Genomic DNA, 56,488 nt, shown 5'->3' on the forward strand with positions numbered 1-56,488 from the left:
TGGCTTTCAATTAGCCTTTAAATTAAAAGCCTTCAAGACAGTTGCTCCCACACTTGAATCGCGATACTCATCCCTACAAGGACAGGCCATGGAACCGATATCGACGAACGCTGCACTGGTGATCATTGATATGCAGAGAGGCATGGCCGATCCCGCCCTGGGCCGCCGCAACAACCCAGACGCCGAACTGCGCATACAACAGTTGCTCAATGCCTGGCGACAGGCGCAACGCCCGATCGTCCATGTGCGGCATATCTCCCGCTCTCCCGGCTCGGTGTTCTGGCCAGGCCAACCAGGCTGTGAATTCCAGGACACGCTGCAACCCCTGGGTCACGAGCATGTGGTGGAAAAAAATGTACCGGATGCCTTCATCGCCACGGGCCTGGAACGCTGGCTGCACATGCGCTCGATCAAACAACTGGTGATCGTAGGCGTCATCACTAATAACTCAGTGGAGGCCACCGCACGCTCTGGGGGCAACTTGGGGTTCGACGTAATCGTGGCGGCGGATGCCTGTTTTACTTTCGATCAAACCGACTTGTCGGGACGCCTGTGGCTCGCCGAAGACGTGCACGCGTTATCGCTCAGTAACCTCGCGATGGACTATGCCAGGGTGCTCCAAAGCGGTGAAATCCTCACCCATTGTTAACAGAGAGGGCGGACATGAATCAGGGCAAGCGCATTGTGGTCATTGGCGCCGGTATCGTCGGGGCTTCACTGGCCTATCACCTGGCCGGCAAGGGTGCGAAGGTGACGGTGGTCGATGCCGGTGACGTTGCTTGCGGGGTCACGGCTACTTCGTTTGCCTGGATAAACACTACCTGCGACGCACCCGACCCCATCGCCTCATTGCGCAGTGCTGCGATTGACGCGTATCACCGCCTGGAACATGAGTTGCCCGACGTGAAGATACGCTGGACGGGCGCCCTGTGTTACGGCCCAAACATTCAACCCAGGGCGAACTCACGGATCACTCGTGAGCGTATCCAGGCACTTGAGCCGCAGTTGAAAAACCCGCCTGAATTCGCTCAATTCAAAGCCGAAGAAGGCGCACTGGACGCTGTACAAACCACCCATGCGTTAATAGCCGCCGCCCAGGCCCTCGGTGCCAGGCTGCTGACACACAACCCAGTGCTGGGCTTCAGCAGGCAGGGTTCGCAGGTCACCGGCGTTGAAACCCGCCGGGGCGTCATCCATGCCGACAGGGTGGTGCTCGCAGCCGGAACGGGCACGGCAGCACTGACAAGCCTGCTGGGTTTGCCCTTGCCGATAGACGCCTCGCCAGCGATTTTCATCCGCTACAGCGCCCCGCCCGGGATTGTGCACACGCTCATTTCCAACCCTGAAATGGAAGTACGCGAAAGTGCAGAGGGTATTTGGCTGGCAGCCGAAGACTACCTTGGCAACGCCCCGGAACATCAGCCCGCCGCCATCGCCCGCCGCACCGCCCTGGCCATTGCCGGTGAGCTTGAGGGCGTCACTTCCATCCAGCCACAACTGGCGTGCGTCGGGCTCAGGCCCATCCCCGTCGATGGCCTGCCGATCATTGGCGAGTTGCCGAGTGCCAACGGTGTGTATGTCTGCGTGATGCATCCAGGCGTGACACTTGCGGCCATCGTGGGGCAGTTGGTCAGTGAAGAGATCATGGAGAGCATAACGTCCCCTGCCCTGGCGCCTTGCCGACCCGAGCGCTTTTTCAATCCTGAAAAGAGTTAGACGATTGCGGGCGCTCACGCATTCGATTGATTCCTGTCTCCAGCCGCTGAAACCATCCAACTTAAAAATGCGCGCAATCGCGTGCTGAACGTCTCGCACTCGGCGCTTGGGTTGCGTGCTTCAAACAGGAAATAGGCAATGTGTACGCGCATCGAGGGGTAATGCTCTACGAATAGCGCGACGTATTCTTCCAGCGTATGCGGCCACATCCGTGCTTCTTTCGGGCGCAGGGTATGGGTGGCGCGGATCAAGGCCCGCGAAGCTTCCCGCTGCAAGCGATGGCGTATGTGTTCAGTGCTGGCCTGTTCGATGCGCACCAGGTAGCCGGTGAGCGCCTGCTCGAAATCACCATTGACCGCCAAGGCGATAGCCCGGGACGGGCGAAACGCTTCGAAGTGCTGTGACAGGTCTTCGCCCCAGACACAACGGCAATGATGTTTGAGCCAGAAGCCCCAACTGTTTCGGTTTTCATGTGCCAAGACTTGAGCACGATGACCGATGTCGAAATCGATCTTGGTGACTTGCCGATGCCGTTGCTCCAAGGCGATTCGAGCCGCCTCCAATTGCTCAAGCACGGGCGCATCCGGTGGTTCGATCAGTATCAGCGTGAGATCCAAGTCGCAAATCCCGACCTCGGCCTGGCCCCGTGCGACGCTGCCATACAGGTAAATCCCGTGCAGCCCCAACGCGGGCTGGGACAGGGTGGCGCAGATATCCACCAGCACGGGCTTGAATTCGGGTTGTATAGGCGCATCGGCGACGGTGAGGATAAAGCCGTCGGCATCGATACCCGCAGGTTGTTGGGTGCTCATGGCCGATGCACCTTGATCACCAGCCCTTCTTCTTCACTCGGCACGCAGAAGTGGCGAGTGATCAGGTCGAACTCGGCGTCGGTCGCCGCAAAGTCATGCTCACCCCGGACGTTACGCTCATGCAGGCGGGCGCGGCAGCAGTGGTCTTCGCTGAGCACAATGGCCGCGTGCTCGGCAGCCAGGGTTTTGGCGAGCGTGGACTTGCCGGAGGCGATCTTGCCGCACAACAGATGCAGGGTTGGCATAAAACGTTTCCTTGTTGGGGCCAAGCAGGATGAGTCATGGAGCTGGCGTCGTAAACACATCCAGGTACATCTGCCAGGAAACATCTCCACCTCTCAATGAACTTTCTGACAAATGACAGGCTCCTTTCCTATGCGAAGTCAGCGCGCCCTGAGTCCAGGGTGCAGAACGATAAGGAGCCGCCACCGACATGACTACCCTACCCACCTACCCCGTCGTCAGACCTGGCCCGCTGCATGGGACCTTACTGGCCGGCACCGTGCCGTTGTTTCTCGGCGCCTTGCTCAGTGATATCGCCTACGGCCAGAGTTACCAGATCCAATGGGCCAACTTCGCCTCCTGGCTGATCGCCGGGGCGCTGGTGTTCTGTGGTTTTGCCCTGTTGTTTGCGCTGGTCAACCTGGTGCGTGCCGAACACAAGGGCGGGCGCCCCGTGGCGTATTTCCTGCTGTTGCTGGCTACTTGGGTACTCGGGCTGATCAATGCCTTCCAACACGCCAAGGACGCGTACGCCATGATGCCCACCGGCCTGGTGCTGTCGGCGATTGTCACCGCCCTGGCGATCATCGCCACCTGGATCGGCTTGACCAACCTGCGCTCAGGAGCTGCCCGATGAAACCACTCAACACATTGACCGTGCTCAGTGCTGCCCTGTTGCTGAGTGCCTGTGGCGGCGAAGGTGACAAGACCCAAGCCCGCGGCCCCGATCCCAAGCTGCCCGAACAACAAAGCAGCCTGCTGCCGAGCATGAAGATCGCCGAGCCCACGCCTTGGGGCGAACAAAAGCCCAAGGTGCCCGAAGGCTACAGCGTGACCGCCATCGCCACCGACCTGGCAATCCCCCGCCAAACTCTGGTGTTGCCCAACGGCGACATCCTCGTAGCCGAAGGCCGTGGCGGCAGTGCGGCCAAGCTCAAGCCCAAGGACGTGATTGCCAGCGTGATCAAGGCGCAGGGCAACACCAAGGTCAAAGGCGGCAACCGCATTACCCTGCTGCGCGATGCCGACGGCGACGGCACCTATGAACTCAAGACTGTGTTCGCCGACAACCTCAACGCCCCCTATGGCCTGGCATACGCCGACGGCAAACTCTATGTGGCCAACCAGGACGCGCTGGTGCGTTTCGATTACGCCGACGGCCAGACCAAGGCCAGTGCGCCGCCGGTCAAAGTCACCGACCTGCCGGCGCAGATCAATCACCACTGGACCAAGTCCTTGGCGGTCAGTGATGACGGGCGCCAGCTGTATGTCGGCATCGGCTCCAACAGCAACATCACCGAACGCGGCATGGAAGTGGAGATTGACCGCGCCATGGTCTGGCAGATCGACGCGGCCACTGGCGCGCACAAACCCTACGCTACCGGGCTACGCAACCCCACGGCACTGACCATCCAACCGGGCTCCGGGCAACTGTGGACGGTGGTCAACGAACGCGATGAACTCGGCCCCGACCTGGTGCCGGACTACCTGACGTCAGTGCGCGAAGGTGCCTTCTACGGTTGGCCCTACAGCTACTGGGGCCAGAACGTCGACCCACGCGCACAACCGCAGAACCCAGCCAAAGTAGCCTCGGCGATCAAGCCCGATTACAGCCTGGGTTCCCATGTGGCCGCGCTGGGGGTGGACTTTTCCATCCCGGCCATGGGTGAAAAATTCGCCGAGGGTGTGTTCGTCGGCGAGCACGGCAGTTGGAACCGCGACGCGCCGGTGGGCTACAAGGTGATCTTTGTGCCGTTCAGCAATGGCAAGCCGGCGGGCGAGCCTATCGACTTCGCCACCGGCTTTCGTGGTGACGACGGCAAGACCCGTGGGCGCCCGGTGGGCGTGACGGTGGACCCCAAAGGTGCGTTGATCATTGCCGACGACCTGGCCAATACCCTTTGGCGCGTCACCCGTAATAAATAACCGGGTGTGACAGGGGCGGCGACGCCCCTGTCAGTCGTCCTTGTGCAATTGCGCTTCAAGCCAGGCCAGCAACGCAGCCACCTCCCCCCGACTGCTTGCCCCATGCTGCCTGTACACCGAAATAGCCTCCGGCAGAAACACGCTTTCAGCACAGGGGCGCACCAGTGCCCCACTGTCAATCAGCCTGCTGGCGGTGCGACGCCAGCCCATCGCAACACCGTGCCCTTCCACCGCCGCCTGCAACATCAGCGGGTAGCTGTCGAAGGTGGCACTGCGCGCATCTTTGGCCAACACCCGCCCGAACACCTGCAGCCACTCATCCCACTCCATCAAGTGTGGAGGCTCAGAGCTATGGTGCAAAAAGGTGCACGGCTGTAACTCACCGAGCGGTAACGGCTGCTGCGGGCACAGGTAGGCGGGACTGCACACCGGAAACACTTCATCAGAAGCGGTAAACATCAGCGTATGGGCACCACTGGCGCGCCGGGTACTTTGCAGGGCTACATCGAAGTGGCCCTCGAATTGCGTGATGGGCCGCGTGCAGGTCACCACCTGGATCTCGACCTGCGGGTATTGCTGGTGGAAGGTCGACAGGCGCGGCATCAACCAATAAAACGCCTCGCACAACTGGCACAACAGCACCACCCGATTGCGTTGCGGCGCCGTGCGCAGCTGAGTCGCGCCATCACTGATGCTTTGCAACGCGGCACTGACCACCCGCCCCAATTCACGCCCCTCTTGCGTCAGGAACACCGCACGGTTGCGCCGACTAAAGAGTTTCACCCCCAGGTTATCTTCCAGCCCGCGAATCTGCCGGCTGACAGCCGCCTGGGTGATGTGCAGCTCATCGGCCGCCTTGGAAAAACTTTCCAGGCGCGCAGCGGCTTCAAACGGCAACAGGCTGGCGAGGGGCGGTAAGGTTTTGCCAAGTAGATTCATAATCTGAGGTAATGCATCAAGGGCCGAGAACTCGTTTGTAGCACAGCCGTGCGGCTGGGCACCATGGATCCATTACTTCATGGATCAGCCTGATGAGCACTTCCCAAGCTTCAGTCTTTACCGGCGTGATATGCGCGGTGGTCGCCACCCTTGGCTGGGCACTGAACTTCATTGCGCCCTACGTCACCGGGGCCTACAGCCTCTACGATCTGATGGCTGTGCGCTTTCTGATAGCCGGCGGGCTGGGCATCGTCTGGATGATTGTGTGTCGAGCGCAACTGCGGATGCTCAGCCATGGCCAGTGCCTGCTCGCGGCACTGCTGGGCGCACTGGGTTGCCTGGGCTACGGCGTTTGCATTGCAGGCGGCGTGATCGTCGGTGGCCCGGTGCTGACGCCAGCGTTTGTCGGGATGGTCCCGGTGCTGCTGGCGCTGATAGGCAACGCCAGCGATAAAACCCTGCAGTGGCGTCAACTGGTGATGCCGTTGCTCTGTCTCTCGGTGGGGCTGTTACTGGTCAATATCAGCAGTCTGCACCAGCCCTCTTCGGGCAGCGGCTCCTGGTTGGCCGGTCTGTTTTTTTCTTTGGGCGCCGTCGCCTTATGGATGGCGTTCAGCGTGATCAACCAACAGCAACTGGCGCACCTGCCGGCCAAGGTGACAGGTGTGTGGACCGCCCTGATGCTAGTGGGGGCCGGTGCCGCTGCGCTGATCATCCTCCCGTGGCTATACGTGTTGGGCGTGTTGCGGTTGCCCACCCTTGGCGCTGGCTGGAGCCAGGCATGGCCGCTGTATGCCTGGAGCCTGGTGATCGCCATGATGTCCACCGTCGTCGGCGCCTGGGCCTGGAACGCCGCGACGCGGCGCCTGCCCATGGTATTGAGCGGCCAGTTGATTGCCCTGGAATCACTGTTCGCCAGCCTGCTGGGCTTGTGGTTTCACCAGCGCTGGCCAACGCCCATGGAAACAGCGGGCCTGGCCGCGGTATTGATCGGCGTAGTAATGGCAGTTCGTATCATCTTGGCGGACGTAAAGACCGTCACAACCCACGATGCTTTAGGGAAGATTCAATCATGACCCACGCGAGTGATGCCTTGGCACTGCGCGAAACTTTCGACTTTCACGGGCAGGCGGTGCGCTGGGGCCAACTCGGTACTCAGGGCCCGGCCTTGGTGATGGTGCATGGCACGCCTTTCTCTGCTCATGTGTGGCGACGCATCGCGCCATTGTTCGCCCAGCACTGTCGAGTGTTCTATTACGACCTGCTCGGCTACGGCCAGTCGCAAAAGGCGCCGGGGCAGGACATCTCCCTCGGCGTGCAAAACACCTTGCTGGCCGCACTGCTTGAACATTGGGGCCTGGAACGTCCTCATCTACTCGCCCATGATTTCGGCGGTGCCACGGCACTGCGCACGCATCTGCTGGATGGCTGCGACTACGCCAGCCTCACCTTGATCGATCCCGTTGCCCTGGCGCCCTGGGGTTCGCCGCTGATTCAGCATGTGCGTCAACATGAACGGGCCTTCAGCGATGCGCCGGCATACATCCACGAGGCGATCGTGCGCGCCTATCTTCAGGGCGCCGCTTTCAAGCCGCTGCCTGCCGAGGTATTGCAAGCTTATGTCACGCCCTGGATGGGCGAGATTGGCCAGGCCGCTTTTTACCGACAGATCGTGCAAATGGATCAGCGTTATACCGATGCGATAGAAGATCAACTCGCCAGCGTCCGTTGCCCGGTGCTGTTGCTGTGGGGTGAGGAAGATCGGTGGATCCCGCTGGCGCAAGGCGATGCACTCGCTGGCAGATTGGCCGGGGCACGCTACCTGCGTATCCCCCATGCCGGGCATCTGGTGCAAGAAGATGCACCAGAAGCCATCGTTGCCGCGCTGATGGCGTTTCTACGGTTGCCTGAAGCGGCCCCTAAAGATCAGTAATTTCCTTGTGACGGGGCACCAATGCCTTCATCACGCTCCAGGCCACCAGGTAAGCCAGGGCGCAGATGGCAAACATGATCATGTAGCCGGTGTGGATGTCGTTGACAGACTTGTAGTAGTCGAACACCCAACCGCCGATCTTGGTCATGACCACACCGCCCAGGCCCCCGGCCATGCCACCAATGCCGACCACCGAGGCCACGGTTTTCTGCGGGAACATATCGGACACGGTGGTGAAGATATTGCACGACCACGCCTGGTGCGCCGAGGCGCCCACGCCAATCAGCAGCACCGGTACCCAGAAGCTCAGGTAACCCAGAGGCTGTGCCAGCAACACCACCAGCGGGAACAGCGCAATCACCAGCATGGCTTTCATACGCCCGTCATAGGGTGCATCGCCGCGCGCCATGAAGTAGCTCGGGAACCAGCCGCCACCGATGCTGCCGACCATGGTCATGCTGTACAGCACCGCCAGCGGCATGACGATATCCGCGCCTTTCATGCCGTACTGCGCCGACAGGTAGGTGGGCAACCAGAACAGGAAAAACCACCACACACCGTCAGTCATGAACTTGCCAAAGGCGAACGCCCACGTCTGGCGGTAAGTCAGCAGTTTGAACCAGGAGACTTTCTTTGCGTTGGCGCCCGTAGGCTCAGGAGTGAAAGGCTGTACGGTCTGATCGCTGCGGATATAGGCCAGTTCTTCAGCGGACAGTCGTTTTTGCTGTTCCGGTTTTTCGTACACGGCGGCCCAGACTGCCACCCACACAAAGCCCAACATGCCAATGACTATAAATGCCGCTTCCCAACCCCACCACCCTGCGATCAACGGCACGCAGATCGGCGCCAGGATCGCGCCGACGTTGGCACCGGAGTTGAAGATGCCGGTAGCCAGTGAGCGTTCTTTCTTGGGAAAATATTCAGCGGTGGCCTTGATCGCGATAGGGAAATTACCCGCTTCGCCGATCGCCAACACGGCACGCGACAGCATGAACCCGGCAATCGACACCGGAATCACCACCAGGCCGACAGCGCTGCTGACCGCCGCAATGCCCTCGCCCATCGGCACCGAAAACGCATGCATGATCGCCCCAGTGGACCAGATGCCGATCGCCACCACATACGCGGCCTTGGTGCCGATCTTGTCGACAAACCGCCCGGCAAACAGCATGGAAATCGCGTAGACGAACTGGAACACCGCGGCGATGTTGGCGTAATCGGTGTTGCTCCAGCCAAATTGTGTCGAGAGTTGCGGCGCCAAAAGGCTCAGCACCTGACGGTCGAGGTAGTTGACCGTGGTCGCGAAAAACAGCATCGCGCAGATCGTCCAGCGATAGCTGCCGACCGCCTGGCCGACACGATAGGCACTGATGGGCTCGTTCAGATTCATGGCATCACTTTTTTATTTTTGTTAGGTAGGACACATGTAACGTCATATGTCGTCGTACAACTGTGACTTTTATATCGGGACGCCTGCGCAGTGTCAATCTGAACAAGCACCGTTTATCGAGGAATTACATAAGTACGAAAAACGTCAGGTGCCAGCAGTTGTAGGATGACAAACCCGCAACACCAAGCTGGGAGCTTGGCCAGGTACGTCGTCCAGCAGGCCGAAGGGCTGCATGCCAATCTTCTCCAGTACGCGGATCGACGCAGCATGATCGGGTCGTACCAGACCGAAAACCTCGGGCAAACCCAAGGTTACAAAAGCCAGCTCCAACGCGTCACGGCCCACCTCGGTGGCGTAGCCCTGCCCCCAGGCTTCGACGGCAAAGCGATAACCGAGGTTGATGCGTCGTTGGGTCAGATAGTTAAGCGGTGCAATGCCGCCAAACCCGATGATGTGTTCGGGCGCTTCTTTACGGGCAATCGCCCACCAGCCGTAGCCGTGAGTGGCCCATTGCGCCATCCAGTGAGCCAACAAGCGTTGAGCCGTCGCAAGATCGGGCATGGGCCCGGCCGGGTTGAACAGATTGGTCTGCGGATCACCGAAGATCGCAAACAACCGCTGGACATCGGCCATTCGTGGTTGGCGGTAGATGAGGCGTGAATAGCGGTTTGGCATACAAATGACGTCTCCATTTGCGGCATGAGCCTGCGAGCGGAGTTTAGCCAATATCGCTATCGTCGCCGCAGTCAGTTAAGCGAATGAAATGCTTAAAGCAGCGACGACCCAATGTGGGAGAGGGCCTGCCCCCGATGGCGGTGAGTCAGTTAATAATAAGCGTCTGGCAGCACTGCTATCGGGGCAAGCCCCCTCCCACATTTAAATTTGGTTGAGGCGTGGATTTGCACGCCGCCGCGAGGGCACTCACACGACATTTTCGCTAATGCGAGAAAAAACACCCGATGCGGTGAATTTTTTCGTGTCCACTTGTATCTGAACTGACAGAGCGGTGCCATCGTAGCGATGGCACCTCCCCGTTCAGCTTTAGAGTGGCCCGCATGAAACTACGGAAAAAACGCGTCAAACCCATCGGCTTGAAAGACATCACCATTGTCGACGACAACAAGATGCGCAAGGCGATCACCGCCGCCGCCCTTGGCAATGCCATGGAATGGTTCGACTTCGGCGTGTATGGCTTTGTCGCCTATGTGCTGGGCAAGGTGTTCTTCCCCGATGCGTCCCCCAGCGTACAAATGATCGCCGCATTGGGTACCTTCTCGGTGCCCTTCCTGATTCGCCCACTGGGCGGTCTGTTCTTCGGTGCCTTGGGAGATAAGTACGGACGGCAAAAAGTCCTCGCTGCCACCATCGTGATCATGTCCCTGAGCACCTTCGCCATCGGCTTGATCCCCGGCTATGCCTCCATTGGCATCTGGGCGCCAATCCTGCTGCTGCTGTGCAAAATGGCCCAGGGCTTCTCGGTAGGCGGCGAATACACCGGTGCGTCAATCTTCGTGGCCGAATACGCCCCGGACCGCAAGCGCGGCTTCCTCGGCAGTTGGCTGGACTTTGGCTCCATTGCCGGTTTCGTCCTCGGCGCGGGTGTGGTGGTACTGATCTCCACCGTGCTCGGCGAAGCGGAATTCGAATCCTGGGGCTGGCGCCTGCCGTTCTTCCTTGCCCTGCCCCTGGGCATCATCGGCCTGTACCTGCGCCACGCACTGGAAGAGACCCCAGCGTTCCAGCAGCACGTCGACAAGCTTGAACAGGGCGACCGCGAAGGCCTGAGCCATGGCCCTAAAGTCTCGTTCAAGGAAATCGCCACCAAACACTGGCGCAGCCTGTTGACCTGCATCGGTATTGTCGCGGCCACCAACGTGACCTACTACATGTTGCTCACGTACATGCCCAGCTACCTTTCGCATAACCTGCACTACGCCGAAAACAGCGGCGTGTTGATCATCATCGCGATCATGGTCGGCATGTTGTTCGTGCAGCCATTCATTGGCTTTGTCAGCGACAAGATCGGCCGCAAGCCGTTCATCATCGCCGGCAGCATCGGCCTGCTGTTTCTGTCGATCCCGGCGTTCATGCTGATCACCAGCGGCAAGACCGGCTTGATCTTCAGCGGCCTGCTGATCCTGGCGATCGTGCTGAACTTCTTTATCGGCGTGATGGCCTCGACCTTGCCAGCAATGTTTCCAACGCACTTGCGCTACAGCGCCCTGGCCAGTGCGTTCAACGTCTCGGTGCTGATCGCCGGCGTCACGCCAACCGTCGTCGCCTGGCTGGTGGAGAGCACCAACGACCTGTACATGCCCGCCTACTACCTGATGGTGTTTGCCGTGGTTGGCCTGGTCACCGGCCTGACCATGAAAGAAACCGCCAACAAGCCACTGCGCGGCGCGGCCCCGGCGGCTTCCGACATGGAAGAAGCCAAAGAACTGCTGCAGGAGCATCACGACAACATCGAGCAGAAGATCGAAGACATCGACGCCGAGATTGCCGCGCTGCAAGCCAAGCGTGAAAACCTGGTGCAGCAGCATCCACGGATTAACTAAGACCTGACTGTGCGTGGTCGCGCCAAGCGACCACGCCACTGGAGTGCCCAGCATGGTTTCAAGCGTCACCGCACAATCGTTACTCAGCGCAGACGAACGCGCCGCTATCGCAGAAATCGAAGCGACTACCAATATCCTCAAGCTGGTCACGCGCCTGACCGGGATGAGATTTGCCGGCATTGCCAAATTCACCGATCTGGAATGGGTGGTGTGTTCGGCCTACGACCCTCTGCAAATGGGCATCAATGTCGACGACGTACTCGATCTGGAAACCACCCTGTGCAGTGAGTTCTGCATCGACCCTCAAGCCCTGTTCATCCCGCAGATCAGCCATAACGGCCGCTTTGCCTCGCGCCCGGTGGTCAAGCAATACGCCATCGAAAGCTATGCCGGTGCACCGATCTTTCTGCCCGATGGGCGCCTGTTCGGCGCGCTGTGTGCGCTGGACTCACGGGCAATGCTGTTCGATGACCCCAACCTGCCTGAAACCCTGAGCCTGTTTGCGCGGCTGATCGGCTGCATTTTCTACGCTAACCTGGCCCCGGATCAGTAACCCCCGCCCTGCCCCGCAGGGCGACCATGTCGCGCCTCGTTCAAACGCAGCGATTTCGGTTATTGCAACTGGATCCCCGAATTCAGTTGCCGGGCATTATTCGTGCAAGGGTAGGATGCTTGCCCTCTGTTTGAACCCTAATAAAAAAGCGGCGACAACTGTCGTTCAAACGCATTAACCAACACCCTCAACTGCACAATCATCGCCCACTCCAAAGTGCACCTCAACACTGTCCCCCGGCACGTAAGGGATACCGTCCAATAAAACAGTAGTTTCACCAATATTTTTTATTGAAACGAGAACAACAGCCGTCTCTAAATTAGCATTAGGAGGTTGCACACTCAGCACGCCTGCCAACCTTAGGGTAGTGCCCCAACGGGTCTCCTTGTGCAGCGCTTTAAGCATATAAATATCTTGCCTCCCCGGACTGATAGTTCAAAATAATATCGTCAGGTTCGATCAACGTAAATTCCAGGCTCACAGGTTTCATGATCAACACTCCCACACTTAGACGTTAATGAATAACAAGAACAAACAATGATTTAACCTCAATTAAAATAATTGGTATTAATGTGTTTGTCGACTGTCAATCTCGGCAGTTCTTCAGACGAATTCGCGACAATAACGACTGAAGCTCATAACTCTCAAATGATTCCAGCTAGAAAAACTCGCTCTTGAGCGTGCCGAAAAAGCTTTCCATGGCGGCATTGTCCAAACAATGACCCTTCGATGCTCTTTTCGGCCAGCATGTGTCGGTAGATCAGCCCTCACCGCAATCTACCGGCACTACTTAGCCAGCCGAACCAATAATGCCCGCCTTGGCTCACAAATAACTACACCTAATACTCTTTTACATTATTGACAAATGTATAATCGCTATAGAATTCAGAAGAAAATTCCAATTCATAACTCATCCCTGGCGCCACCTTTACTAGTCTTCCGTTCGGAGCCAGATTATGTAATATCCAAATAGGCTGACTGCCCGAATTTTTAGCGGAAACCTTTACATCGTAGGGTATATCGTCATCCATTACATCATCGTCACCGGAATCTATAACAACCGGTATCGCCTCTAACGTACTGCCATAGGGCACAAAGGCATTATATTGCACTTTCGACGGGTCCAAATAGTCAAAAGTCGTTAACGTTGTGATAACGCCACCACCTTCGTTAAGTTCCAATGTAAAAGTACCGGGCGTTTCCAGCTTAAGACTCAAAAATACATCACTCATCTCTATCACTCCTGATCATGATTTAAATAAAGTCCAAAAAAATCGATCAGGCATTAGCCCAGCATCGATATGAGAAATGTACGTTTTTTCATCTGCCTGTCTACTGTCAACATTAACAGCTACTAGAGGCGTTACTAATAACCGTTAGCAGAAATAGCTATATATGTCCTGTAAAAAACTCGGCAGGTTCGACTTCCCCAACCTGTCCAGCCCCTACGCCTGTTTGCATGACTGATGTTCTGTATTTTCCGCGCTGACTTGAGCCATGCTTCTGCCTCGCAGCGTGGCCATATCGCGCTTGGGCGGCACCCCAAACAGCCGGCTGTACTCACGGCTGAATTGAGACGGGCTCTCATACCCAACTTTGAACGCGGCACTGGAGACATCCTGGTGCTCGTTCAACATCAATCGTCGCGCTTCATTCAAACGCAGCCATTTCTGGTACTGCAGCGGGCTCATCGCAGTCAGTTGCCGGAAGTGATGGTGGAAGGTCGCCGCGCTCATTTGCACCCGCGCAGCCAGTTCTTCCACACGCAGGGCGGCATCGAAATTCAACTTCAGCCAGTCGATGGCCTTGGCAATCCGATAACCCTGCCCGTCCACCGAACAGATCTGGCGCAGGCGGCCGGCCTGGTCGCTTTTCAATAACCGGTAATGAATCTCGCGCTGGATCAACGGCGCGAGTACCGGGATTGCTTCGGGTTCATCCAGCAACGCCACCAGGCGCGCGAATGCGGTCAGCATGCCGTCGGTGACCGTGCCGATCCCCACGCCTTTCATGACTGCACGCTCACGGGCCGGCGGCAAACCACCCTGGGCGATCAGCTCGGCCAACACGCGCAAGTCCAGTTTGAACGTCAGCCCCAGGCAAGGTTGCTCGGGGCTGGCGACCAGCACCTCGGAATTGGCCGGAATGTCCAGCGATGTCACCAGGAACCGGGAAGTGTCGTAGGGGTAGCCCTCGCCGCCGACCCATAGCTGCTTCTCGCCTTGGGCCACCAGCACGATGCACGGCTCAACCATGCACACCACTGGCGCAGCGGGTTGCTCACGCCGATAAAACCCCAGCCCGGGAATCGGCATGGGGTAATCGCCGGGCGACGGGGTGCGCGACTCGATGGAGTGCGCGAGGGTTTGCAGGGACGCAGGGTGGATGCTCATAACGGACTCTTTTGCCTCTTTGCGCAACTTTACTCCCGCACGCCTCGCGAGTCCCAGGTATACCGCGAGACTCAGAGGATCAGGCAAATAATCTGGCGAATCGAACTATGGAGCATGGGGTTTGATCCGGAAAATGCGCAGGCCATTACGCATTAACGGGTTTACGCCATGTCTGATACACCTACCAAAAGCAGTTGGGGCGCGGTGCTGGCGATGTCGCTCGCCGCGTTCGCCCTGGTCGCCTCCGAATTCATGCCCGTCAGCCTGCTGACACCGTTGGCCGCCGACCTGCACATCACCGAAGGCCAGGCTGGCCAGGGCATTTCCGTATCCGGGGTGTTTGCCCTGCTCACCAGCCTGGTGATCGCCTCGATCGCTACGCGGGTGGACCGCAAGCGCCTGTTGATGGCGTTGACGCTGCTGATGATTATCTCCGGCACCGTGGTAGCGTTCGCGCCCAATTACCTGGTGTTCATGCTCGGCCGAGCCTTGATTGGCGTGGCGATTGGTGGCTTCTGGTCATTGTCGGCGGCCACGGCGATGCGCCTGGTGCCGCAAGCGCAGATACCGCGGGCCCTTGCCATCGTCAACGGCGGCAACGCGCTGGCAACGGTGATCGCCGCGCCGCTGGGCAGCTTTCTCGGCGGGATCATCGGCTGGCGCGGTGCGTTCTTCTGCGTGGTGCCGGTCGCGGTGGTTGCACTGGTATGGCTGCTCGCCAGCCTGCCCGCGCTGAAAAACCAGGGTGAGGCGAAAACCGCCAATGCCTTGCGCCTGATGAAAAACCCCAAGGTGGCCTTGGGCATGTTCGCCGTCAGCGTGTTCTTCATGGGCCAGTTCATGTTGTTCACCTACCTGCGCCCGTTTCTGGAAAGCGTCACGCGGGTTGAGGTGTCTACGCTGTCGTTGATGCTGTTGGTGCTTGGCCTGGCAGGCCTGGCCGGTACGTTTTTGATTGAACGTTTCCTCAAGCACAACCTGTACCCGACACTGATTGCCATCCCGCTGATCATGGCAGGCCTCGCACTTGCGCTGGTGGAATGGGGCCATTCAACGATCATAACCACGCTATTGCTCGGCAGTTGGGGCCTGGTGGCAACCGCCGCACCTGTAGGCTGGTGGACGTGGCTGGCGCAAACCCTGCCCGATGACGCCGAAGCCGGCGGCGGATTGATGGTGGCTATCATCCAATTGGCGATTGCTGCCGGCGCCACCGTCGGCGGCGTGGCGTTCGACCTGAGCGGCTACCAGGCCACCTTTGAACTCAGTGCCGGCTTGCTGGTAGTCGCCACCCTGCTCGCCTGCCTGACGTCACGCCGTGCTGTGCAAGCTCGTGTTATCAGCGGTGCTACCTAAAAAAATGACTCGGCGTCTTGCCAAACTGTTTCTTGAACATGCTGGTAAAGGCGCTGGGGCTTTCGTAACCCAGTTCAAATGCCACATCGATAATCTTCTGCCCTACCGCAATGCGCTCCAGCGCCAGCAGCAGCCGTGCCTGCTGGCGCCATTGGCCGAAGGTCATGCCGGTTTCCTTGCGAAACAGGCGCTGAATGGTGGTTTGATCCAACCCCAGACGTGCGCTCCAATCGGCGACGGTGGAGGCATCCCCCGGTTCGTCCTGCAACGCCAGGCAAATCTGGCTGAGGCGCGGGTCGGCAGGCTGCGGCAGGGACAACGGCAAGTCCGGTAGGATCGCCAGTTCGTCGAGGATCAGGTGCATGATCCTGGTATCGCGTGAGTCCTCGGCATACGGCGGCTTCAGGCTCACCGAGGCCTTGATCAGTTCACTCAACAGCGGCGAAACCGTCACCGTCTTCGGCTCGGCTGGCAGGTTCGGGAAGCTGTCCGGGCGCACGAACACGCTGCGCATCTTCAACGTGCCCACGCATCGTAGCGAATGGACTTGCCCGCACGGCATCCAGAAGCCACGGTTGGGTGGCACCGTCCATTGATTCAGCGCCGAATACACCACCATCACCCCGCCAATGGCATAGAGCAGTTGATGCTTGTTGTGGCTGTGTTCCGGGATCACCCAGTTTTCCGGATAATCGGTGGCCGAACTGATGACGGCCCAATCACCTTCATCGATCTCTTGGAGAAATTTGTCTAGGGATTTGATTGTTTCGCCCTTTTTGCGATGGTTTATGCCCGAATTTCGCGAGACAGGCATTTTCTTCGAATTTAGCATAGCTTTCGAAACAATTAGAAATGGCTGCCAGCTAAAGTACTGTCTGCCCCGTTCGCTGCCTTGTATGGAATGCCCGCATGTCGAGCCTCACCGCGACACCCGCCGCTGCCACCACGACACCCCAGGTAAGCCCTCTGGTCATGCGCGTCCTCGGCGCCTGCGCCCTGGCGCATATGATCAATGACCTGATCCAGGCCGTGCTGCCGTCGATCTACCCGATGCTCAAGGCCAACTACGGCCTGAGCTTCACCCAGGTCGGCCTGATCACCCTGACCTTCCAGTTGACCGCCTCCCTGCTGCAACCGTGGATCGGCTATCACACCGACCGCCACCCCAAGCCTTGGCTGTTGCCGGCGGGCATGGTGTGCACCTTGATCGGTATTTTGATGCTGGCGTTTGTCGGCAACTTCCCGGCGATTCTGCTCGCGGCGGGGCTGGTGGGTGTCGGCTCGTCGACCTTCCACCCGGAAACCTCGCGGGTCGCACGCCTGGCGTCCGGTGGGCGCTATGGCCTGGCGCAGTCGACCTTCCAGGTCGGCGGCAACACCGGCAGCGCGTTCGGCCCTTTGCTGGCGGCAGCGATCATCATTCCCTACGGCCAGACCCATATCGCCTGGTTCGGCCTGTTTGCGGTGTTCGCGATCCTGGTGCTGTATGGCTTGAGCCGCTGGTACCGTCACCATCTCAATCTGTTCAAGCTCAAACAGGGCAGCCAGGCGACCCATGGCTTGTCCAAAGGCCGTGTGACTTTCGCCCTGGTGGTTCTGGCCGTGCTGGTGTTCTCCAAGTATTGGTACATGACCAGCCTGACCAGCTACTTCACCTTCTACCTGATTGAAAAATTCCAGCTGTCGGTGGCCAGCTCGCAGATGTACCTGTTCCTGTTCCTTGGCGCGGTGGCGGTCGGCACCTTCGCCGGGGGCCCGATCGGCGACAAGATCGGCCGCAAGAAAGTCATCTGGTTCTCGATCCTCGGCGCCGCGCCGTTCACCCTCGCCCTGCCCTACGTCGACCTGTTCTGGACCGCCGTACTCAGCGTGGTCATCGGTTTCATCATCGCCTCGGCGTTCTCGGCCATTGTGGTGTTTGCCCAGGAACTGGTGCCGGGCAACGTGGGCATGATCGCTGGGATATTCTTCGGCCTGATGTTCGGTTTCAGCGGAATTGGCGCAGCGTTGCTGGGGTTGCTTGCCGATAACCACGGGATCGAATACGTCTACAAACTGTGCTCGTTCTTGCCGTTGGTGGGCATCTTGACGGTACTGCTGCCGTCGACCAAAGGCGTTTGAACGAAGGCAGGTGAGTATTTACCTGATCAAACTGTGGGAGGGACTTGCGCCCGGTAAGCATAGGTATCTTCACAACTTTGGTGCGACGCCGAAACTGTGGGAGGGGGCTTGCTCCCGATGGCGGCCTCAGGGCCGATCAGGATGCTGGGTCAGACCGAGTACATATCCGTTATTTGGGTAACGGCCACTATTGGTCCCGCTCTTACAGCGGCTCACTTTTGAAAAGCGCAAAATTAAGCAAAACGCTCTTGCCCCACCACTCGGCACCTCGCTTAGGCTCGGTGTGCCCGTAATCCGCGATGGATTTGGGGGGCCGCCGCCACGCGCCATCCATGGCGCGGGGCGGCTAAACCGGCATCCCTGCCGGTTTACCCCCCAAATCCCTGTCGAATTCCGGCCAGCGTGGTTTAACGGGGCGCCTAAGATCAAGATCAAAAGCAGATCAAGATCAAGAGCGGCTCGCTTCGCATCGTGGTTACTGTCGTTGGCATCTACCGTCAGGTGCGTCGCGAGAACCCATTAACGACGATATACAGCAGCGGCCCTACCGACACGAACACCGCCGTCAACAGGAAATACGGGATCAACGACGCCACGGAGCGCCCTCGTCCGCGCGCGTCCCGGTACATCCACACACACGCCAGCACCGCCATCAAATACAGGTCAATCACCACCTGTGCGGTATCAGGCCGCGACATCAGCTCGCGTCCAAATGCCAGCAGTGATTGCTCGGCCGTGAGCATCGTCGCCGCCGTGTAGAGGGTAAATCCCAGCAGGGCAACCAGAGCAATATAGGGTCTGTGCATGGTCTCTTCCTTGAAGCGCAATGGTAGTCATCGCGGCCACCTTAGCTGGTTTTGTGAAATATCTGTACGTAGACTGCCGCCATCCCCCCACGTGAAGGCGGCGAAAAAACGTGATGCAAGTTACTGAAGTCTCCATTGCCCAATTGCGCGCTGCGCTTGAAGCCGGGCAGACCACGGCCGTTGAACTGGTCCAGGCATACCTGGCACGGATCGATGCCTACGATGGCCCGCAGACAGCTACGGCGCTGAACGCCGTGGTGGTGCGCAACCCTGACGCCCTGAAAGAAGCCGAGGCGTCGGATGCGCGCCGCGCCAAGGGCCAGACCCTGGGACCGTTGGAGGGTATTCCCTACACGGCCAAGGACAGTTACCTGGTCAAAGGTCTGACGGCCGCATCCGGCAGCCCGGCGTTTGCCAAGCTGGTGGCCCAGCGCGATGCCTTCACCATTGAGCGTCTGCGTGCCGGTGGCGCGATCTGCCTGGGCAAGACCAACATGCCGCCGATGGCCAATGGCGGCATGCAGCGTGGCGTGTATGGCCGCGCCGAAAGCCCTTACAACGCCGACTACCTGACCGCGCCATTTGCGTCCGGTTCTTCCAACGGCGCGGGCACTGCCACCGCCGCCAGCTTTGCAGCGTTTGGCCTGGCTGAAGAAACCTGGTCGAGTGGCCGCGGCCCGGCCTCCAACAATGGTTTGTGTGCCTATACGCCTTCCCGTGGGGTGATTTCGGTACGCGGCAACTGGCCATTGACCCCGACGATGGACGTCGTGGTGCCGTATGCGCGCACCATGGCCGACCTGTTGGAAGTGCTCGACGTCGTGGTGGCCGAAGACCCCGACAAGCGCGGCGACCTGTGGCGCCTGCAACCCTGGGTACCGATCCCCAGCGTCACCTCGGTGCGCCCGGCCTCATACGCCGCACTGGCCACCAGCAGCGAAAGCCTGGCCGGCAAGCGCTTTGGCGTGCCGCGCATGTACATCAATGCCGACCCCGACGCCGGCACCAGCGAAAAACCCGGTATCGGCGGGCCCACCGGGCAAAGGATCAATACCCGCGCCACGGTGATCGAGTTGTGGCAAGCCGCCCGCCAGGCGCTGGAGGCCGCCGGCGCCGAAGTGATCGAGGTAGATTTCCCGCTGGTATCCAACTGCGAAGGCGACCGGCCCGGCGCGCCAACGGTGTTTACCCGTGGCCTGGTGTCCAAGGAGTTCCTCCACGACGAACTGTGGGAACTGTCTGCCTGGGCCTTCGATGACTTCCTGCGCGCCAACAACGATCCGGCGCTCAACCGCCTGGCGGATGTGGACGGACCAAAGATCTTCCCCCACGACCCCGGCACCCTGCCCAACCGTGAAGACGACCTCGCCGCCGGCATGGATGAATACGTGCGCATGGCCCAACGCGGCATCACACCGTGGGACCAGATCGGTACCGTGCCCGATGGCCTGCGTGGCCTGGAAACAACCCGGCGCCTGGATCTGGAAGACTGGATGGACAACCTCGGCCTCGACGCCGTGCTGTTTCCGACCGTAGCCGATGTAGGCCCGGCCGATGCCGACGTGAACGAAGCGTCTGCCGACATCGCCTGGAGCAACGGCGTGTGGGTCGCCAACGGTAACCTTGCGATTCGCCACCTTGGCGTGCCCACCGTCACCGTGCCGATGGGCGTGATGGCGGATATCGGTATGCCGGTGGGGCTGACGTTTGCCGGGCGTGCTTATGATGATTCGGCGCTGCTGCGCTTTGCCGCAGCGTTTGAAGCCACCGGCAGCAAACGCGTGATCCCGCCACGCACACCGCCGCTGCCCAGCGAATAAAAGCAATTCAAATGTGTGAGGGGTATCTACACAACTTTGCAGTCGCCAACAGTAACCACGATGCGAAGCGAGCCGCTCTTGATCTGCTTTTGATCTGCTTTTGATCTGCTTTTGATCTGAGGCGCCCCGTTAAACCACGCTGGCCGTAATCCGACAGGGATTTGGGGGGTAAACCGGCAGGGATGCCGGTTTAGCCGCCCCGCGCCATGGATGGCGCGTGGCGGCGGCCCCCCAAATCCATGGCGGATTACGGGCACACCGAGCCTAAGCGAGGTGCCGAGTGGTGGGGCAAGAGCGTTTGGGTTACTTTTGCGCTTTTCAAAAGTGACCCGCTGTAAGAGCGGAACCAATAGCAGTCGTTACCCAAATAACGGATATGTACTCGGTCTGACCCAGCACCCTGGTCGGCCCTGAGGCCGCCATCGGGAGCAAGCCCCCTCCCACATTTTGCTGTATTTGCAATCAAGCACCGTGGCTTAGGGCAGCGTCACCTCGCGACGCTGCCACTCGTCCACCACATCACCCATAGTCTTGGGGACGCCATTGAGAATCCACGCCATAAAGGGGCGGTTGAACTTGAACGTCGGCCCGCACTGTTCACGCATGAAACGGCGCACGTTCTGAGTGTTTTTATAGCCCGGGGTCACCGGTGTCCCACGGGTGAGAGGGTCGCTGTGCCAGTCAAAAGCCATTTTTACCTCGGCTATGGGGTGCTGGTTACCACTCTAACCTCGAATCATCTCAGCCCATTTCAAAATTTCACTTTCCTTCCCTGCCGAAATTATTGCATGGTTGTACGACGACATACCTCGTCGTATCCACCCAACAAAAACAAGGAACACCCATGCCCAACCTCAAAGTGCTGATCGGCTTCCTGTGCCTGTTCTCCGGCTACGTCGCCGCTGCCCCCGCTGAAAAGGAAGTGGCCCAGGCAGTCGACCAGCTGACCCAAGCCATGTTGCATCTGGACGTCAAGCAACTTCACGCGCTGACATCCGACACGCTCACCTACGGCCACTCCAGCGGCAAAGTGCAGAACAAGGCGCAATTTATCGCCGACCTGCAAACCCACACCAGCGCCTTCAAGACTCTGGAAATGCAGAACCAGACCATCACCCTTAATGGCGATACCGCCCTGGTGCGCAACCACTTCCATGCCCTGGCGGTGAACAGTGGTGTGGACACGCCAACCGATATCGACAACTTCCAGGTCTGGCAGAAACAACACGGCAAGTGGCTACTGATCGGGCGCCAGGCTTACAAATACTGAGCACAGCTCACCACGCCACCACTTTGCGTATCGTCTCCAGGGCCCCACGCAACTGCGCCATCGGCACCGACCCCAGGGCCACGCGCAGTGCGTGGGGCACCTGGGCCGAGACTGCGAACGGTTCGGCGGTGGACACGCAAATGCCTTCGCGCTGCAAGGTCATGGCGACTTGATCGGCGCGAGCCTCTTCTGCCAAAGGCAGCCACAAAAAATACGATGACGGATGGCTGACATACCGCACGCTCGTCAGCACTTGGGCTGCCAGTGCCTGGCGGGCTTGGGCATCCGCGCGTTTTTGCGCCTCCAGTTGCGCCACCGTACCGTCTTCGAGCCAGGCCACTGCAATGGCACTCATCACGCCTGGCACGCTCCAGGTGGTGGCCATGATCGTACGTTCCAACCTGCTCACCCAAGCTGAAGGCGCCGCGATAAACCCTATGCGCAAACCGGCGGCGACATTCTTGGACAGCCCACCCACATACACCGTGCGCTCCGGGGCCAGTGCCGCCAACGGCGCAGGTGCATCTTCGGCGAGAAACGCATAGGCGCCATCCTCGACGATCATCAGGTTGTGCTGCCGGGCAATCGCCACCAAACGCTCGCGCTGCTCCAGGCTCAGTACCCAGCCCAGTGGGTTATGCAGGGTTGGCATGCTGTATACCGCACGTACCGGGCGCTGGCGACACAGGCTATGCAGATGGTCCAGGTCCGAGCCGGCCGTGGTCACCGGGATGGCGATGATTTCCAGGTGCAGGGTTTCGGCCAGCGCCTTGAAGCCCGGATAGGTCAGCGCATCCACCGCGATCACATCCCCAGGCTTGAGCAACGTCATCAGGGCCACCGCCAAGCCGTGCTGGGCGCCGCTGACCACCAGTACCTGCTCGGCGGCCACCGTGAGTCCTCGATTCAACAAGTGCCGGGCCATGGCGGCGCGCTCATGCACGCGCCCTGCATGGGGCTGGTAACGCAGCAGTGCCTCCAGATCGCCCGACAACGCCAACTGGCGCAACGCCGTGCGCAACAGCTCGGCCTGCCCAGGCAAGGACGGGTAGTTGAAATTCAGGTCGAGCAGGCCCGGCGCCACCGTCATCTGCCCGCTGCCCTGCCCCGGCGGCAAGGTGATTTCACGCACGAAGGTACCGCGACCGGTCTCGCCACTGACCAGGCCCATGGCTTCCAACTCGCTGTACACCCGGCTTGCCGTGACCAGTGCCAAGCCATGCTCAGCGGCCAACTGGCGATGAGTAGGCAAGCGCGTGCCGGCGGGCATTCGTCCACTGCGAATGGCCTCGGCGAAGGTATCGACCAGCGATTTGTAGCGCGCACGGGGCATCGGGATGTATCCATGACAATTTTTTGATTGTCCTAATCTTCAGCCCTAGGATGAGCCGCACGCAACCCCACTTTCGGACATACCGCCATGGAACGCATCGCCCGCTTCGGCACCCTGGATGTCAGCACTCAGGGTTGGATCAACGGTTTTATCGGCGTGGTGATTTTCAGCGGATCGCTGCCGGCCACGCGCCTGGCGGTCATGGAGTTCGACCCGGTGTTCCTGACCATGATCCGCGCCACCCTCGCCGCCCTGCTGGGGGGCTGCCTGTTGTGGCTATTCAAGGAAAAACGCCCCACCCGTCAGCAATGGGCTCCCTTGGTGATCGTCGCTCTGGGCGTGGTGATCGGCTTCCCACTGCTCACAGCCCTGGCCCTGCAATACGTGACCTCGGCCCATTCAATCGTCTTCATCGGCCTGCTGCCCCTGGCCACGGCGGTATTTGGCGTGCTGCGTGGCGGCGAGCGACCCAAGCCAGTGTTCTGGTTGTTTTCCATCCTGGGCAGCCTGTTGGTGATGGGTTACGCCTTTGCCCAAGGCTTGAGCGCCGCCCCTGCAGGCGACTTGTTGATGCTGTTGGCGGTGCTGGTCTGCGGCCTGGGTTATGCCGAAGGCGCCAAGCTGTCGCGCAGCCTGGGTGGCTGGCAGGTGATTTGTTGGGCGCTGGTGGTGTCGCTGCCGCTGGTGGCACCGTTGAGCCTGCTGCTGGCGCCTTCGACCCTCAGCGGCATTAGCCTGCCGGCGTGGCTGAGCCTGGGGTACGTGGCGCTGTTCAGCATGTTGATCGGCTTTGTGTTCTGGTACCGCGGCCTGGCCCAGGGCGGCATAGCCGCAGTCGGCCAGTTGCAGCTGCTGCAACCTTTCTTCGGCCTGGCGCTGGCCGCGGGCCTGCTGCATGAGCAGGTCAGCCTGGGCATGGTGCTGGTGACGTTCGCGGTGATCGGTTGCGTGGCCGGGGCGAAGAAGTTTGCCCGCTGACGCGTGGCCTGCTAAACAGGGAAGTCGCCTGAACAATAACAAGGACTTTGCATGACCACCGCTTCTCTCCAAGACATCACCGCGCCAGAAGGCATCTGCTACGGCTGCGGCAGCAGCAACCCCCATGGCCTGCATATCAAGAGCCGCTGGGCCGAAGATGGCGTACACGTGGTCGCCGAGCATCAACCCGAAGCCAAATATAGCGGCTGGCCAGACCTGGTCTACGGCGGCCTGATCGCCATGCTGGTGGATTGCCATTCCAACTGGACCGCCATGGCCTACCACTACCGCGCCGAACAGCGCGAACCCGGCAGCCTGCCGCGCATCGACTGCGTCACCGGCAACCTGGGGATCAAATTCATCAAGCCCACACCGATGGGCGTGCCACTGACCCTGCGCGCACGGGTCGAAGGCGACATCGGGCGCAAAAGCCGCGTGGTCTGCGAGGTGTACGCCGGTGACGTGCTCACGGCCATCGGCGATTCAGTTTTCGTACGCGTCGACACCGGGCAATTGGCCGCGGCCGCCCATGGTCGCGAGGCGTGATCCTGGTCTACAGTGACTGCAACCGCTGATCGAGGACTGCACCCATGCCCCGTCTTACCGCCAAGGACTTTGCTCCCGAACTGCTGGAACTCTACGACGGCTACGCCCACGGCAAGATCAACCGCCGCGAGTTTCTCGACCGTGCCGCGCTGTTCACCTTGGGCGGCCTCACCGCCTCGGCGCTGCTGGCAGCCCTGAGCCCCAACTACGCCCTGGCCGAACAGGTCAAATTCACCGATCCGGATATCGTCGCCGACTACATCACCTACCCTTCGCCCAAGGGCAACGGCACGGTGCGCGGCTACCTGGTGCGCCCGTCCAAGGCTGCGGCAAAACTGCCCGCCGTGGTGGTGGTGCATGAAAACCGTGGCCTGAACCCCTATATCGAAGACGTGGCCCGGCGCCTGGCCAAAGCCGGCTTCATTGCCCTGGCACCCGATGGCCTGACGTCCGTGGGCGGCTACCCCGGCAACGATGAAAAAGGCGTGGCGCTGCAACAGACTGTCGACCCGACCAAACTGATGAACGACTTCTTCGCCGCCATCGAATGGCTGATGCACCACGACAGCAGTACCGGCAAAGTCGGCATCACCGGCTTCTGTTACGGCGGCGGCGTGACCAACGCGGCGGCGGTGGCCTACCCGGAACTGGGCGCTGCGGTGTCGTTCTACGGGCGCCAACCCGAGGCCAAAGACGTGCCGCGCATCAAGGCACCGATCATGTTGCATTTCGGGGAACTGGATACGCGGATCAATGAGGGTTGGCCGGCGTATGAGCAGGCGTTGAAAGCTGCGGGCACGACGTATGAGGCTTACATCTACCAAGGCGCCAACCACGGTTTTCACAATGACTCAACGCCGCGGTATGACGAGGCAGCAGCCAACCTGGCCTGGGAGCGCACCCTGGGCTGGTTCCGCAAATACCTCGCCTAGCCGCCCCTCCCACATTCTTATTCAATACACGTCTGCAACCACCCCTTGAACGCCAACATCGCGGGTGTCTCGTTGCGTGACTGCAAACGGGTCAACCAATAACTGCCGGTCGTGATCCCCACATCGAACGGCTGGCGGATCACATCGCTTTCCAACTGGCGTGAAAACATCAACGCTGGCGCCAGGGCCACACCGCTGCCTTGCAAGGCGGCCTCCATCATCGCCAGCGACGAGTCGAACACGATACTGCGCGGCACCAGGGTGTCTGCCGGCAACCCGGCAGCCTGCAACCAAAGGCTCCACTCATCGGCACGGTAAGAGCGCAGCAAGGTGTGCTTCAACACGTCGGCGGGGCTGTGCAATTGCTCGGCAATCTGCGGCACGCACAACACCGTCAGCGGGGCTTCCAGCAAAGGGCAGGCCTCGGTGCCATGCCAGGCGCCTGCGCCAAACCGAATGGCGTAATCCAAGCCCTCGGCAGCGACATCAACGCGGTTGTTGTGGGTGGACAGGCGCAAATCAATAAACGGATAGCGGCTGTGGAAATCCGCCAAACGAGGCAATAGCCAGCCCACGGCGAAGGTGCCGACCGCGCCCACTGTCAGCACCTCGCGGTAGTGACCGCCCTCGAACTGGCCCAGGGTGTGGGCAATGCGGTCGAAGGCTTCACGCAACACCGGCAGCAGGGTTTCGCCTTCGCGAGTGAGCATCAGGCCGCGTGGCAGGCGCTTGAACAGCGTGACATTGAGCTGCGCCTCGAGGCTTTTGACTTGATGGCTGACTGCGGCTTGGGTCACGCATAGCTCGATAGCCGCGCGGGTAAAGCTCAAATGGCGCGCCGAGGCTTCAAAAGCGCGCAGGGCATTGAGGGGCAGATGGGAACGCAACAAGGCTTACCCCAATTTTTCTAATGGCTGGTGCGAGATATCATCGTTTGCTCCGGGTATAAAATCCACCTAGATTTGCCACGCCTGCGCAGGCTCTGATCATCATTGCCACTTTTACATGGAAGCGAATCACCATGAAATATCAGCCAAAGTACCTGGTTTCAGCTTTGCTGCTCGTATCCGGCGGCTGTATGGCCGCCACCGATATACGCCAGGTCGTGGACAGCAACGTCAAACCCTTGATGCAACAGCAAGGCATCCCCGGCCTTGCAGTCGCGGTGGTGAACCAGGGCAAGGTGCAATACTTTAATTACGGCGTAGCCGCCAAGGACACCCAGGCCGCGGTCACTCAAAACACGCTGTTCGAAATCGGCTCGGTGAGTAAAACCTTCACCGCTACCCTTGGTGGTTATGCCCAGGCCATCGGCAAGCTCAAGCTGTCGGACACAGCCAGCCAGTACTTGCCGTCCCTGGCCGGCAGCGCGTTCGATCGCATCAGCCTGCTGCAACTGGCGACCTATACCCCTGGCGGCTTGCCGCTGCAATTTCCGGATGCAGCCGACAGTGCATCGACCATGCTGGGCTACTTCCAGCATTGGAAGCCCACTTACGCTGCGGGTGAACAACGCTTGTACTCCAACCCCAGCATCGGCCTGTTCGGCTACCTGACCGCGCAAAGCCTGGGCCAGCCGTTCAACGTTGCCATGGAGAAGACGCTGCTGCCCAAGCTAGGGTTGACCAACACGTATGTCAGCGTGCGCACGGACAAAGCCAGCCAATATGCCCAAGGCTATGACAAGCAGCAAAAACCTGTGCGCGTCAGCCCCGGCGCGCTGGACAGTGAAGCCTACGGGCTCAAGACCACCAGCCAGGACCTCGCCCGCTATGTCATTGCGAACATGCACCCGCAAACCCTGGAACAGCCCGTGCAACAGGCCATCGCCGCCACCCACGCTGGCTACTACACCGTGAACGGCATGACCCAGGGCCTGGGCTGGGAGCGCTACCCCTACCCCATCACCCTGCAAGCGTTGATCGACGGTAACTCCACACCGATGGCAATGGAGCCGCACAAGGTCACCTGGCTCAAACCCGCCCAGCCGCAGCCTGCCAATGTGCTGTACAACAAAACCGGGTCAACCGGTGGCTTTGGTGCGTATGTGGCGTATGTGCCGAGCAAGGATATCGGCGTGGTGATTCTGGCCAACAAGAACTACCCGAATGCCGAGCGGGTAAAAGTGGCCCATGCGATCTTGAGTGCGATGGATCAGTAAGGCCGAAACAATCAACAAATGTGGGAGGGGCAATCCCTCCCACCTTACATCCCCAGCCACTGCGGCAGCGCAAGGGAAATGAACGGCAAGTAAGTCACCATGATCAGGAACACCAGCAAAATCATCAGCCACGGCATCGCCGCGCGAATGGTCTGCCCCAATGTCAGCCCGGTCACCGCCGAGGTCACGAACAGGTTCAACCCCACCGGCGGGTGCACCAGGCCGATTTCCATATTCACCACCATCACGATCCCCAGATGAATCGGGTCAATCCCAAGCTTCATCGCGATCGGGAAGAAGATCGGCGCCAGGATCAACACAATGGCCGAAGGCTCCATAAAGCTGCCGGCAATCAGCAGCACCACGTTGACCATGATCAGGAAACCAATCGGCGTCAGCCCTTCGGAAATCACCCACGCAGTGATTTCCTGGGGGATCTGCTCAGTGGTCAGCACATGGGCAAACAGCATGGCGTTGGCGATGATGAACATCAGCATGATCGACAAGCGCCCCGACTCCAGCAGCACCTTGGGGCAGTCGCGCAGCGTCATGTCCTTGTAGATGAACAGCGCGACAAACGCCGAGTACACCGCCGCCACCGCTGCGGCTTCAGTCGGGGTGAACATGCCGCTGTAGATACCGCCGAGGATGATCACCAACAGCAACAGGCCCCAGAACGCCCGGCGTGCGCAACTCAACCACTCGCGGAACGTCGCCCGTGGTTGCGCGGGTAGCTTCTTGATACGCGCGACGATGTAGATCGCGATCATCAACATCAGGCCCAGCAACAGTCCCGGGATCACCCCAGCCATGAACAGCTTGCCCACTGAGGTTTCGGTCGCCGCCGAATACACCACCATCACAATCGAAGGCGGAATCAGGATACCCAAGGTCCCGGCGTTGCAGATGATCCCCGCACCAAACTCCTTTGGATAACCGGAACGCACCATGCCTGCCACGGCAATCGAGCCCACCGCCGCCACCGTGGCCGGTGACGAGCCGGACAGCGCGGCAAACAACATGCAGGCCAGCACCGCTGCAATCGCCAGACCGCCACGGATATGACCGACACAGGCATTGGCAAAGTCGATCAGCCGCTGAGCCACGCCACCAGTGGTCATAAAGGCACCGGACAGCAGGAAGAACGGGATCGCCAGGAAGGTATAGGCGTCGCTGGTTTCAAACAGCTTGATCGCCAGGGAGCTCACCGAGTCCTGGCTGAACATCAGGATCGACACCGCGCCGGACAGCCCCAGGGAAATCGCAATCGGCACGCCAAGGAACATGAACACGAACAACAGCAGAAACAGACAGAGCACGGCCATCAGTGACGCTCCTCATGGCTGCCGGCCAACTTGCTGGCCTCCCCGGCCTCATCGGCCAATCCCAACCCGACCTGGCGGTGGGTAAAAATGCGGTAGAAAATTTCCAGGTAGCGAATCAATACCAAGGCAAAACCGATAGGCACGATCACCACGATGTCACCGACGTCGATACCGAACTGGTCAAGGTCCTCGGCACCGATATGTGCGGTCATTACCGCACTCACCCACTTGTAGCTGGCGACCATGAACAGGCCGGCGTAGGCCAGGCAGCACAGGCAGGCGAGCATCCCGAGCAAGCGTTGTACCGGGCGTTTGGTCAACCTGACCAGCGCGTCCACGCCCAGGTGGCCGGCGGTGCGTACTCCGTAGGAAATGCCGAAGAAAATCAACCAGCCGAACATGGCCTTGGTCAGCGCCACGCTCCAGGTCATGTCCTGGGCCCAGGTCATGGCGGTGTCGCCCAGGGCATTGAAGAAGTGACTGCTCCAGGCCCATTTATCCGCCAGAGCAAAGAACAGGGTGTAGATGTTGTTGAGCATGACGTAGACGAATGTCACCAGGGTCATGGCGGCCAGCAGGAAGGCAATAAAGCCTTCCTCCAGGTGCTCCCAGACGCGCCTTAGCGTTTGCATGGCAAAACCTCGCGAGGCAAATGAAATACCAGGGTGGAACTTGCCCAAATGTAGGAGGGGGCTTGCTCCCGATAGCAATGTGTCAGCTTGCAGATCTGTCTCTGATCCACCGCTATCGGGAGCAAGCCGCCTCCCACATTGGATCTCAGTACACCCTGGGATTATTGGTTGGAAGCGTCCGCTGCCTTGATCAGCTCAGCCCCGATCTGGCCTTCGAACTTCTGCCACACCGGGCGCATGGCTTCGCGCCAGAGCGTGCGTTGCTCGGGGGTAAGTTCGATGATCTCGCTGGTCTTGGCATCGATGATCTTCTGCCTGGCAGACTGGTTCAGCGCTTCGGCCTGCTTGTTCACCTCGACAGTGACTTCGGCCATGATCTGCTCCAGCGTGCTGCGCACATCCGGCGCCAGGCCGTTCCAGAACTTGGCGTTGGTGATCACCATGTAGTCGATCAGGCCATGGTTGGACTCGGTGAAATACTTCTGCACCTCGTTGACCTTCTGGCTTTCATAGTTCGACCAGGTGTTCTCAGTGCCATTCACGGTGCCGGTCTGCAAGCCCTGGTAAACCTCGGCAAAGCTCATCTTGCGCGGGTTGGCGCGGATCGCCTTGAACTGCTCTTCAAGCACGCTGGAGGCTTGCACGCGAAACTTCAGGCCACGGGCGTCCTTGGGTTCGTGCAGGGCCTTGTTGGCGGAGAGTTGCTTGAGGCCGTTGTGCCAATAGGCCAGGCCGAGAATGTTCTTGTCCTGCATCGCAGTCAGCAGTTGCTTGCCCTGGGCTGCCTGGAAACGGTCGACGGCAGCCAGGTCGTTGAACAGGAACGGCAGGTCGTAGATCTGCACCTGTTTGGTGTACTGCTCGAACTTGGCCAGGGACGGCGCCAGCATCTGCACGTCACCCAACAGCAACGCTTCCATTTCCTTGCCATCGCCGAACAGCGACGAGTTGGGGTACACCTCGACCTTGACCTTGCCGGGCAGGCGTTCTTCGGCGAGCTTCTTGAACAGCAGCGCGCCCTGGCCTTTGGGCGTGTTCTCGGCCACCACGTGGGCGAACTTGATCACAATCGGGTCAGCCGCCTGGGCCAGGCCCGCGGCGAACAAGGTGGCGGCGCACAGCAGCGCCCGAGAGAGCTTGAGCATGGGAAATCACCTTCTTATTGTTGTGTTGTAAGGCAAAGTGCCTGATGTGCTGCATATTGAGAATTTCGAATTTTAGATACCTGCGTTCGGCCTGGCCGAACACCAACCTCAAGGAGCATGTCGATCCTGTGGGAAGGCTTATTCAGTCAGGGTTGGGCAGCCAGCAGTCTCTGTGCCCGCAGCAACACCGGCGCATCCACCATCTGCCCATCAATCTGATAGGCCCCTGCCCCATGGGCACTCGCCTCCACTACCCGCTTGGCCCAGGCCAGGTCTTCAGCGCTGGGCGCCAACGCCTGATGAATCACCGGAACCTGCTTGGGATGGATACACAACGCCCCGGCAAAACCCATTTCATAGGCGTGCCGGATCGAACTGCGCAGGCCCTCAGGGTCGTCGATGGCCGGATGTACGCCGTCCAGCGGTGCCACCAGATCGGCGGCGCGCGAATGCACGATCAGTGACAGGCGCGCCTGGTCGAGGGCAAACTCAGCAGCGCGGGAATGGCTGCTCAGGTTCAGATCCAGGGCCAGGTCCAAGCCACCGAACGACAGCCGCTCTACCAGCGGAGCATGGGCAATCTCGGCCACCGCCAACAAGCCGCGAGCGCTTTCGATGATCGGCCAGATGGGTTTGCCGGTGGCAGCCACTACGGCGACCTGGGCTGCGCTCTCGACCTTGGGGAGCAGCACACCCGCGACATTTGCATGAGCCTTGCAGAACGCCACATCCTCAAAATGCTCGACGTGTCCAGGCACATTGATGCGCACCCACACCTGAGCCTCGGGGTGGGCCTGCAGGAACATCCCCAGATTGTCCCGGGCCTGGCGCTTGAGCGGCTCTTCCACGGCGTCTTCAAAATCCACAATCACTGCGTCGGCGCCGCTGGCCAAGGCTTTGGCGAACCGCTCCGGGCGGCTGCCCGGCACAAACAACGCTGAACGAACTAAAGGCTTTGGCATCGCACACTTCCTGATCAGATAACGCCGCGCGCACGCAGGCTGTCGATGGCCTCACCGGAATAACCCAGCTGGTCGAGAATGCCCTGGCTGTGTTGCCCCAGCGCCGGCACACCATCCATGCGCGGGGTAAACGCGGCGTTACGCGCCGGTGGCAGCAGCGAGGGCAACGGCCCGGCCGGGCTGTCGACTTCACGCCAACTGTCGCGGGCCTTGAGTTGAGGGTGAGCCCATACACCTTGCATATCGTTGACCCGCGCGCTGGCGATCTGCGCATCCTCCAGACGCTGAATCACCGCCTCGGCGTCCAACCGGGCAAAGCTGTCCACGATAATCTGGCGCAGCGCCTCGCGGTTGGCCGAACGCTTGAAGTTGGCGCTGAAACGTTCGTCCGTCGCCAGCGCCGGGGTGAGCAGTACCTTGTCGCAGAACGCCGCCCACTCGCGCTCATTCTGCAACCCGAGCATCACCGTGCCGCCATCACCGGTGGGAAACGGCCCATAGGGGTAAATCGTCGAATGTGCAGCGCCCGCACGCGGGGGCGGCGGCGCGCCGTCGAAGGCGTAATACATCGGGTAGCCCATCCACTCCACCAGGCTTTCCAACATGCTCACATCGATACGGCTGCCCTTGCCGGTCGTGCCCCGCAGCAGCAACGCCGAAAGAATGCCGCTGTAGGCGTACATGCCCGCGGAGATATCCGCGATGGAGCAGCCGGCCTTGGCCATCTGCTCATCACCCGGGCCGCCAGTCACCGACAGGAAGCCGCCTTCGCTCTGGATCAGCAGGTCGTAGGCTTTCTTTTTCTCGTAGGGCCCGCCTTCGCCATAACCGGAAATATCGCAGACGATCAGCCTTGGAAAACGTTGATGCAGTACCTCGAACGACAAGCCCATGCGCGCCGCCGCGCCGGGTGCAAGGTTTTGCACCAGCACATCGGCATCGGCCAGCAGCGCTTCAAGGATGGCGCCCGCCTCGTCCTGCTTGAGGTCCAGGGTCAGGCTTTCCTTTGAACGGTTGGTCCAGACGAAATGCGATGCCAGGCCGCGCACGCGTTCGTCATAACCTCGGGCAAAGTCACCGGCACCGGGGCGCTCGACCTTGATCACGCGGGCGCCGAGATCGGCCAATTGGCGGGTACAGAATGGCGCGGCAATCGCGTGTTCCAGGCTGACAACCGTGATGCCGTCCAGCGGTCGTTGATTACTCATGACAAATCCCTCAAAGCCAATGGGCCATGGACGCGGTGTTACGCAGGTTCCATACCTGCTCGATCAGGCCACTTGCCTGGGCGGGGGTACGGGCGCCGCTGAAGTGAGTCAGGCGCTGGAACTTATCCGCCAGTTCGGCGCGGCTCAAGGTGTTGCCCGGGTCGCCCTTGGGCTCGTCGATGGCACCGTGCAGCGTGCGCCCGTCAGTGGTGGTGACGATGACACGGCCCAGCCAGCGTTGCGGATAGGCACTATCGACCTCGGGGTCGAGGGTCATGCTGACCTTCTCGCGAAAGGCCGCGACCGCAGGGTCGGTCAACGCCAGTTCATGGAACTCGGGCAACCCTGCTTTGCCATGCACCGCGATCAGGCCAAGCACGGTGCCCATGGAGAATTTGGCCTGGTGCACGGTGGCCGGCACCGTCACCCGGCCGAGCACATCGATGGCGCCTTGATGCACGCGGGTTTCCACCCGGGAGATCTGCTCAACGCTCAAGCCTTCACGCTGCATCACGTCCAGTAGCGCATCCGCAGCGGGATGGGTGTGGCGGCAGGAGGCGTGGAACTTGAACGAGGTTTCCACCAGCGCCCAGCGGCTACCCAAATCAGCGGACAACTTGCTAGGTTCTGAATCACTCGACATGCCCGCCGCCAAGCCTTGATCGCCTTCAAGGATATTGCGCGCACCGGTCAATCCATCGGCTGTCAGGTAAGCTGCCAGCAAGCCATCCGCTGCGGCTTTGGCCGTGTGCAGTTGCTTGGAGTCGGCGGCATCACGCAAGAACTCCCACAGCCCTGCCGCTTGAGTGCCGGCACTGCCGAGCAGGTTGATGAACTGTTCCTGGTTGAAGTCGAGCAATTTGCCCACGGCGACCGCCGCCGCCAGGGTGCCGACGGTGGCCGTGGTGTGGAAGATGCGGTAGTGCGAGCGGCCCAGGAACTCGCCGATGCGAATCCCGGCCTCATAACCGGCCACCGCAGCCAGCAACAGATCGCGACCCGATTTGCCCAGGTCCTGGGCGGCCGCCAGCGCGGCGGGAAACACCACCGTGGCCGGGTGCAGCACCGAACTGTTGTGCAGGTCATCCTGCTCCACCAGGTGCGACGATGCCGCATTGACCAGTGCCGCAAAATACGCGCTGCTGCTGGCGCCGCTGACGATCACCTGGGCCGGGCCGCTGCTCGGCCCCATCTTCTGCGCATAGCGCTCGAACAGGGGAATCGGGTGTGCGCCCTGGCTGGCCAGCGCCGAGGCGAGCCAATCCAGATACAGCTCCTCGATGCGATCCAGTACGTGCTCGGGCAACTGCGAGTAGGTCAGATCAGCGAGGAATTGGCACAGGGCTTGGGTATGACGCATGCTCAGGCCCTCAGAAACTGCGTGGCAGTTCGAGCAGATGCTCGGCCACGTAGGACAGGATCAGGTTGGTGGAAATCGGCGCCACCTGGTACAGGCGCGTCTCGCGGAATTTGCGTTCCACGTCGTATTCGCAGGCAAAACCAAAGCCACCGTGGGTTTGCAGGCAAGCGTTGGCTGCTTCCCACGACGCCTTGGCCGCCAGGTACTTGGCCATGTTGGCGCTGGCCCCGGCGTTCTTGCCGCTGTCGTATTCCTCGCAGGCACGCCAGCGCATCAAGTCGGCCGCTTCGATCTCGATATGCGCTTCGGCAATCGGGAATTGCACGCCCTGGTTCTGCCCGATTGGCCGGCCGAACACCACGCGGTCGCGAGCATAGGCGCTGGCCTTTTCGACAAACCAGCGGCCGTCGCCGATGCACTCGGCGGCAATCAATGTGCGCTCGGCATTCAGGCCATCGAGGATGTATTTGAAGCCCTTGCCCTCTTCGCCAATCAGGCTGTCGGCCGGCAGTTCCAGGTTGTCGAAGAACAGTTCGTTGGTCTCATGGTTGACCATATTGGCGATGGGCTGCACGCTCAGGCCGTTACCGATGGCCTCGCGCAGGTCGACCAGGAAGATCGACATGCCTTCGGACTTTTTCTTCACCTCGGCCAAGGGTGTAGTGCGCGCCAGCAGGATCATCAGGTCGGAATGCTGCACTCGCGAGATCCAGACTTTCTGGCCGTTGATCACGTACTTGTCGCCGCGTTTGATCGCGGTGGTCTTGATCTTGGTGGTGTCAGTGCCCGTTGTGGGCTCGGTGACGCCCATTGATTGCAGACGCAGTTCACCGCTGGCGAGCTTGGGCAGGTAGAAGCGCTTTTGCGCCTCGCTGCCGTGACGCAACAGGGTGAACATGTTGTACATCTGGCCATGCACGGTGCCGGAGTTACCGCCGCAACGGTTGACCTCTTCGAGGATCACCGACGCTTCGGCCAGGCCCAGGCCGGAACCGCCATACTCTTCGGGGATCATTGCCGACAGCCAGCCGGCAGCGGTCAGGGACTTGACGAAGGCTTCGGGGAAGCCTTTGTCTTCGTCGATCCTGCGCCAGTAGGCGGCATCGAACTCGGCGCACAAGGCGCGCACGCCTTCGCGGATGGCATTGAGTTCTTCGTTGTCATTGGGGTTCATGCGCGGCTCTCCGCCTGTTGTTCTTGGGTTATTCGAAATGCACCTGGGCGGTCTGCGCCAGACCTTCAGCGTTGCCGGCCCAAAGTTCTGCGACGCCGGTTGCGCTGATGCGCCCGCCGACTTCAAACGGCTGCGGTGCAATCAACGGGCGCACGCCGCGATAGATGAAACGGCGCAGCGTGGCTTCAGGGTGCGCCCGGCAGAACGCACGCAGGCTCAAGGTGGCGATCAGTGGGCCATGCACCACCAAGCCGCTGTAGCCTTCAGTGGCGGTGACATAGGGATAGTCGTAATGGATGCGGTGGCCGTTGAAGGTCACGGCGCTGTAGCGGAACAACAGGGTTGGTGTCGGTTCCACCGCTTCTGTCCATTCGCCCCGGACCAGGGCATCGCCGCTGCCGGGTTTGGGCGGCGTGGGCTCGCGATAGACGATGTCCTGTTCCTCGCGGATCGCCAGGCGCCCGGCCTGGGAATAGTCGTGGCGCACCGTGACAAACAACAGCGAACCGGTGCGACCGGTCTTTTCTTCGACCTGAGTGATGGTCGACACGCGGGTCGCCGCCTCGCCGGCTCGCAGCGGGTGCACAAACTCGATACGCCCACCGGCCCACATGCGATTACGGTTATCGGCCGGTGGCAAGAACCCGCCGCGAGCCGGGTGGCCATCGCTGCCCAGGGCCGACTCCGGCAGCGGGTCCTGGAAAAAGCACCATTGCCACAATGCGGGTACGGCTGCACCGTCGGCAGGCACCCCTTCACCGAACGTGGCGGCGATGCGCTTGAGCAGGTTATGGCTCAGGTGGTCGTGGGCGGTCTCGCTTCGGCCGATCCAATCAGTGGCGCTCATCGGGTGCAGATCCTCAGGCAGTGGGTGTCTGCTGCCGATCATGCAAGGGCCTGCCCGTTCTGAGAATTTGCATTTCAATAAACCAGCGTTCGGTTATGCTGAACGCTGCCACCCTGTACCGGGAGTCTTGCATGCACTTTGATCTCGCCGACCTGCGCCTGTTTATCCATATCGCCGAATCCCCCAGCCTGACCCAGGGCGCCAAGCGCGCGTTTCTGTCGCCGGCCGCCGCCAGTGCGCGGATCAAGGCCCTGGAAGGTCAGCTCGACACCCGCCTGTTGTACCGCGACAGCCGTGGCGTGGAGATCACCCCGGCGGGCGAGCGCCTGTTGCACCATGCGCGATTGATCATGCGTCAGGTGGACTACCTGAAAAGCGAGTTCACCCAATACGGCGTGGACTCAGCCGGGCATATCCGCATCTTCGCCAACACCACGGCGGTCACCGAGTTCTTGCCGGAAGTGCTGGCGGGCTTTTTGTCCCAGCGCCCAGGCGTGACCGTCGACCTGCAGGAGCGCCTGTCTCGGGACATCGTGCGCGGCGTACTCGATGGCACCAGCGACATGGGCATTATTGCCGGTCCCGTGGAAGCTGCTGGCTTGCAGGTGCTGCATTTCAGTACGGATGAATTGGTGCTGATGGTGCCCGTCGGGCATCCCTTGGCCGATCAGCCTTCGGTCACCCTCGAACAAACCCTCGCCTACCAGCATATCGGCCTGCATGAAGGCAGCACGCTGCTGAGTTTCCTGCGCGAACATGTCGAGCGCCTGGGCAAGCAGTTGTCGCTGCGCATCCAGGTGTCGAGCTTCGAGGCGATCTGCCGGATGGTCGAGACCGGCGTGGGCATCGGGATCATTCCCGAGTCCGCCGCCCAGCGCCACAGCCGCACCATGCAGTTGGTGACGGTGAAGCTGGACGAGCCTTGGGCGATTCGCGAGCGCAGCATTCTGGTGCGCGAGTTGGAGGCATTACCGGGGACCATTCGGGCACTGATCGCCACATTGATGCCCTGATCTTGTAGGCGCGAGCAAGTTCGCTCCTACAGTTGGCCGTTAACAGTCTTTGACAGTTTCCCGACAAAGCACTCAAAGATTCTCAGCCCCCGCCGCCCTAGCATTCCAGCATCCAAATCATCATTCGGGTGCTCTTGATGTTTCGCAGACTGCGCGGTATCCCGCTATTGGGTTGCCTGCTGAGCAGTATCGGTTGCCACTCGCAACCGCCTGCTCCGCCGCCGATTCAAAAAGGCGATTACGGCGCGATCATCCGTTACCTGCAAACACGCATACCCCGGGAGATGGTCCGGGAAAATGTGGCAGGCTTGTCGATTGCCCTGGTCAATGGCCAGGAGTTGATCTGGGCCCGTGGCTTTGGCTTGGCCGACAAGGCCCAGGGCGTGCCGGTTACGCCCAACACGGCGTTTCGCGCCGGGGGGATTTCCAAACTGATCACCGCCACGGCGGCGTTGCAGTTGGTGGAGCAACAGCGCCTGGCACTGGATGCACCGATCCAGCAAACCCTGCGTGAATTTTACGTACGCTCGCGCTTTCATGACGACCAGGCCGAAGCAGATCGCGCCATCACGTTACGGCGTTTGCTCAGCCATCAATCCGGCCTGCCCAGTGAGCACCTGCGTGACCTGCACAGCACCTATGCCATGGGGCAGATGCCGATGCGCGTGTCGGGCGTATGGCTGAGCAGCCCGCCCGGTTTTCAGGTGGCTTATTCCAACCTCGGCTATTCGCTGGTGGGTGCCGCCATCGAGCGCAGCAGCGGCAAAAGCTTCGAAGCCCAGCTACAAAGCAGCCTCTTGACCCCCTTGCACATGAACCAGTCCAGTTTCCTCGGCACCGGCGCGCAATTGAGCTTTCGCGCCCTGGGTTATGAGGACGGCAACGCCAGCACCGACGCCCAGGTACGCGACCTTGCCGCCGGTGGCCTGTGGGCCAGCCCCAAGGATCTGAGTCACTACGTGCAGATGTTGTTTGCCAAAGGCACCTACAAGGGCAACCGCGTGCTGGGCAGCGCTTCAATAGATCAAATGTTTACCCAGCAAAACACCGGCAACGCCTTGGATTTTGACTGCCAGATGGGCCTGGGCTGGTTTCTGGCGCCATGCGGTGACGAGCCGATTGCCCCCGGTGTGCGTACTTACCAGCACAGCGGCGGCGGCGATGATTTCGCCGCCCAGGTGACTCTGCTGCCGGACCAGCAACTGGCCGTGATCATCATGGCCAACGACAGCAATGCCGAAGAGATGGTGGTGTCGCTGTCCATCGACAGCCTGCGCCTGATGCTTGAGGCACAAACCGGCGAGCGCCCCTGCGCCGACGACTGCCAGGCTCCCAGCCACGGTCTGAAACTGCGCCACGTGCCAGCGGCCGTCGACCGCAAGCGCCTGGCCGGGTTCTACGCGACCCCCTGGGGCGTATTCCGTATCAAGGATGACCGTGAGCGCCTGGCTGGCGAACTGGCCGGCTACACCTTCGACTTGTTGCGCGATGACCAGGGCTGGCTGCGTGCGCAGAAAAAGGTCCTGGGTTTTTGGCTCAAGGACCTGGGCGACCTGGGTCGCATCCAGCTTGATGTAGTGACGGTACAAGGCCGGCAGATGCTCACGGCCCGCAGCCACGGCCAACGCATTGCTATCGGTGAGCGCATCGAGCCGCCGACCCTGTCTACGGCTTGGGCCGACACCATCGGCACCTATCAGGTACTCAACAGCCATGAACCCGACGCACCGTTGAGCGGCATCAGTGTGCGCCTGGAAGATGGCTTCCTGGTGATACGCGGCCAATTGCACGACGAGCCTCTGACTGACTACATCCTGCTGCCGGTCGACAACGCCCACGCGGTACTCGCCGGCACCGGCTACGGCCTGGGCGACACCGTCAGCCGCCAGGTCAACGGGCTGAGCGCTTCGGGTTATTCCTTCAAACGCACCCAGTCCCCCCACACACCCTTGAATTTCTAACCTGGAGAAACACCTGATGCACGCAAAAAACCTGTGCCTGTCAGTGACCTCACTGTGCCTGCTTGCCGCCGCCGACACGGCGCTTGCCGAAGACTGGCAATACAGCCTCAAGGCCGGCATAGCCAACGCCCCCCGCTACAGTGGCAGCGACGAACGCATGACGGCGCCTGTGCTGGGCGGCAAAATCATCAGCCCTTGGGGCGTCTTCCTCGACACTGATACGGGCCTGGGCTGGGGTTACGAAGGCAATGCCTTGAGCTTCAGCGCATACGTTGGCGCAAGCGATTCGCGCAAGGATAAAAACGAAAGCATGCATGCCGGCTCCAAACGCCTCAAAGGCATGGGCGAGATCAAGTCACGCCCGCAATTGGGGGTGAGTGCCGCCTACAACCTCGGCGGTGTGATCATTGGCGCCACCCTGGAACATGCGCTTGAAGAAGATAAACACAAGGACACCGGCAAGGCTTTTACCCATCTGGAGTTGAGCCTGGGGACCAATCTCTATGAAGGCCGTTACGGTTCCGTCGATACCGCCATCAACAGCCACTTTGGTGACCGCGACTACCTGCAGACCTGGTACGGCGTGACCACCGGCCAAGCCGCGCGCAGCCGCTTCAAGGCATACAAGGCCAGCGGCGGCAATATCAGCAATGGCATGAACCTTACGTGGAGCTTGCCAATCAGCGAGCACACACAGTTCTCGACGCTGCTGGATGTGCAGTACCTGGCGGATAAAGCGGGCAAGAGCCCGATTGTGGAGCGCCGCTTGCAGACGTCGGTGATGGGGATGGTGGAATACACCTTCTGATTCAAGTTGGTAACCCAATCAAAATGTGGGAGGGGCAGTGCAGTATTCAAAAGGTGTTACTCGCCATACGCCCAGGTCATCCGAAACGACGCCCCGCCCCACTCCGAATCCAGCACTTCCACCTGCCCGCCATGCCACTGGCTGACGCGCTTGACCAACGCCAGGCCCAAGCCAAACCCTCCAGTACGACGGTCGCGGCTGGCGTCGAGGCGCAGGAAGGGTTCGAAGATCTTGGTGCGGCCCTCCAGCGGCACGCCTGGGCCATCGTCATTGACCCGTACTTCATAGCCGTTGCCGAACTTGACCAGCGACACTTCCACGCGGCGATCGGCATAACGGATGGCGTTACGCAGCAGGTTGATCACCGCCCGCGCCATAAAGCGTGGCTCGATGCGGATAAAGTCGACCTCACAGGTACGCAGCGATAACTGCACCCCCTGTGCTTCGGCCTCCAGGGCCACACTGCCGATCACGCTGTCGAGCCAGCTGTGGGCTTCGATGTTCTCGCGGGTGACCTGGGTGGCACCGCGCTCCAGGCTGGCGTAGGTCAACAGTTCGGAAACCATTTCTTCCAGCTCGCCGAGGTCGGCGTACATATCGGCAATCAACTCGCTGCTCTGGCGTGGATCGATCTGCTGGCGCAGTTGATCAAGTTCAAACGACAAGCGCGCAATCGGCGTGCGCAATTCGTGAGATACGGCGTTGGTGAGTTCGCGCTGGTTGGCGATCAGGCTCTCGATGCGCTCGGCCATCTGGTTGAAGTGCCCTGCCAGTTCGCGAACGGTGGAGCGCCTTGGCAACAGGATGCGTGAGCCGAGGTCATTGTCACCAAAACGTTGCGCCGCCAGGCGGATATGCTCCAGGTCACGCCAATGCGGGCGTACCCAGAAATACAGGACGATGGCCAGGCCTGCGCCCAGAAAGCCATAAGCCCACAAATACAGCCATTTGGGTTCTTCCGGCAGCTGGATCTCAAGTAATTGCGGGCCGCCGTCAATCGCTGACAGGAACTTCATAAAATCCTCGCGTACCACCACTTGGTCACTCGCCAGGAGTTTCTGTTCGCGCTCGCTCAGGTGCTGGGCGTCGCGCTGCACCAGTTTCAGGCGCAAGCCATAATGCGGTTGCAGCTCAGCCAGGCGTGCCTGGCGCGCCTCTCCCTGTACCGGTCGCAATTGTTCCACCAGGGCCCACGCCGGGCCGCGCAAGGCTTCACGGTTATAGGTCTCGTTGGACTCGGGCATGTACGCGTCCAGGCCATAGTTGACCAGCCAGACCGACCCGGCCAGGCCGAGCGCGAGGATCACATAGAGGCGCAGATACAAGCGCAGCATCTAAACCTCCCACGCAAACGGATTGAACAGGTAACCCTTGCCCCAGATGGTTTTGATGCACACCGGCTCGCGAGGGTTGTCGTTGAGCTTGCCGCGCAATTTGCTGATGTAGACATCAACGCTGCGATTGAGGCCATCAAAGGCAATACCACGCATACGATTGAGGATGTCATCGCGCGAGAGGATCTTGCCCGAGCTGCTGGCCAGTAACCACAGCAACTCGAACTCCATGGTCGTCAGATCGATGGTCTGACCGCCCAGGCTGACGACCCGGCAACTGCGATCAATCGACAAGCGGCCGAACTCCAGGGCCCCCCGCGCCGCGGGCTCGGGCACCTGGCGGCGCTGCAACGCACGCAAACGTGCAAGCAGCACTGGCGGCTTGATCGGCTTGATCACGTAATCGTCAGCACCAGACTCAAGGCCCAGGATATGGTCCAGATCGTCTTCCTTGGCTGTCAGGATCACGATGGGCGTGTCTGACACATTGCGAATTTCGCGGCAAACATGCAGCCCGCTCTGGCCCGGAAGCATCAAATCGAGCACGACAATCCTGGGTTTGAAGTCCAGGAACGCCGCCAGGGCTTCATCGCCCCGGTGCACGACACGCACCTCAAAACCATGCTGCGACAGGAACTGCGCGATCAGCCCTGCCAGCTTTTCATCGTCCTCAACGAGCAGGACCTTGCCCAGACCCAGGTTTTCCATAAGTTCTCAGTGTAGAAACGCAGATTGAAGTGCGCGCATTATAGGTAGCAAGCAGGCGCACAGAAGCAGCTGGCCAGTACGAGCCGATGAAACTTCATACTTTTAAGAGTTTTTAACAAATAGCCTGCAATCTTTAACGCCATTCTCAAGGAGTTGTATGCGCAAGGATTATCTGGCGTTCTTCGTTTCGCTGTTCCTCTCGCGGCTGGCCGACCAGATCCTGCTGTTCATCGTGCCGCTGATCGTGTTCCAGACCACTCAAAGCGTGTCTTGGGCGGGCTTGGCGTTTTTTGTCGAATCGCTGCCGCGCTATCTGGCATTTCCGGTGTGCGGAGCCTTGTGCGACAGGTTTTCACCCGTACGCATTCTGCATATCAGCCAGGTGTATCGCGCGCTGGCCTGCGTGGTGGCGGTGGCGCTGTATGGGCTGTTCGACGGGATCCATTGGCTGGTGATGCTGTCCGCGTTGTGCGGGGTATTGACCACTCAGGGCATCATGGCGCGGGAGGTGGTGATGCCGCATGTCTTCCAGCATTACACCTACGCCAAGACCTTGTCCTATTCGCAGATTGCCGACCAGAGCGGCCTGGTGCTCGCGCCGTTGCTGGCAGCGTTGATGCTGCAGGTTTGGGCCTGGCCCTGGGTGGTGCTGGCCATCGCCGCACTGTTTGTTCTCGCTGACCTGGCAATGCTGATCTGGCAGCGCAACACCACGGTGAGCCTGCAAAGCCATGAGCAGCACCCGGGTATCTGGCTGCAACCGCTGCGCACCGCGTTTGGCCACATCCGCAACCTGGTGGAACTCAAGCGCATCATCATTCTGGCAGTCGGCGTGAACCTGATTATCGGGGTCACACTGGCCACCTCGGCCGCCATGGTTACCGGCCAATACGCCGCCGACAAGGATGCCTACGCCCTGCTGCAAGCCGCCGGCGCGCTGGTCACCATCGGGATTCTGTTTTACCTGGCACGCTCATCACTGCCGTTGAAAGTAATGGGTGGGCTGTCGTATTCGATGATTGCGGTCGGCGCGCTGATCACCGCCGTCAGCCCCGGTGTGTGGGCGTATGCCGTGGGCTTCCTGCTGGTGACGGGCTTTGACAAGATGTTCAACGTGTACCTGCGCAGCACCCGTCAAAAAGTGATCCCGGTGCAGGATTTCGGCAAGACGGTAGGCGTGATCACCTTGCTCAACAACCTGCCGCAGCCGTTGGCGGGCCTGATGATCGCCGTGCTGGCAGCGCCGTTGGGCACGCAAATGGTGATCCTGCTGCTCGCCGGGATCACCGCCTTGATCGGCGTGGCGGTGGCCTCAGGCTGGCACGCCACTGTGAAAGCGGAACTCGATGTCGGGTGATTCGATCAGCTCCTGCTCGGCCGCCCTCACCCGCTCGATCACCTGGGCGATGTCCTTGGCGTCGCCATACTGGTAGGCCAGCTTCAAGTAACCCTGGAAGTGCCGGGCTTCGCTTTTGAGCAAACCGAAGTAGAACTTGCCGAGCTCTTCGTCCAAATGCGGCACCAATGCTTCGAAACGCTCGCAGCTGCGTGCTTCGATAAAAGCGCCGACCACCAGGGTGTCCACCAGCTTGACCGGCTCGTGGCTGCGCACCACCTTGCGCAAACCCGAGGCATAACGGCCCGCGTGCAGTTGGCGCAGTTCAACCTTGCGCTTCTTCATCAGGCGCATGACTTGCTCGTGGTGCACCAGTTCTTCGCGGGCCAGGCGCGACATCATATTGATCAGGTCAACATGGCCGTGGTACTTGGCCATCAGGCTCAGGGCGGTGCTGGCGGCTTTGAATTCGCAGTTCTTGTGGTCGATCAGCAGGGTTTCCTGATTGGCCAGAGCGGCCTGGACCCAGGCGTCGGGGGTGCGGCAGCCGAGGAATTCGTGGATTTCGGGCAGGTTCATCGGGCTCACGGGCAAAGGATCACAAAAGGGCGCGGATTATACCGACCCCGCCGCAGACCACCAGCCACCGGCCTTGATGTGCATCAACATGACGTCTGGCGGGCAGCAACTATAGTTGTTGCATGCCCCTTCCTGGAGATCCCGATCATGCAAGCCATCCGCAGCATCCTGGTGGTCATCGAGCCCGAGCATTCGGAAAGCCTGGCCCTCAAGCGTGGCAAGCTGATTGCCGGGGTGACCGACGCACATCTGCACTTGCTGGTCTGCGACAAGAAACACGAGCATTCGGCGCTGTTGAGTGTGCTCAAGGAGGGTTTAAGGAACGACGGTTACAGCGTCTCCACCGAGCAGGCGTGGAACGAAAGCCTGCATGACACCATTATCGAGGTGCAGCAAGCCGAAGGCTGCGGCCTGGTGATCAAACAGCACTTTCCCGACAGCCCGCTGAAAAAAGCCCTGTTGACGCCGGCGGACTGGAAGCTGCTGCGCTATTGCCCGACGCCGGTGCTATTGGTCAAGACTGCTACGCCATGGGCTGGCGGAGTGATTCTGGCGGCCATCGATGTGGGCAATACCGACAGCGAACACCGCTCACTGCACAATGCGATCATCGACCATGGCTTTGATATCGCCAGCCTGGCCAAGGCGCAACTGCATGTGATCAGCGCCCACCCGTCGCCGATGCTGTCGGCAGCCGACCCGACCTTCCAGCTCAAGGAAACCATCGAGGCGCGCTATCGCGAACAATGCAAGGCATTCCAGGACGAGTTCGACGTGGACGGCAGGCACCTGCATATCAAGGAAGGCCCGGCCGATGTGCTGATCCCGCATATGGCCCATCAGCTGCACGCGGCGGTGACCATCATCGGCACCGTGGCCCGCACCGGGATTTCGGGGGCGTTGATCGGTAATACGGCGGAGGTGGTGCTCGATGCGGTGGAAAGCGACGTGCTGGTGCTCAAGCCGCAGACGTTGATGGATCATCTGCAAGAACTGGCAACCAAGCCCTGAAGAACAATAGAGGGCAAAATGTGGGAGGGGGCTTGCTCCCGATAGCAGTGGGTCAGTGAAGGATGGGCTGACTGACACACTGCTATCGGGAGCAAGCCCCCTCCCACATTTGGATGCATGCTGTCAGGTAGACAGCGCATCTCTCAGGAACCCCGGGGCGATATAGCGCTGGTAATGCGCCTCGGACAAGATAAAGAACTCCCGATCAATCGCATCGCGCAGGTCCGGCAAGGGCCAGTCGCGAAACTCCGGCAACAGCACCATGCCGTACGCCTCAAGGTTATTGATCACCCGCGCCCCGCGTGCGATCAACTGGTAGGCCCAGCAATACTCGGACTGGTGCGGCACGAAGCGGATCTTGCGTTGCTCCAACTGCCCGCGCAGGGTCTTGGGGTCAAACACCTCCACTTTGCCGGCCATCACCTGCACCAGCAGTTGCTCAAGCCTGAGCCAGACTGCGCGCTTTTCTTCTTCGTTATAGCCATTCCACTGGATCACTTCATGGTGGAAACGCTTGCAGCCGCGGCACACGAGGTCGCCGTAGACCGTGGAGCAGAGGCCGACGCAGGGGGTCTTGATGGTTTGGTTGGACATGGGCGACAACACGCAAATCAGCGAAACAGTGCGCCATGTTAGCCCTTTGTCTAAGGTTGATCACCCAGCAAACTTGGCCAGGCAACTTACCTTTAGATTTTTTTTGCCGTAGAATCACCCGGCCTTGTAAGGCGCCAATAATCCGCTGGAAGCTGTTTTCAAAGCGTCACGAGCACAGTCGTTCCTTCAGAACGGTGTTGGCGTGGTTTCGACCCGGTAGGTCAGAGCCCACGCCAACCCTCATCAGCTCCGTTCTGCAGGCGTAAAACTTTGAAAGCAGCTTCTGTAAAGGAATGCCGGCAGCGCTGGCTTTGCGGCCCAAAAAGCCCCTGAGCGCATGCGTGCCGTTCATTTCTGGATGAGCGTCCCGTGGGACCACTGATGAGGGTAATAACTGTGCTTGAAGCCTACCGCAAACATATCGAAGAGCGTGCAGCACTGGGTATCGTTCCCCAGCCGCTTAACGCCGAACAAACCGCAGGCCTGGTCGAGCTGCTGAAAAATCCTCCGGCTGGCGAAGAAGAATTCCTCGTTGACCTGATCACCAACCGCATTCCACCAGGCGTTGACGAAGCTGCCTACGTCAAGGCCGGTTTCCTGTCTGCCCTGGCCAAGGGCGAAGCCACTTCCCCCCTGATCGACAAGAAACGCGCTGTTGAACTGCTCGGCACCATGCAAGGCGGCTACAACATCGTGACGTTGGTCGAGCTGCTGGACGACGCCACCCTGGCGCCCGTCGCGGCCGCCCAACTCAAGCACACCCTGCTGATGTTCGATGCGTTCCACGACGTCGCCGAAAAAGCCCGCAACGGCAACGAACACGCCAAAGGCGTGATCCAGTCCTGGGCTGACGGCGAGTGGTTCCGCAACCGCCCTACCCTGGCCGACAAGATCAGCCTGCGCGTGTTCAAGGTTACCGGCGAAACCAACACCGACGACCTGTCCCCGGCGCCTGACGCCTGGTCCCGCCCTGACATCCCGCTGCACGCCCTGGCCATGCTGAAAATGGCTCGTGAAGGCATCGTGCCGGACGAGCAAGGCAAGACCGGCCCGATGAAGCAGATCGAAGAAATGCGCGGCCAAGGCTTCCCGATCGCCTACGTCGGTGATGTGGTCGGTACCGGTTCGTCGCGTAAGTCGGCCACCAACTCGGTACTGTGGTTCTTCGGTGACGACGTGCCTTACGTGCCGAACAAGCGTGCCGGCGGTTTCTGCTTCGGCAGCAAGATCGCTCCGATCTTCTACAACACCATGGAAGATGCTGGCGCATTGCCAATCGAATTCGACGTCACCAACATGAACATGGGCGACGTGATCGACCTGTACCCTCATGCTGGCAAAGTCTGCAAACACGGCACCGACGAAGTCCTGACCACCTTCGAAATGAAGACTCCGGTACTGTTGGACGAAGTTCGCGCCGGCGGCCGTATCCCGCTGATCATCGGTCGCGGCCTGACCGACAAGGCCCGCGCCGAACTGGGCCTGGGCCCTACCGACCTGTTCAAGCTGCCTGAAGCGCCTGTCGACACCGGCAAGGGCTTCACCCTGGCGCAGAAGATGGTCGGCAAGGCGTGCGGCCTGCCAGAAGGCAAAGGCGTTCGTCCTGGTACCTACTGCGAGCCGAAGATGACCACCGTGGGCTCCCAGGACACCACCGGTCCAATGACCCGTGACGAACTGAAAGACCTGGCGTGCCTGGGCTTCTCGACCGACCTGGTGATGCAGTCGTTCTGCCACACCGCGGCGTACCCGAAGCCGATCGACGTGACCACCCACCACACCCTGCCTGACTTCATCATGACCCGTGGCGGTGTATCGCTGCGTCCGGGCGACGGCATCATCCACAGCTGGCTCAACCGTATGCTGCTGCCGGACACCGTCGGTACCGGTGGCGACTCCCACACCCGTTTCCCGATGGGCATCTCGTTCCCGGCCGGTTCCGGTCTGGTCGCGTTCGCCGCAGCCACTGGCGTAATGCCACTGGACATGCCGGAATCGATCCTGGTGCGCTTCAAAGGCAAGATGAAGCCTGGCATCACCCTGCGTGACCTGGTTCATGCCATTCCTTACTACGCGATCCAGGCTGGCCTGCTGACCGTAGAGAAGAAAGGCAAGAAAAACGCCTTCTCCGGCCGCATCCTGGAAATCGAAGGCCTGAACGATCTGACGCTGGAACAGGCTTTCGAGCTGTCCGACGCCTCGGCTGAACGTTCGGCTGCCGGTTGCACCATCAAGCTGTCCAAAGAGTCCGTTACCGAGTACCTGAACTCCAACATCACCCTGCTGCGCTGGATGATCGGTGAAGGCTACGGCGATGCCCGCACCCTGGAACGTCGCGCCCAAGCGATGGAAGCCTGGGTTGCCAACCCGGAACTGATGGAAGCCGATGCCGACGCCGAATACGCCGAAATCATCGAGATCGACCTGTCGGAAATCAACGAGCCGATCCTCTGCGCCCCTAACGACCCGGACGATGCCCGTCTGTTGTCCAGCGTTGCCGGTGAGAAGATCGACGAAGTGTTCATCGGTTCGTGCATGACCAACATCGGTCACTTCCGCGCTGCCGGTAAGCTGCTGGAGCAGGTCAAGGGCCAGCTGCCGACTCGTCTGTGGCTGTCGCCGCCGACCAAGATGGACGCTCACCAGTTGACCGAAGAAGGCTACTACGGCATCTACGGCAAGGCTGGCGCACGCATGGAAATGCCGGGCTGCTCGCTGTGCATGGGTAACCAGGCACGTGTAGAACCGAACTCCACCGTCGTGTCGACGTCGACCCGTAACTTCCCGAACCGCTTGGGTGACGGTGCAAACGTCTACCTGGCATCGGCCGAACTGGCGGCAGTGGCCTCTACCCTGGGTCGCCTGCCGACTGTCGAAGAGTACATGGGCTACGCAGCGAAACTGGACACCATGGCCAGTGACGTCTACCGCTACCTGAACTTCGACCAGATCGCCGAGTTCCGCAAGATCGCAGCAAGCGCCAACATCCCGGTGATTCAAGCTTAAGGGTGTGTTGATGTGAAAGACGCCGCGTATCGCAAGATACGCGGCGTTTTTTTATGCCTGGAACTAACCTTTACTGCCAACACAAAACCAATGTGGGAGCTGTGCAGTCAGATAGACCGCATCAGGGCTTAGGCAACCAGCGAATACACCAATGCCGTAATGGCAACCAAGCCGACGGCTGTGACAAACACATTCGACGCCTGCCCACGGTACTTGGCCATGGCCGGAACCTTGCGGATCGCGTACATCGGCATCAGGAACAGGATCGACGCAATCACCGGCCCACCCAGGGTCTCGATCATGCCGAGGATACTCGGGTTGAGCGTGGCGACGATCCAGCACACCACCAGCATGAAGGCGGCGGTCATGCGGTCCAGGGTCTTCGGTGCCGGGCGGCGACCGGTCTTGACCACCAGCCCCTTGAGACCCTCGCTGGCACCGATGTAGTGGCCCAGGAACGACTTGGCAATCGCCACGAACGCAATCAACGGTGCGGCAAAGGCGATGGTCGGGTTGTCGAAGTGGTTGGCCAGGTACGACAGGATCGACAGGTTCTGCGCTTTCGCCTCGGCCAGTTGCGCGGGCGACAGGGTCAGCACGCAGCTGAACACGAAGAACAGCACCATCGCCACCATCAACAAGTGAGCGCGGGACAGGATCTGCGAACTGCGCTCCTCGGCGTGTGCGCCGTACTGGCGTTTCTGGTCAACCGCGAAAGCCGAGATGATCGGCGAATGGTTGAACGAGAACACCATCACCGGAATCGCCAGCCACAGCGTATTGAGCAGCGCCGACGGTGCCGGCACCTCGCTGGCAGTGCTGAGAATGCCGCCATTCCAGTGCGGCACCAGGTACACGGCCAGGAACAGCAAGGCGACGATAAACGGATACACCATCAGGCTCATGGCCTTGACGATCACTTGCTCACCGCAGCGCACCACGGCCAGCAGGCCGAGGATCAGCACAAACGCCAGGATCGCACGAGGCGGCGGCATGATGTGCAGTTGGTGTTCCATGAAGCTGCTCACGGTATTGGTCAGTGCCACGCTGTAGATCAGCAGGATCGGGAAGATCGCGAAGAAATACAGCAAGGTGATCAACGCACCCGCCTTGATACCGAAATGCTCTTCGACCACGTCGGTGATGTCTGAGCCTTCACGGCCAGACAGCACGAAACGGGTCAGCCCACGGTGGGCAAAGAACGTCATCGGGAACGCCAGTAACGCCAGGATCACCAGCGGCCAGAAGCCCCCCAGGCCCGCGTTGATTGGCAGAAACAAAGTACCGGCGCCAATGGCGGTACCGAATAGCCCGAGCATCCAGGTGGTGTCCTGGCGGCTCCAGCTTGTGAGGGTTGCAGGTGTCGTTGCATAGCGTTCGTCGACGCTATTGGCCTGATCATTCATCCGGTCGGATCTCCGCATTCACATGGCCAGCACGAGTCAGAAAAACCTGACAGGCAGCGCCCTGGCCGTAACAAGGGCCGGATTGTCCGGGATTCTCTTGAATAAGCAAAGACTTAGATGAGGAACGGTAATGCAGTGCAAAGGCTGGAAGGCAGCCCATGGGGCGGCTCAGTTGATTCAACGCCAGATGTCCACCGCCTTTACCCACCTCACGAACGCCCCTGCCAGCGGGGCATTGGGAGGGTCGATCACGCAAGGCCGACGAAGCTTTGTTTAAATAAACCCAGTCACTCAAAGTTCGCCAGTGGGGAGCCGCTGACAGAGACCCAATATCAATTAAAGTTAAACACCCTCACATATAAGAAAGTTCTTACATACAGTTAATCAACGCCTCTCGATTGAAACTCTAATGATTGCGGCATTTGTTGCAAGGGTTTTCCCAGGCATTGAGAGCCCCTTCTATCACGTTTATATTCCAGTCCAGTTCAAAAAAACAAAAGCATCTAAACCCACCACAGCAGAATTAAAAACCTCACTCATCAGGAGCGACTAGATGAACAAACACAACCTTATTTTCTCCCTGATACTTGCCACCGGAATACTCAGCCCATTGGCCAGCCAAGCACAACCGGCAGTAGAAAACTCAGACGCAAGTGCCCTGGGTACATCCCCCCGCTGGCTGACGACAAAAGTTTATATAGAAGGCGCCCCGGAGATCGACGTAAAGGACAAGTACCCAGGTGTCGTTGGAATATCAGTGTGGGACCCTGAACGTAATCGCTACGAATTTTTCTACACCGATACCGGGCTATCAAAATATGACAACGGCGGCGGCGGTTACTTCATGGTAACGGGTGACAAGAAAAACCATATCCTGATACCGGATAAAGGTGCAACGAAAACCATCGTCAGAAAACTTGAGACGTTGAACAATCAGGAATTCACTTATTCTCGTGAAGTGCCGCGCGACATGATCGACGCCAACCCTCTTGTTCGAATACATGTGGTTCATGCGCCCTATACCGGATCAGTCAAAACCACCCCCACCCACTAACCCTCAACACTCATCCCACGAGTAGCGACAATACTCATAAAAGGCCTCACTCAATGAAAACACTATTAAAGCCTTTACTGGCGTCTGTTTTATTGCTCTCTACCCTTGTTTCAGGCGGCCTTCATGCGCAGGCTTCCACGTCAGGAAAACCTGTCGCCATCAGCGCTGACAATGCGGTCATGTTGACCGTCTTCCTCAAACATGACCAATCTCGCAACTTGAACGAAATAAGAACAAAACTCACCGAACAGGAACTCTTTAAAGTATTCCCTCCTGAAGGGGTAGAGATTGTCAGTTGGAACATCGCCATGGGGATCGGTCACGTCATCGTTCTACGCTTCCCCGCCTCGCGCCTGCGGGAAGTCAATCTCGCCATCGAACGCTCTGCATGGGGCCCCTTCAGGACGGAGTTCTTTCCTACCTACGATTACATGGACATCGTAGCGGCCGAACAGAGCAAGGTGCGCAAGCCCGTACCCGCTAAATAATTCGCACGCGCGCAAACAGCGTCTCCCACTCGCCGAGACGCTGGCACTTTTCGCAAAATCAGTGGCGCTTTCTCTGCGCCCTCAGCATTTCACACAACACAAATGCAGCATAATCCGAGCATCGAACTCACCGGAGAGCTGCCCCATGCCCACCACCGTTCTAGTCCTGGTTGAAACCATCAACGAATACCTGCAAATCATCGAAAGCAATGACTTTCACGTGATCCTGGCGCCGACGCCCGCAGAACGGGCCCAGGCGATCAAGGCCCACGCAGGGCAGATCAAGGCCGTGCTGACCCGCGGGCCGCTGGGGCTGTATGCCGAGGAAATCGCCGCGCTTCCATTGCTGGAGATCATCTGCGTGATCGGTGCTGGCTACGAACATGTAGACCTGCAAGCGGCAAGCAACCGTGGGATCGTGGTCACCAACGGTGCCGGCGTGAACGCCCCCTCGGTGGCCGATCACGCCATGGCGCTGCTGCTCTCGCTGGTGCGCGGGATTCCCCAGACCGATGCCGCCGTGCGGCGCAGCGAATGGCCGAAGGTCATGCGCCCTTCCCTGGCCGGCAAGCAACTGGGAATTCTCGGGCTCGGTGCCGTGGGGATGGAAATCGCCAGGCGCGCCGCTCTCGGCTTCGGCATGGAGGTGAGCTATCACAACCGCCAACCCCGCGATGACGTGGATTACACCTACTGTTCAACGGCCGTCGAACTGGCGCGCACCTCGGACTTCCTGATCCTGGCCACGCCAGGTGGGGCCAGCACTCGCCATCTGATCGATAAACATGCGCTGGATGCGTTGGGCCCCAATGGCTATCTGGTGAACATTGGCCGCGGCAGCGTGGTGGTGACCGCTGACCTCGTGGCTGCCCTGGAGCAACGGCGTATCGGCGGCGCCGCGCTGGATGTATTCGACGACGAACCCAAGGTGCCCGACGCCCTCAAGCGCCTGAGCAATACCGTCCTGACCTCCCATGTGGCCGGCCTGTCACCGGAGGCGGCCCATGACACCGTGCAGCGGGTGGCCGACAACCTGGTGGAATACTTCGCCGGCCGTCCGGTGCTCACGCCGGTTGCACTGCCAGCGCCCGCAAAATGACCGATCAGGCACGCTGATCACCCTTCAACACGCTAACCTATTAAGCCGCCCCGACCTTGTCGCTGGGCGGCGGTGCGCATTAGATTAGGAAATAGTCCAAGGCCTTTAGAATAAGCAGAAGGGATAAGCATGGCGCTGAACGACCAATCGACCCAGATTCGCCCCGGCGAAGAACTTGATGCCAGCCTGATCGATCCCTACCTCAAGGCCCACATTCCGGGCTTGAACGGCACGCCTGCGATCAGTCAGTTCCCCGGCGGCGCATCGAACCTGACCTACCTGCTGGAATATCCAGGCCAGGAATTCGTGCTGCGTCGCCCGCCGTTTGGCCACAAGGCCAAGTCCGCCCACGACATGGGCCGCGAATACCGCATTCTCAACCAGCTCAAAGATGGTTTTCCGTATTGCCCCAAGGCATACGTGCACTGCACCGATGAATCAGTGATCGGTGCCGAGTTCTATGTGATGGAACGGGTCAACGGCATCATCCTGCGCTCTGACCTGCCGCCCGAACTGGGCCTGGACGCGGCCAAGACTCAAGCGCTGTGCAAAAGCTTTATCGACAAGTTCGTCGAACTGCATCAAGTCGACTACAGCGCCTGCGGCCTGGCCGACCTGGGCAAGCCTGAAGGCTACGTGGCGCGGCAGATTCGTGGCTGGGGCGAGCGCTACGAAAAAGCCCTGACCCCTGATGCGCCAAAATGGGAAGCGGTACGCGCCTGGCTCAACGACAAAATGCCAGCCGATTCGCCCACGTCCAGCATCGTGCATAACGACTACCGCTTCGATAACGTGATCCTCGACCCCCACAACCCGATGCAGATCATCGGCGTGCTGGATTGGGAACTGACCACCCTGGGCGACCCGCTGATGGACCTGGGCAACACCCTCGCCTACTGGATCGAAGCCGCAGATCCGGCGCCGGTGCAACTGATGCGGCGCCAGCCGAGCAACGCCCCGGGGATGCTCACCCGCCGTCAGTTTGTCGACTACTACGCCGAGCGCTCGGGGCTTGCGATCGACAATTTCGATTTCTATTACACCTACGGCCTGTTCCGGCTGGCCGGCATCGTGCAGCAGATCTACTACCGCTTTTTCCACGGCCAGACCCAGGACAAACGCTTTGCGCAGTTCATCCACATGAACAAGCTGCTGGAGCAAATGAGCCTGAATGTCATTGGCAAATCAGCGCTCTGATCGCAACCACAAGGAACCCTTATGTCCAAGACCAACCTGTTTGACCTTGACGGCAAGATCGCCTTCGTTTCCGGCGCCAGCCGTGGTATCGGCGAGGCCATTGCCAAGCTGCTGGCCCAGCAAGGCGCCCACGTGATCGTCTCCAGCCGCAAGCTGGAAGGTTGCCAGCACGTCGCCGACGCGATCATTGCCGACGGCGGCAAGGCCACGGCGATTGCCTGCCATATCGGTGAAATGGAGCAGATTACCCAGGTGTTCGCCGGCATCCGCGAACAGTTCGGCCGCCTGGATATTCTGGTCAACAACGCCGCGACCAACCCGCAGTTCTGCAACGTGCTGGATACCGACCTTGGCGCATTCCAGAAGACGGTCGACGTGAATATCCGCGGTTACTTCTTCATGTCGGTGGAAGCCGGCAAGCTGATGCGCGAGAACGGCGGCGGCAGCATCATCAACGTGGCGTCGATCAACGGCATTTCGCCGGGCGTGTTCCAGGGCATCTACTCGGTCACCAAGGCTGCCGTGATCAACATGACCAAGGTGTTCGCCAAGGAATGCGCGGCATTCGGCATCCGTTGCAACGCACTGCTGCCGGGCCTGACTGATACCAAATTCGCCTCGGCGCTGGTCAAGAACGATTCGATCCTGAAAGTGGCCCTGGCGCAGATCCCCCTCAAGCGCGTCGCCGACCCCAGCGAAATGGCCGGCGCGGTGTTGTATCTGGCCAGCGATGCGTCAAGCTACACCACCGGTGTGTCGTTGAATGTAGACGGCGGCTTCCTGTCCTGACACTGCCTGGTTTCTTCAGATCGATTTGCGCGTAACCTTGGCGCGGATCGATCTGTCTCCAGGATGAAACATGGAACTGCACCTCGTCATCAATGGCCGCAAGGACCTGGCTGCCCAGCTTTATCAGCAACTGCGCGAAGCTATCGCCACCGGGCGACTGTCGGCGGGTACGCAACTGCCACCGAGCTGACTGCTCGCCGAACAACTGGGCGTATCGCGCAAGACGGTGTCGGATACCTACACCACCCTCACGTACGAAGGCCTGCTGATCGGCAAGATCGGCCGCGGCACTTTCGTCAATGCGTGGGCGCCCCAACCCGATCGTGTGCAAACCGCCACCGACCTGGCCTGCGCCGCCAACCTGGGCAAGTGGGCAGCACTGCCCTCGCCCATGGGCCACCCTTCCCGTGAGGGCATCCTGCGCTACGAATTTATCGGCGGCGCGACTGCACGCAACCAGTTCCCTCAGGACGAATGGCGACGCTGCACCCAGGATGCGCTGCGCCGTATCGCCCAGAACAGTGGTTTCTACAGCCAACCGGAAGGGTTACCGGCATTGCGCGAGGCCATCGCCGGGCATATCGCGTTTTCCCGAGGGGTCAAATGCCGCGCCAGCGATATCGTGGTCACCAATGGCGCGCAGCAGGCGCTGGACCTGATTGCCCGCGTGGTGCTGGAACCCGGCAGCATGGTCGCGATGGAAGACCCAGGCTATAGCCCCGCGCGCCAAATGTTCGTAGCGATGGGCGCCAGCGTCGCCAGCGTGGCCGTCGACGAACAGGGCCTCCAGGTCGATCAGATCCCCGATGGCACCCGTCTGATCTACGTAACCCCGTCCCACCAGTTCCCCCTCGGCATGCCGATGAGTCAGAGGCGCCGCCAGGCACTGCTGGACCGCGCAATCGAGCTGGGTGCGATCATCATCGAAGACGACTACGACAGCGAATTTCGCTACGAAGGGCGCCCCACCGACTCCCTGCAAAGCCTGGACACCCGAGGCGTGGTCACCTACGTCGGGACCTTTTCCAAAACCCTGTTGCCCGAGTTGCGCCTGGGCTACGCGGTGCTGCCGCCAGCGATCTATGGCGCGGTGCTCAAGGCCAAGCAGTTGACCGACCAGCACAGCTCTACCCTGCCGCAGTGGGCATTGGCCAAGTTCATCAGCGAAGGCTACCTGCTCAAGCATATTCGCCGTTGCCACAGCATCTACGCGGGGCGTCGCGAACGAATACTGCAGCGTCTGGCGGGCGATCTGTCACCGTGGTTCGAGGCGGTTCCGACGGTGGCGGGCTTTCACCTGGCGGCATTGTGCAAGGTGGCGTTGAATATCCCATTGCTGATAGAACAGGCGCGTCAGGTCGAGGTGGGGTTGTACCCTCTGGACGTATTCTTCCACGACGTGCCATTACGCTCGGGGCTGATTTTCGGCTTCGGCGCCATCGAGACCCTGGACATCGACCCGGCGCTGGACAAGGTGCGCGATATTCTCCGGCAGATTGGCTAAGGGGTTTTCCGGCGTATTGGTCATTGGTGGCGTACAGGCTACGGCGTAGGGTGAAGAGGTCTCGAACTACGCGGAATCCTGATCATGAAACGATTGCTCGCCACCACGCTGATGCTCACCTCCCTCAGCGCATTTGCCCACGACCCGGTATACAACCAGGAAACGCTCAAGGTGCTGCAGGAG

At 60.1% G+C, this 56,488-nt stretch carries 54 protein-coding genes and 1 pseudogene (1 of these 55 cut by a window edge); 29 read left to right on the forward strand and 26 right to left on the reverse strand.

Going from position 1 to position 56,488, the window contains the following annotated elements; translation table 11 throughout:
• The first annotated feature begins 88 nt into the window (after nt 1–88).
• Nucleotides 89–649, forward strand: coding sequence for a cysteine hydrolase family protein (locus E4P01_RS11965; protein WP_032880893.1), 561 nt, complete (start codon nt 89–91; stop codon nt 647–649).
• Nucleotides 650–663: 14 nt separating this feature from the next.
• Nucleotides 664–1,716: an FAD-binding oxidoreductase gene (locus E4P01_RS11970; RefSeq protein ID WP_216091288.1), complete on the forward strand. Its 1,053-nt coding sequence runs from the start codon at nt 664–666 to the stop codon at nt 1,714–1,716.
• A gap of 14 nt (nt 1,717–1,730) precedes the next feature.
• Here the strand turns inward: E4P01_RS11970 and E4P01_RS11975 are convergent, their stop codons facing one another.
• The gene (locus tag E4P01_RS11975; RefSeq protein ID WP_078821254.1) at nt 1,731–2,528 is read right to left on the reverse strand and encodes a DNA polymerase III subunit beta; all 798 of its coding nucleotides are present in this window, start codon (nt 2,526–2,528) and stop codon (nt 1,731–1,733) included.
• Entirely contained in the window at nt 2,525–2,773 is a 249-nt protein-coding gene (locus E4P01_RS11980; protein ID WP_103735018.1) for an AAA family ATPase, read from the reverse strand. Before E4P01_RS11980 ends, E4P01_RS11975 begins: the two co-directional genes overlap by 4 nt.
• Nucleotides 2,774–2,961: 188 nt before the next feature.
• Here E4P01_RS11980 and E4P01_RS11985 point away from each other — a divergent pair, with 188 nt between their 5' ends.
• Both E4P01_RS11985 and E4P01_RS11990 read left to right on the forward strand, forming a co-directional pair.
• The gene (locus tag E4P01_RS11985) at nt 2,962–3,387 is read left to right on the forward strand and encodes a DUF2231 domain-containing protein (protein WP_005787957.1); all 426 of its coding nucleotides are present in this window, start codon (nt 2,962–2,964) and stop codon (nt 3,385–3,387) included.
• Nucleotides 3,384–4,676: a sorbosone dehydrogenase family protein gene (locus tag E4P01_RS11990; RefSeq protein ID WP_032880887.1), complete on the forward strand. Its 1,293-nt coding sequence runs from the start codon at nt 3,384–3,386 to the stop codon at nt 4,674–4,676. Before E4P01_RS11985 ends, E4P01_RS11990 begins: the two co-directional genes overlap by 4 nt.
• A gap of 30 nt (nt 4,677–4,706) precedes the next feature.
• On the opposite strand, the gene E4P01_RS11995 is transcribed toward E4P01_RS11990, so the two are convergent.
• On the reverse strand, nt 4,707–5,615 hold the full coding sequence (locus E4P01_RS11995) for a LysR substrate-binding domain-containing protein (protein ID WP_216091287.1): 909 nt from the start codon (nt 5,613–5,615) through the stop codon (nt 4,707–4,709).
• Nucleotides 5,616–5,707: 92 nt separating this feature from the next.
• On the opposite strand from E4P01_RS11995, the gene E4P01_RS12000 reads away from it, so the two are divergent.
• Together E4P01_RS12000 and E4P01_RS12005 are read left to right on the forward strand one after the other, a co-directional pair.
• Nucleotides 5,708–6,691, forward strand: coding sequence for a DMT family transporter (locus tag E4P01_RS12000; RefSeq protein ID WP_216091286.1), 984 nt, complete (start codon nt 5,708–5,710; stop codon nt 6,689–6,691).
• Entirely contained in the window at nt 6,688–7,548 is an 861-nt protein-coding gene (locus tag E4P01_RS12005) for an alpha/beta hydrolase (protein ID WP_216091285.1), read from the forward strand. The genes E4P01_RS12000 and E4P01_RS12005 overlap by 4 nt, the downstream gene beginning before the upstream one ends.
• Here the strand turns inward: E4P01_RS12005 and E4P01_RS12010 are convergent.
• Together E4P01_RS12010 and E4P01_RS12015 are read right to left on the reverse strand one after the other, a co-directional pair.
• Nucleotides 7,535–8,938, reverse strand: coding sequence for an MFS transporter (locus E4P01_RS12010; RefSeq protein WP_103735013.1), 1,404 nt, complete (start codon nt 8,936–8,938; stop codon nt 7,535–7,537). The genes E4P01_RS12005 and E4P01_RS12010 overlap by 14 nt on opposite strands.
• A gap of 144 nt (nt 8,939–9,082) precedes the next feature.
• On the reverse strand, nt 9,083–9,613 hold the full coding sequence (locus tag E4P01_RS12015) for a GNAT family N-acetyltransferase (RefSeq protein WP_216091284.1): 531 nt from the start codon (nt 9,611–9,613) through the stop codon (nt 9,083–9,085).
• Between the two features lie 380 nt (nt 9,614–9,993).
• Between E4P01_RS12015 and proP the strand changes: the two genes are divergently transcribed.
• Nucleotides 9,994–11,496, forward strand: a complete 1,503-nt coding sequence (gene proP, locus E4P01_RS12020; RefSeq protein WP_005787944.1) for a glycine betaine/L-proline transporter ProP — start codon at nt 9,994–9,996, stop codon at nt 11,494–11,496.
• 52 nt (nt 11,497–11,548) lie between these two features.
• On the forward strand, nt 11,549–12,049 hold the full coding sequence (locus E4P01_RS12025; protein ID WP_032880879.1) for a GAF domain-containing protein: 501 nt from the start codon (nt 11,549–11,551) through the stop codon (nt 12,047–12,049).
• A 174-nt stretch (nt 12,050–12,223) separates the two neighbouring features.
• Here E4P01_RS12025 and E4P01_RS12030 read toward each other — a convergent pair whose 3' ends face one another.
• The 3 genes from E4P01_RS12030 to E4P01_RS12040 form a co-directional block, all read right to left on the reverse strand.
• Nucleotides 12,224–12,454, reverse strand: coding sequence for a hypothetical protein (locus E4P01_RS12030; protein WP_216091283.1), 231 nt, complete (start codon nt 12,452–12,454; stop codon nt 12,224–12,226).
• Between the two features lie 434 nt (nt 12,455–12,888).
• Entirely contained in the window at nt 12,889–13,281 is a 393-nt protein-coding gene (locus tag E4P01_RS12035) for a hypothetical protein (RefSeq protein WP_078821243.1), read from the reverse strand.
• Nucleotides 13,282–13,494: 213 nt separating this feature from the next.
• On the reverse strand, nt 13,495–14,442 hold the full coding sequence (locus tag E4P01_RS12040; protein ID WP_078821242.1) for an AraC family transcriptional regulator: 948 nt from the start codon (nt 14,440–14,442) through the stop codon (nt 13,495–13,497).
• Nucleotides 14,443–14,610: 168 nt separating this feature from the next.
• On the opposite strand from E4P01_RS12040, the gene E4P01_RS12045 reads away from it, so the two are divergent.
• Nucleotides 14,611–15,798, forward strand: coding sequence for an MFS transporter (locus E4P01_RS12045; protein ID WP_148853942.1), 1,188 nt, complete (start codon nt 14,611–14,613; stop codon nt 15,796–15,798).
• On the opposite strand, the gene E4P01_RS12050 is transcribed toward E4P01_RS12045, so the two are convergent.
• Nucleotides 15,791–16,612: a helix-turn-helix transcriptional regulator gene (locus E4P01_RS12050; protein ID WP_032880875.1), complete on the reverse strand. Its 822-nt coding sequence runs from the start codon at nt 16,610–16,612 to the stop codon at nt 15,791–15,793. The two genes, E4P01_RS12045 and E4P01_RS12050, sit on opposite strands and share 8 nt — an antisense overlap.
• A 95-nt stretch (nt 16,613–16,707) precedes the next feature.
• Between E4P01_RS12050 and E4P01_RS12055 the strand changes: the two genes are divergently transcribed.
• The gene (locus E4P01_RS12055) at nt 16,708–17,919 is read left to right on the forward strand and encodes an MFS transporter (protein ID WP_078821240.1); all 1,212 of its coding nucleotides are present in this window, start codon (nt 16,708–16,710) and stop codon (nt 17,917–17,919) included.
• A gap of 497 nt (nt 17,920–18,416) precedes the next feature.
• On the opposite strand, the gene E4P01_RS12060 is transcribed toward E4P01_RS12055, so the two are convergent.
• A complete protein-coding gene (locus tag E4P01_RS12060; RefSeq protein WP_103735010.1) occupies nt 18,417–18,725 on the reverse strand; it encodes a DUF2834 domain-containing protein in 309 nt (102 codons plus the stop codon).
• Nucleotides 18,726–18,835: 110 nt separating this feature from the next.
• Between E4P01_RS12060 and E4P01_RS12065 the strand changes: the two genes are divergently transcribed.
• Nucleotides 18,836–20,545 (forward strand): amidase, encoded by a 1,710-nt coding sequence (locus E4P01_RS12065; RefSeq protein ID WP_148853941.1) that lies wholly within the window; start codon nt 18,836–18,838, stop codon nt 20,543–20,545.
• Nucleotides 20,546–21,021: 476 nt separating this feature from the next.
• Here E4P01_RS12065 and E4P01_RS12070 read toward each other — a convergent pair whose 3' ends face one another.
• Nucleotides 21,022–21,237: a DUF6434 domain-containing protein gene (locus tag E4P01_RS12070; protein WP_032880871.1), complete on the reverse strand. Its 216-nt coding sequence runs from the start codon at nt 21,235–21,237 to the stop codon at nt 21,022–21,024.
• Between the two features lie 152 nt (nt 21,238–21,389).
• On the opposite strand from E4P01_RS12070, the gene E4P01_RS12075 reads away from it, so the two are divergent.
• Nucleotides 21,390–21,815, forward strand: coding sequence for a nuclear transport factor 2 family protein (locus E4P01_RS12075; RefSeq protein WP_032880870.1), 426 nt, complete (start codon nt 21,390–21,392; stop codon nt 21,813–21,815).
• A 7-nt stretch (nt 21,816–21,822) separates the two neighbouring features.
• Here E4P01_RS12075 and E4P01_RS12080 read toward each other — a convergent pair whose 3' ends face one another.
• On the reverse strand, nt 21,823–23,148 hold the full coding sequence (locus E4P01_RS12080; RefSeq protein WP_216091282.1) for a PLP-dependent aminotransferase family protein: 1,326 nt from the start codon (nt 23,146–23,148) through the stop codon (nt 21,823–21,825).
• An 87-nt stretch (nt 23,149–23,235) separates the two neighbouring features.
• Between E4P01_RS12080 and E4P01_RS12085 the strand changes: the two genes are divergently transcribed.
• The 3 genes from E4P01_RS12085 to yghX are packed head-to-tail and all read left to right on the forward strand — an operon-like array spanning nt 23,236 to nt 25,604.
• The gene (locus tag E4P01_RS12085; RefSeq protein ID WP_032880867.1) at nt 23,236–24,126 is read left to right on the forward strand and encodes a DMT family transporter; all 891 of its coding nucleotides are present in this window, start codon (nt 23,236–23,238) and stop codon (nt 24,124–24,126) included.
• 51 nt (nt 24,127–24,177) lie between these two features.
• Nucleotides 24,178–24,672, forward strand: coding sequence for a thioesterase (locus tag E4P01_RS12090; RefSeq protein WP_103735007.1), 495 nt, complete (start codon nt 24,178–24,180; stop codon nt 24,670–24,672).
• A gap of 44 nt (nt 24,673–24,716) precedes the next feature.
• Nucleotides 24,717–25,604 (forward strand): YghX family hydrolase, encoded by an 888-nt coding sequence (gene yghX / locus E4P01_RS12095; RefSeq protein ID WP_005787912.1) that lies wholly within the window; start codon nt 24,717–24,719, stop codon nt 25,602–25,604.
• Between the two features lie 17 nt (nt 25,605–25,621).
• On the opposite strand, the gene E4P01_RS12100 is transcribed toward yghX, so the two are convergent.
• Entirely contained in the window at nt 25,622–26,494 is an 873-nt protein-coding gene (locus E4P01_RS12100; protein WP_148853937.1) for a LysR family transcriptional regulator, read from the reverse strand.
• A gap of 131 nt (nt 26,495–26,625) precedes the next feature.
• Here E4P01_RS12100 and ampC point away from each other — a divergent pair, with 131 nt between their 5' ends.
• Entirely contained in the window at nt 26,626–27,765 is a 1,140-nt protein-coding gene (ampC, locus tag E4P01_RS12105; RefSeq protein ID WP_216091281.1) for a class C beta-lactamase, read from the forward strand.
• 44 nt (nt 27,766–27,809) lie between these two features.
• Here the strand turns inward: ampC and dctM are convergent, their stop codons facing one another.
• The 8 genes from dctM to E4P01_RS12145 form a co-directional block, all read right to left on the reverse strand.
• Nucleotides 27,810–29,090 carry a C4-dicarboxylate TRAP transporter large permease protein DctM gene (dctM, locus tag E4P01_RS12110; RefSeq protein ID WP_122732263.1) on the reverse strand — a complete coding sequence of 427 codons (1,281 nt, stop codon included), beginning with the start codon at nt 29,088–29,090 and terminating at the stop codon, nt 27,810–27,812.
• A complete protein-coding gene (locus E4P01_RS12115; RefSeq protein WP_216091280.1) occupies nt 29,090–29,722 on the reverse strand; it encodes a TRAP transporter small permease in 633 nt (210 codons plus the stop codon). The genes dctM and E4P01_RS12115 overlap by 1 nt, the downstream gene beginning before the upstream one ends.
• Before the next feature lie 161 nt (nt 29,723–29,883).
• A complete protein-coding gene (locus E4P01_RS12120) occupies nt 29,884–30,867 on the reverse strand; it encodes a TRAP transporter substrate-binding protein (protein ID WP_005787905.1) in 984 nt (327 codons plus the stop codon).
• A 146-nt stretch (nt 30,868–31,013) separates the two neighbouring features.
• On the reverse strand, nt 31,014–31,829 hold the full coding sequence (locus E4P01_RS12125; protein WP_216091279.1) for a CoA ester lyase: 816 nt from the start codon (nt 31,827–31,829) through the stop codon (nt 31,014–31,016).
• A gap of 14 nt (nt 31,830–31,843) precedes the next feature.
• Nucleotides 31,844–33,037 (reverse strand): CaiB/BaiF CoA-transferase family protein, encoded by a 1,194-nt coding sequence (locus tag E4P01_RS12130; protein ID WP_148853934.1) that lies wholly within the window; start codon nt 33,035–33,037, stop codon nt 31,844–31,846.
• Nucleotides 33,038–33,047: 10 nt separating this feature from the next.
• Nucleotides 33,048–34,397, reverse strand: a complete 1,350-nt coding sequence (locus E4P01_RS12135; RefSeq protein WP_216091278.1) for an MmgE/PrpD family protein — start codon at nt 34,395–34,397, stop codon at nt 33,048–33,050.
• A gap of 10 nt (nt 34,398–34,407) precedes the next feature.
• Nucleotides 34,408–35,571 carry an acyl-CoA dehydrogenase family protein gene (locus E4P01_RS12140; protein ID WP_216091277.1) on the reverse strand — a complete coding sequence of 388 codons (1,164 nt, stop codon included), beginning with the start codon at nt 35,569–35,571 and terminating at the stop codon, nt 34,408–34,410.
• Between the two features lie 28 nt (nt 35,572–35,599).
• Nucleotides 35,600–36,418 (reverse strand): MaoC family dehydratase N-terminal domain-containing protein, encoded by an 819-nt coding sequence (locus tag E4P01_RS12145; RefSeq protein ID WP_032880852.1) that lies wholly within the window; start codon nt 36,416–36,418, stop codon nt 35,600–35,602.
• Nucleotides 36,419–36,549: 131 nt separating this feature from the next.
• On the opposite strand from E4P01_RS12145, the gene E4P01_RS12150 reads away from it, so the two are divergent.
• The 3 genes from E4P01_RS12150 to E4P01_RS12160 all read left to right on the forward strand — a co-directional run bounded on the left by E4P01_RS12150 (nt 36,550) and on the right by E4P01_RS12160 (nt 40,200).
• Complete coding sequence (locus tag E4P01_RS12150; RefSeq protein ID WP_216091276.1) at nt 36,550–37,431, forward strand: LysR family transcriptional regulator; 882 nt, start codon at nt 36,550–36,552, stop codon at nt 37,429–37,431.
• 137 nt (nt 37,432–37,568) lie between these two features.
• Nucleotides 37,569–39,392, forward strand: a complete 1,824-nt coding sequence (locus E4P01_RS12155) for a serine hydrolase domain-containing protein (protein WP_216091275.1) — start codon at nt 37,569–37,571, stop codon at nt 39,390–39,392.
• A gap of 16 nt (nt 39,393–39,408) precedes the next feature.
• Nucleotides 39,409–40,200, forward strand: coding sequence for a MipA/OmpV family protein (locus E4P01_RS12160; protein WP_078821230.1), 792 nt, complete (start codon nt 39,409–39,411; stop codon nt 40,198–40,200).
• A 56-nt stretch (nt 40,201–40,256) separates the two neighbouring features.
• On the opposite strand, the gene E4P01_RS12165 is transcribed toward E4P01_RS12160, so the two are convergent.
• Nucleotides 40,257–41,534 (reverse strand): ATP-binding protein, encoded by a 1,278-nt coding sequence (locus E4P01_RS12165; RefSeq protein ID WP_078821229.1) that lies wholly within the window; start codon nt 41,532–41,534, stop codon nt 40,257–40,259.
• Nucleotides 41,535–42,242: a response regulator gene (locus E4P01_RS12170; protein ID WP_032880845.1), complete on the reverse strand. Its 708-nt coding sequence runs from the start codon at nt 42,240–42,242 to the stop codon at nt 41,535–41,537.
• A 157-nt stretch (nt 42,243–42,399) separates the two neighbouring features.
• Between E4P01_RS12170 and E4P01_RS12175 the strand changes: the two genes are divergently transcribed.
• A complete protein-coding gene (locus tag E4P01_RS12175) occupies nt 42,400–43,599 on the forward strand; it encodes an MFS transporter (RefSeq protein WP_216091274.1) in 1,200 nt (399 codons plus the stop codon).
• Here the strand turns inward: E4P01_RS12175 and miaE are convergent.
• A complete protein-coding gene (miaE, locus tag E4P01_RS12180) occupies nt 43,555–44,157 on the reverse strand; it encodes a tRNA isopentenyl-2-thiomethyl-A-37 hydroxylase MiaE (protein ID WP_216091273.1) in 603 nt (200 codons plus the stop codon). The genes E4P01_RS12175 and miaE overlap by 45 nt on opposite strands.
• A gap of 147 nt (nt 44,158–44,304) precedes the next feature.
• Here miaE and E4P01_RS12185 point away from each other — a divergent pair, with 147 nt between their 5' ends.
• Nucleotides 44,305–45,168: a universal stress protein gene (locus tag E4P01_RS12185; RefSeq protein ID WP_216091272.1), complete on the forward strand. Its 864-nt coding sequence runs from the start codon at nt 44,305–44,307 to the stop codon at nt 45,166–45,168.
• Between the two features lie 123 nt (nt 45,169–45,291).
• Here the strand turns inward: E4P01_RS12185 and E4P01_RS12190 are convergent, their stop codons facing one another.
• The gene (locus tag E4P01_RS12190; protein WP_078821225.1) at nt 45,292–45,762 is read right to left on the reverse strand and encodes a DUF1289 domain-containing protein; all 471 of its coding nucleotides are present in this window, start codon (nt 45,760–45,762) and stop codon (nt 45,292–45,294) included.
• Between the two features lie 396 nt (nt 45,763–46,158).
• On the opposite strand from E4P01_RS12190, the gene acnB reads away from it, so the two are divergent.
• The gene (gene acnB, locus E4P01_RS12195) at nt 46,159–48,768 is read left to right on the forward strand and encodes a bifunctional aconitate hydratase 2/2-methylisocitrate dehydratase (RefSeq protein ID WP_005787883.1); all 2,610 of its coding nucleotides are present in this window, start codon (nt 46,159–46,161) and stop codon (nt 48,766–48,768) included.
• Nucleotides 48,769–48,896: 128 nt separating this feature from the next.
• Here acnB and E4P01_RS12200 read toward each other — a convergent pair whose 3' ends face one another.
• Nucleotides 48,897–50,174 carry a serine/threonine transporter gene (locus E4P01_RS12200; RefSeq protein WP_005787881.1) on the reverse strand — a complete coding sequence of 426 codons (1,278 nt, stop codon included), beginning with the start codon at nt 50,172–50,174 and terminating at the stop codon, nt 48,897–48,899.
• Nucleotides 50,175–50,727: 553 nt separating this feature from the next.
• Between E4P01_RS12200 and E4P01_RS12205 the strand changes: the two genes are divergently transcribed.
• The 7 genes and pseudogenes from E4P01_RS12205 to E4P01_RS12235 all read left to right on the forward strand — a co-directional run.
• Nucleotides 50,728–51,228, forward strand: a complete 501-nt coding sequence (locus E4P01_RS12205; RefSeq protein WP_032880841.1) for a DUF4822 domain-containing protein — start codon at nt 50,728–50,730, stop codon at nt 51,226–51,228.
• A gap of 53 nt (nt 51,229–51,281) precedes the next feature.
• Entirely contained in the window at nt 51,282–51,716 is a 435-nt protein-coding gene (locus E4P01_RS12210) for a hypothetical protein (RefSeq protein ID WP_032880840.1), read from the forward strand.
• Between the two features lie 145 nt (nt 51,717–51,861).
• Nucleotides 51,862–52,815 (forward strand): 2-hydroxyacid dehydrogenase, encoded by a 954-nt coding sequence (locus tag E4P01_RS12215; RefSeq protein WP_032880839.1) that lies wholly within the window; start codon nt 51,862–51,864, stop codon nt 52,813–52,815.
• A gap of 129 nt (nt 52,816–52,944) precedes the next feature.
• Nucleotides 52,945–54,012 (forward strand): phosphotransferase family protein, encoded by a 1,068-nt coding sequence (locus E4P01_RS12220; protein WP_032880838.1) that lies wholly within the window; start codon nt 52,945–52,947, stop codon nt 54,010–54,012.
• Between the two features lie 21 nt (nt 54,013–54,033).
• Nucleotides 54,034–54,801, forward strand: coding sequence for an SDR family oxidoreductase (locus E4P01_RS12225; RefSeq protein WP_032880837.1), 768 nt, complete (start codon nt 54,034–54,036; stop codon nt 54,799–54,801).
• Nucleotides 54,802–54,871: 70 nt separating this feature from the next.
• Nucleotides 54,872–56,305 (forward strand): annotated as a pseudogene (locus E4P01_RS12230) (PLP-dependent aminotransferase family protein).
• Nucleotides 56,306–56,389: 84 nt separating this feature from the next.
• A protein-coding gene (locus tag E4P01_RS12235; RefSeq protein WP_078821220.1) for a cupin domain-containing protein crosses the window boundary here: on the forward strand, nt 56,390–56,488 show its start. Its footprint extends 303 nt past the window's final position; only the first 99 of its 402 coding nucleotides appear in the window; it begins with the start codon at nt 56,390–56,392; its stop codon lies off the right edge, out of view.

Source organism: Pseudomonas sp. NCIMB 10586, assembly GCF_023127895.1.
GTDB lineage: Bacteria > Pseudomonadota > Gammaproteobacteria > Pseudomonadales > Pseudomonadaceae > Aquipseudomonas > Aquipseudomonas synxantha_A.

Bases quoted from the DNA above. Each gene is read 5' to 3' on its own strand.
- ampC (WP_216091281.1), top strand. From the start codon at position 26,626: ATGAAATATCAGCCAAAGTACCTGGTTTCAGCTTTGCTGCTCGTATCC.
- E4P01_RS12120 (WP_005787905.1), bottom strand. From the start codon at position 30,867: ATGCTCAAGCTCTCTCGGGCGCTGCTGTGCGCCGCCACCTTGTTCGCC.
- E4P01_RS12220 (WP_032880838.1), top strand. From the start codon at position 52,945: ATGGCGCTGAACGACCAATCGACCCAGATTCGCCCCGGCGAAGAACTT.
- E4P01_RS12080 (WP_216091282.1), bottom strand. From the start codon at position 23,148: ATGCCCCGTGCGCGCTACAAATCGCTGGTCGATACCTTCGCCGAGGCC.
- proP (WP_005787944.1), top strand. From the start codon at position 9,994: ATGAAACTACGGAAAAAACGCGTCAAACCCATCGGCTTGAAAGACATC.
- E4P01_RS12055 (WP_078821240.1), top strand. From the start codon at position 16,708: ATGTCGAGCCTCACCGCGACACCCGCCGCTGCCACCACGACACCCCAG.
- E4P01_RS12125 (WP_216091279.1), bottom strand. From the start codon at position 31,829: ATGCCAAAGCCTTTAGTTCGTTCAGCGTTGTTTGTGCCGGGCAGCCGC.
- E4P01_RS12085 (WP_032880867.1), top strand. From the start codon at position 23,236: ATGGAACGCATCGCCCGCTTCGGCACCCTGGATGTCAGCACTCAGGGT.
- E4P01_RS12015 (WP_216091284.1), bottom strand. From the start codon at position 9,613: ATGCCAAACCGCTATTCACGCCTCATCTACCGCCAACCACGAATGGCC.
- E4P01_RS12000 (WP_216091286.1), top strand. From the start codon at position 5,708: ATGAGCACTTCCCAAGCTTCAGTCTTTACCGGCGTGATATGCGCGGTG.
- E4P01_RS12030 (WP_216091283.1), bottom strand. From the start codon at position 12,454: ATGCTTAAAGCGCTGCACAAGGAGACCCGTTGGGGCACTACCCTAAGG.
- E4P01_RS12075 (WP_032880870.1), top strand. From the start codon at position 21,390: ATGCCCAACCTCAAAGTGCTGATCGGCTTCCTGTGCCTGTTCTCCGGC.
- E4P01_RS12090 (WP_103735007.1), top strand. From the start codon at position 24,178: ATGACCACCGCTTCTCTCCAAGACATCACCGCGCCAGAAGGCATCTGC.
- E4P01_RS12190 (WP_078821225.1), bottom strand. From the start codon at position 45,762: ATGTCCAACCAAACCATCAAGACCCCCTGCGTCGGCCTCTGCTCCACG.
- E4P01_RS12140 (WP_216091277.1), bottom strand. From the start codon at position 35,571: ATGAACCCCAATGACAACGAAGAACTCAATGCCATCCGCGAAGGCGTG.
- E4P01_RS11965 (WP_032880893.1), top strand. From the start codon at position 89: ATGGAACCGATATCGACGAACGCTGCACTGGTGATCATTGATATGCAG.
- dctM (WP_122732263.1), bottom strand. From the start codon at position 29,090: ATGGCCGTGCTCTGTCTGTTTCTGCTGTTGTTCGTGTTCATGTTCCTT.
- E4P01_RS12145 (WP_032880852.1), bottom strand. From the start codon at position 36,418: ATGAGCGCCACTGATTGGATCGGCCGAAGCGAGACCGCCCACGACCAC.
- E4P01_RS12160 (WP_078821230.1), top strand. From the start codon at position 39,409: ATGCACGCAAAAAACCTGTGCCTGTCAGTGACCTCACTGTGCCTGCTT.
- E4P01_RS11985 (WP_005787957.1), top strand. From the start codon at position 2,962: ATGACTACCCTACCCACCTACCCCGTCGTCAGACCTGGCCCGCTGCAT.
- E4P01_RS12035 (WP_078821243.1), bottom strand. From the start codon at position 13,281: ATGAGTGATGTATTTTTGAGTCTTAAGCTGGAAACGCCCGGTACTTTT.
- E4P01_RS12045 (WP_148853942.1), top strand. From the start codon at position 14,611: ATGTCTGATACACCTACCAAAAGCAGTTGGGGCGCGGTGCTGGCGATG.
- E4P01_RS11995 (WP_216091287.1), bottom strand. From the start codon at position 5,615: ATGAATCTACTTGGCAAAACCTTACCGCCCCTCGCCAGCCTGTTGCCG.
- E4P01_RS11975 (WP_078821254.1), bottom strand. From the start codon at position 2,528: ATGAGCACCCAACAACCTGCGGGTATCGATGCCGACGGCTTTATCCTC.
- E4P01_RS12150 (WP_216091276.1), top strand. From the start codon at position 36,550: ATGCACTTTGATCTCGCCGACCTGCGCCTGTTTATCCATATCGCCGAA.
- E4P01_RS12210 (WP_032880840.1), top strand. From the start codon at position 51,282: ATGAAAACACTATTAAAGCCTTTACTGGCGTCTGTTTTATTGCTCTCT.
- E4P01_RS12005 (WP_216091285.1), top strand. From the start codon at position 6,688: ATGACCCACGCGAGTGATGCCTTGGCACTGCGCGAAACTTTCGACTTT.
- E4P01_RS12170 (WP_032880845.1), bottom strand. From the start codon at position 42,242: ATGGAAAACCTGGGTCTGGGCAAGGTCCTGCTCGTTGAGGACGATGAA.
- E4P01_RS12200 (WP_005787881.1), bottom strand. From the start codon at position 50,174: ATGAATGATCAGGCCAATAGCGTCGACGAACGCTATGCAACGACACCT.
- E4P01_RS12215 (WP_032880839.1), top strand. From the start codon at position 51,862: ATGCCCACCACCGTTCTAGTCCTGGTTGAAACCATCAACGAATACCTG.
- E4P01_RS12205 (WP_032880841.1), top strand. From the start codon at position 50,728: ATGAACAAACACAACCTTATTTTCTCCCTGATACTTGCCACCGGAATA.
- E4P01_RS12165 (WP_078821229.1), bottom strand. From the start codon at position 41,534: ATGCTGCGCTTGTATCTGCGCCTCTATGTGATCCTCGCGCTCGGCCTG.
- E4P01_RS12060 (WP_103735010.1), bottom strand. From the start codon at position 18,725: ATGCACAGACCCTATATTGCTCTGGTTGCCCTGCTGGGATTTACCCTC.
- E4P01_RS12175 (WP_216091274.1), top strand. From the start codon at position 42,400: ATGCGCAAGGATTATCTGGCGTTCTTCGTTTCGCTGTTCCTCTCGCGG.
- yghX (WP_005787912.1), top strand. From the start codon at position 24,717: ATGCCCCGTCTTACCGCCAAGGACTTTGCTCCCGAACTGCTGGAACTC.
- miaE (WP_216091273.1), bottom strand. From the start codon at position 44,157: ATGAACCTGCCCGAAATCCACGAATTCCTCGGCTGCCGCACCCCCGAC.
- E4P01_RS12115 (WP_216091280.1), bottom strand. From the start codon at position 29,722: ATGCAAACGCTAAGGCGCGTCTGGGAGCACCTGGAGGAAGGCTTTATT.
- E4P01_RS12135 (WP_216091278.1), bottom strand. From the start codon at position 34,397: ATGCGTCATACCCAAGCCCTGTGCCAATTCCTCGCTGATCTGACCTAC.
- E4P01_RS12010 (WP_103735013.1), bottom strand. From the start codon at position 8,938: ATGAATCTGAACGAGCCCATCAGTGCCTATCGTGTCGGCCAGGCGGTC.
- E4P01_RS12225 (WP_032880837.1), top strand. From the start codon at position 54,034: ATGTCCAAGACCAACCTGTTTGACCTTGACGGCAAGATCGCCTTCGTT.
- E4P01_RS12050 (WP_032880875.1), bottom strand. From the start codon at position 16,612: ATGCCTGTCTCGCGAAATTCGGGCATAAACCATCGCAAAAAGGGCGAA.
- E4P01_RS12185 (WP_216091272.1), top strand. From the start codon at position 44,305: ATGCAAGCCATCCGCAGCATCCTGGTGGTCATCGAGCCCGAGCATTCG.
- E4P01_RS11990 (WP_032880887.1), top strand. From the start codon at position 3,384: ATGAAACCACTCAACACATTGACCGTGCTCAGTGCTGCCCTGTTGCTG.
- E4P01_RS12155 (WP_216091275.1), top strand. From the start codon at position 37,569: ATGTTTCGCAGACTGCGCGGTATCCCGCTATTGGGTTGCCTGCTGAGC.
- E4P01_RS12040 (WP_078821242.1), bottom strand. From the start codon at position 14,442: ATGAGCATCCACCCTGCGTCCCTGCAAACCCTCGCGCACTCCATCGAG.
- E4P01_RS11970 (WP_216091288.1), top strand. From the start codon at position 664: ATGAATCAGGGCAAGCGCATTGTGGTCATTGGCGCCGGTATCGTCGGG.
- E4P01_RS12070 (WP_032880871.1), bottom strand. From the start codon at position 21,237: ATGGCTTTTGACTGGCACAGCGACCCTCTCACCCGTGGGACACCGGTG.
- E4P01_RS12025 (WP_032880879.1), top strand. From the start codon at position 11,549: ATGGTTTCAAGCGTCACCGCACAATCGTTACTCAGCGCAGACGAACGC.
- E4P01_RS11980 (WP_103735018.1), bottom strand. From the start codon at position 2,773: ATGCCAACCCTGCATCTGTTGTGCGGCAAGATCGCCTCCGGCAAGTCC.
- E4P01_RS12130 (WP_148853934.1), bottom strand. From the start codon at position 33,037: ATGAGTAATCAACGACCGCTGGACGGCATCACGGTTGTCAGCCTGGAA.